General features: G+C 72.5%; 49 protein-coding genes (2 of these 49 running past the window's edge). 21 read left to right on the top strand and 28 right to left on the bottom strand.

Annotation, left to right across the window (positions count from 1 at the left end; translation table 11 throughout):
• Positions 1–508, top strand: partial view of an NCS2 family permease gene (locus ABD714_RS08890; RefSeq protein ID WP_344811961.1) — the end only. It extends 893 nt beyond the left edge of the window; 508 of the gene's 1,401 nt are visible here — the last part of the coding sequence; its start codon lies beyond the left edge, outside the window; it ends in the stop codon at positions 506–508.
• A gap of 178 nt (positions 509–686) precedes the next feature.
• Here ABD714_RS08890 and ABD714_RS08885 read toward each other — a convergent pair whose 3' ends face one another.
• The 4 genes from ABD714_RS08885 to ABD714_RS08870 form a co-directional block, all read right to left on the bottom strand.
• On the bottom strand, positions 687–1,091 hold the full coding sequence (locus ABD714_RS08885; protein ID WP_344811960.1) for a universal stress protein: 405 nt from the start codon (positions 1,089–1,091) through the stop codon (positions 687–689).
• Positions 1,092–1,195: 104 nt separating this feature from the next.
• Positions 1,196–2,725 carry a precorrin-3B C(17)-methyltransferase gene (gene cobJ / locus ABD714_RS08880; protein ID WP_344811959.1) on the bottom strand — a complete coding sequence of 510 codons (1,530 nt, stop codon included), beginning with the start codon at positions 2,723–2,725 and terminating at the stop codon, positions 1,196–1,198.
• Complete coding sequence (locus ABD714_RS08875; RefSeq protein ID WP_344811958.1) at positions 2,722–3,369, bottom strand: precorrin-8X methylmutase; 648 nt, start codon at positions 3,367–3,369, stop codon at positions 2,722–2,724. The genes cobJ and ABD714_RS08875 overlap by 4 nt, the downstream gene beginning before the upstream one ends.
• The gene (locus ABD714_RS08870) at positions 3,369–4,472 is read right to left on the bottom strand and encodes a precorrin-3B synthase (protein ID WP_344811957.1); all 1,104 of its coding nucleotides are present in this window, start codon (positions 4,470–4,472) and stop codon (positions 3,369–3,371) included. The genes ABD714_RS08875 and ABD714_RS08870 overlap by 1 nt, the downstream gene beginning before the upstream one ends.
• Positions 4,473–4,684: 212 nt before the next feature.
• Between ABD714_RS08870 and ABD714_RS08865 the strand changes: the two genes are divergently transcribed.
• The 4 genes from ABD714_RS08865 (at position 4,685) to ABD714_RS08850 (ending at position 8,692) form a co-directional block, all read left to right on the top strand.
• A complete protein-coding gene (locus ABD714_RS08865) occupies positions 4,685–5,503 on the top strand; it encodes an SCO6745 family protein (RefSeq protein ID WP_344811956.1) in 819 nt (272 codons plus the stop codon).
• Between the two features lie 29 nt (positions 5,504–5,532).
• Entirely contained in the window at positions 5,533–6,075 is a 543-nt protein-coding gene (locus tag ABD714_RS08860; RefSeq protein ID WP_344811955.1) for a putative immunity protein, read from the top strand.
• Positions 6,076–6,279: 204 nt separating this feature from the next.
• A complete protein-coding gene (locus tag ABD714_RS08855) occupies positions 6,280–7,653 on the top strand; it encodes a hemolysin family protein (RefSeq protein WP_344811954.1) in 1,374 nt (457 codons plus the stop codon).
• Positions 7,646–8,692, top strand: a complete 1,047-nt coding sequence (locus ABD714_RS08850; RefSeq protein ID WP_344811953.1) for a hemolysin family protein — start codon at positions 7,646–7,648, stop codon at positions 8,690–8,692. Before ABD714_RS08855 ends, ABD714_RS08850 begins: the two co-directional genes overlap by 8 nt.
• 67 nt (positions 8,693–8,759) lie before the next feature.
• Here the strand turns inward: ABD714_RS08850 and ABD714_RS08845 are convergent, their stop codons facing one another.
• Complete coding sequence (locus tag ABD714_RS08845) at positions 8,760–8,891, bottom strand: hypothetical protein (RefSeq protein WP_344811952.1); 132 nt, start codon at positions 8,889–8,891, stop codon at positions 8,760–8,762.
• A 78-nt stretch (positions 8,892–8,969) separates the two neighbouring features.
• On the opposite strand from ABD714_RS08845, the gene ABD714_RS08840 reads away from it, so the two are divergent.
• On the top strand, positions 8,970–9,332 hold the full coding sequence (locus ABD714_RS08840; protein ID WP_344811951.1) for an aldo/keto reductase: 363 nt from the start codon (positions 8,970–8,972) through the stop codon (positions 9,330–9,332).
• Between the two features lie 91 nt (positions 9,333–9,423).
• Here the strand turns inward: ABD714_RS08840 and ABD714_RS08835 are convergent, their stop codons facing one another.
• Positions 9,424–10,434: a LacI family DNA-binding transcriptional regulator gene (locus ABD714_RS08835; protein ID WP_344811950.1), complete on the bottom strand. Its 1,011-nt coding sequence runs from the start codon at positions 10,432–10,434 to the stop codon at positions 9,424–9,426.
• A 130-nt stretch (positions 10,435–10,564) separates the two neighbouring features.
• Here ABD714_RS08835 and ABD714_RS08830 point away from each other — a divergent pair, with 130 nt between their 5' ends.
• The 3 genes from ABD714_RS08830 to ABD714_RS08820 are packed head-to-tail and all read left to right on the top strand — an operon-like array spanning position 10,565 to position 14,194.
• Positions 10,565–11,629 (top strand): Gfo/Idh/MocA family protein, encoded by a 1,065-nt coding sequence (locus ABD714_RS08830; protein WP_344811949.1) that lies wholly within the window; start codon positions 10,565–10,567, stop codon positions 11,627–11,629.
• A complete protein-coding gene (locus ABD714_RS08825) occupies positions 11,626–12,810 on the top strand; it encodes a Gfo/Idh/MocA family protein (RefSeq protein ID WP_344811948.1) in 1,185 nt (394 codons plus the stop codon). Before ABD714_RS08830 ends, ABD714_RS08825 begins: the two co-directional genes overlap by 4 nt.
• Before the next feature lie 58 nt (positions 12,811–12,868).
• A complete protein-coding gene (locus tag ABD714_RS08820) occupies positions 12,869–14,194 on the top strand; it encodes an ABC transporter substrate-binding protein (protein WP_344811947.1) in 1,326 nt (441 codons plus the stop codon).
• 12 nt (positions 14,195–14,206) lie between these two features.
• Here ABD714_RS08820 and ABD714_RS08815 read toward each other — a convergent pair whose 3' ends face one another.
• Entirely contained in the window at positions 14,207–15,442 is a 1,236-nt protein-coding gene (locus ABD714_RS08815; protein WP_344811946.1) for an MFS transporter, read from the bottom strand.
• A gap of 71 nt (positions 15,443–15,513) precedes the next feature.
• Here ABD714_RS08815 and ABD714_RS08810 point away from each other — a divergent pair, with 71 nt between their 5' ends.
• Complete coding sequence (locus ABD714_RS08810; protein ID WP_344811945.1) at positions 15,514–16,473, top strand: LysR family transcriptional regulator; 960 nt, start codon at positions 15,514–15,516, stop codon at positions 16,471–16,473.
• On the opposite strand, the gene ABD714_RS08805 is transcribed toward ABD714_RS08810, so the two are convergent.
• Positions 16,457–17,362: a maleylpyruvate isomerase N-terminal domain-containing protein gene (locus ABD714_RS08805; protein WP_344811944.1), complete on the bottom strand. Its 906-nt coding sequence runs from the start codon at positions 17,360–17,362 to the stop codon at positions 16,457–16,459. The genes ABD714_RS08810 and ABD714_RS08805 overlap by 17 nt on opposite strands.
• A gap of 59 nt (positions 17,363–17,421) precedes the next feature.
• Between ABD714_RS08805 and ABD714_RS08800 the strand changes: the two genes are divergently transcribed.
• Positions 17,422–18,078 (top strand): winged helix-turn-helix transcriptional regulator, encoded by a 657-nt coding sequence (locus tag ABD714_RS08800; RefSeq protein ID WP_344811943.1) that lies wholly within the window; start codon positions 17,422–17,424, stop codon positions 18,076–18,078.
• Positions 18,079–18,087: 9 nt separating this feature from the next.
• Here the strand turns inward: ABD714_RS08800 and ABD714_RS08795 are convergent, their stop codons facing one another.
• Positions 18,088–18,795: a hypothetical protein gene (locus tag ABD714_RS08795; protein ID WP_344811942.1), complete on the bottom strand. Its 708-nt coding sequence runs from the start codon at positions 18,793–18,795 to the stop codon at positions 18,088–18,090.
• Positions 18,785–19,396 carry an RNA polymerase sigma factor gene (locus ABD714_RS08790; RefSeq protein WP_344811941.1) on the bottom strand — a complete coding sequence of 204 codons (612 nt, stop codon included), beginning with the start codon at positions 19,394–19,396 and terminating at the stop codon, positions 18,785–18,787. Before ABD714_RS08790 ends, ABD714_RS08795 begins: the two co-directional genes overlap by 11 nt.
• Positions 19,397–19,554: 158 nt before the next feature.
• Here ABD714_RS08790 and ABD714_RS08785 point away from each other — a divergent pair, with 158 nt between their 5' ends.
• The 3 genes from ABD714_RS08785 (at position 19,555) to ABD714_RS08775 (ending at position 22,688) form a co-directional block, all read left to right on the top strand.
• Positions 19,555–20,160 carry a dihydrofolate reductase family protein gene (locus ABD714_RS08785; RefSeq protein WP_344811940.1) on the top strand — a complete coding sequence of 202 codons (606 nt, stop codon included), beginning with the start codon at positions 19,555–19,557 and terminating at the stop codon, positions 20,158–20,160.
• Between the two features lie 123 nt (positions 20,161–20,283).
• Positions 20,284–21,459, top strand: coding sequence for a VOC family protein (locus ABD714_RS08780; protein WP_344811939.1), 1,176 nt, complete (start codon positions 20,284–20,286; stop codon positions 21,457–21,459).
• Positions 21,460–21,557: 98 nt separating this feature from the next.
• Positions 21,558–22,688: an NAD(P)/FAD-dependent oxidoreductase gene (locus ABD714_RS08775; RefSeq protein ID WP_344811938.1), complete on the top strand. Its 1,131-nt coding sequence runs from the start codon at positions 21,558–21,560 to the stop codon at positions 22,686–22,688.
• 16 nt (positions 22,689–22,704) lie between these two features.
• Here the strand turns inward: ABD714_RS08775 and ABD714_RS08770 are convergent, their stop codons facing one another.
• Both ABD714_RS08770 and ABD714_RS08765 read right to left on the bottom strand, forming a co-directional pair.
• Positions 22,705–23,751 (bottom strand): L-idonate 5-dehydrogenase, encoded by a 1,047-nt coding sequence (locus ABD714_RS08770; protein WP_344811937.1) that lies wholly within the window; start codon positions 23,749–23,751, stop codon positions 22,705–22,707.
• A complete protein-coding gene (locus ABD714_RS08765; protein WP_344811936.1) occupies positions 23,751–24,515 on the bottom strand; it encodes an SDR family oxidoreductase in 765 nt (254 codons plus the stop codon). The genes ABD714_RS08770 and ABD714_RS08765 overlap by 1 nt, the downstream gene beginning before the upstream one ends.
• A 290-nt stretch (positions 24,516–24,805) precedes the next feature.
• Between ABD714_RS08765 and ABD714_RS08760 the strand changes: the two genes are divergently transcribed.
• The gene (locus ABD714_RS08760; RefSeq protein ID WP_344811935.1) at positions 24,806–27,682 is read left to right on the top strand and encodes an AfsR/SARP family transcriptional regulator; all 2,877 of its coding nucleotides are present in this window, start codon (positions 24,806–24,808) and stop codon (positions 27,680–27,682) included.
• A gap of 19 nt (positions 27,683–27,701) precedes the next feature.
• Here the strand turns inward: ABD714_RS08760 and ABD714_RS08755 are convergent, their stop codons facing one another.
• Positions 27,702–29,153: a TolB family protein gene (locus ABD714_RS08755; RefSeq protein ID WP_344811934.1), complete on the bottom strand. Its 1,452-nt coding sequence runs from the start codon at positions 29,151–29,153 to the stop codon at positions 27,702–27,704.
• A gap of 268 nt (positions 29,154–29,421) precedes the next feature.
• On the opposite strand from ABD714_RS08755, the gene ABD714_RS08750 reads away from it, so the two are divergent.
• From ABD714_RS08750 to ABD714_RS08730, 5 genes are all read left to right on the top strand, one after another.
• Positions 29,422–32,223 (top strand): NlpC/P60 family protein, encoded by a 2,802-nt coding sequence (locus ABD714_RS08750; protein WP_344811933.1) that lies wholly within the window; start codon positions 29,422–29,424, stop codon positions 32,221–32,223.
• A gap of 90 nt (positions 32,224–32,313) precedes the next feature.
• Positions 32,314–33,402, top strand: a complete 1,089-nt coding sequence (locus tag ABD714_RS08745) for a hypothetical protein (RefSeq protein ID WP_344811932.1) — start codon at positions 32,314–32,316, stop codon at positions 33,400–33,402.
• Complete coding sequence (locus ABD714_RS08740; RefSeq protein WP_344811931.1) at positions 33,399–35,480, top strand: ATP-binding protein; 2,082 nt, start codon at positions 33,399–33,401, stop codon at positions 35,478–35,480. The genes ABD714_RS08745 and ABD714_RS08740 overlap by 4 nt, the downstream gene beginning before the upstream one ends.
• A 190-nt stretch (positions 35,481–35,670) precedes the next feature.
• Entirely contained in the window at positions 35,671–39,906 is a 4,236-nt protein-coding gene (locus ABD714_RS08735) for a hypothetical protein (RefSeq protein WP_344811930.1), read from the top strand.
• A gap of 8 nt (positions 39,907–39,914) precedes the next feature.
• Entirely contained in the window at positions 39,915–40,886 is a 972-nt protein-coding gene (locus ABD714_RS08730) for a hypothetical protein (protein ID WP_344811929.1), read from the top strand.
• A gap of 65 nt (positions 40,887–40,951) precedes the next feature.
• Here ABD714_RS08730 and ABD714_RS08725 read toward each other — a convergent pair whose 3' ends face one another.
• Entirely contained in the window at positions 40,952–41,743 is a 792-nt protein-coding gene (locus ABD714_RS08725; protein ID WP_344811928.1) for a class I SAM-dependent DNA methyltransferase, read from the bottom strand.
• A gap of 68 nt (positions 41,744–41,811) precedes the next feature.
• Between ABD714_RS08725 and ABD714_RS08720 the strand changes: the two genes are divergently transcribed.
• Positions 41,812–42,408 carry a dihydrofolate reductase family protein gene (locus tag ABD714_RS08720; protein ID WP_344811927.1) on the top strand — a complete coding sequence of 199 codons (597 nt, stop codon included), beginning with the start codon at positions 41,812–41,814 and terminating at the stop codon, positions 42,406–42,408.
• A 20-nt stretch (positions 42,409–42,428) separates the two neighbouring features.
• Here ABD714_RS08720 and ABD714_RS08715 read toward each other — a convergent pair whose 3' ends face one another.
• From ABD714_RS08715 to ABD714_RS08650, 14 genes are all read right to left on the bottom strand, one after another.
• Complete coding sequence (locus ABD714_RS08715; protein WP_344811926.1) at positions 42,429–42,968, bottom strand: phage tail protein; 540 nt, start codon at positions 42,966–42,968, stop codon at positions 42,429–42,431.
• Positions 42,969–43,005: 37 nt separating this feature from the next.
• Positions 43,006–44,952, bottom strand: coding sequence for a putative baseplate assembly protein (locus ABD714_RS08710; protein ID WP_344811925.1), 1,947 nt, complete (start codon positions 44,950–44,952; stop codon positions 43,006–43,008).
• Position 44,953: 1 nt separating this feature from the next.
• Positions 44,954–45,508, bottom strand: a complete 555-nt coding sequence (locus ABD714_RS08705) for a GPW/gp25 family protein (RefSeq protein WP_344811924.1) — start codon at positions 45,506–45,508, stop codon at positions 44,954–44,956.
• A gap of 17 nt (positions 45,509–45,525) precedes the next feature.
• Positions 45,526–47,307: a VgrG-related protein gene (locus tag ABD714_RS08700; RefSeq protein ID WP_344811923.1), complete on the bottom strand. Its 1,782-nt coding sequence runs from the start codon at positions 47,305–47,307 to the stop codon at positions 45,526–45,528.
• Positions 47,304–48,089 (bottom strand): CIS tube protein, encoded by a 786-nt coding sequence (locus tag ABD714_RS08695; protein WP_344811922.1) that lies wholly within the window; start codon positions 48,087–48,089, stop codon positions 47,304–47,306. The genes ABD714_RS08700 and ABD714_RS08695 overlap by 4 nt, the downstream gene beginning before the upstream one ends.
• On the bottom strand, positions 48,086–48,556 hold the full coding sequence (locus tag ABD714_RS08690) for a phage tail protein (protein WP_344811921.1): 471 nt from the start codon (positions 48,554–48,556) through the stop codon (positions 48,086–48,088). The genes ABD714_RS08695 and ABD714_RS08690 overlap by 4 nt, the downstream gene beginning before the upstream one ends.
• Before the next feature lie 21 nt (positions 48,557–48,577).
• Complete coding sequence (locus ABD714_RS08685; RefSeq protein ID WP_344811920.1) at positions 48,578–51,358, bottom strand: hypothetical protein; 2,781 nt, start codon at positions 51,356–51,358, stop codon at positions 48,578–48,580.
• A 36-nt stretch (positions 51,359–51,394) separates the two neighbouring features.
• A complete protein-coding gene (locus tag ABD714_RS08680) occupies positions 51,395–51,601 on the bottom strand; it encodes a DUF6760 family protein (protein WP_344811919.1) in 207 nt (68 codons plus the stop codon).
• The gene (locus ABD714_RS08675) at positions 51,547–52,008 is read right to left on the bottom strand and encodes a hypothetical protein (RefSeq protein ID WP_344811918.1); all 462 of its coding nucleotides are present in this window, start codon (positions 52,006–52,008) and stop codon (positions 51,547–51,549) included. The genes ABD714_RS08680 and ABD714_RS08675 overlap by 55 nt, the downstream gene beginning before the upstream one ends.
• 2 nt (positions 52,009–52,010) lie before the next feature.
• Entirely contained in the window at positions 52,011–52,460 is a 450-nt protein-coding gene (locus ABD714_RS08670) for a phage tail protein (protein ID WP_344811917.1), read from the bottom strand.
• A gap of 54 nt (positions 52,461–52,514) precedes the next feature.
• Entirely contained in the window at positions 52,515–54,068 is a 1,554-nt protein-coding gene (locus ABD714_RS08665; protein WP_344811916.1) for a phage tail sheath family protein, read from the bottom strand.
• Positions 54,069–54,443: 375 nt separating this feature from the next.
• A complete protein-coding gene (locus ABD714_RS08660; protein WP_344811915.1) occupies positions 54,444–55,244 on the bottom strand; it encodes an eCIS core domain-containing protein in 801 nt (266 codons plus the stop codon).
• A gap of 119 nt (positions 55,245–55,363) precedes the next feature.
• The gene (locus tag ABD714_RS08655; RefSeq protein ID WP_344811914.1) at positions 55,364–57,415 is read right to left on the bottom strand and encodes an AAA family ATPase; all 2,052 of its coding nucleotides are present in this window, start codon (positions 57,413–57,415) and stop codon (positions 55,364–55,366) included.
• A 55-nt stretch (positions 57,416–57,470) separates the two neighbouring features.
• Positions 57,471–57,671, bottom strand: the 3' end of a protein-coding gene (locus ABD714_RS08650) for a Pvc16 family protein (protein WP_344811913.1). It continues 885 nt past the right edge of the window; only the last 201 of its 1,086 coding nucleotides appear in the window; its start codon lies off the right edge, out of view; its stop codon occupies positions 57,471–57,473.

The following is a 57,671-nucleotide window of genomic DNA, read 5'->3' as shown; positions in this document are numbered from 1 at the left end:
GCGGGCCGGCTACCTGGACGCCAAGGGCGACATGCCCCGGGCCAGGTTGACCTTCTCGATGGACGGCCTGGCCGCCATGTTCGGCGCCTTCGTCGGCACGTCCACCACCACGGCGTACGTCGAGAGCGCCTCCGGCATCGAGGAGGGCGGCAAGACCGGCGTCACGGCCAGCACGGTCGGCATCCTGTTCATCGTGTCGACGTTCCTCTGGCCGATCGCCGGCGCCGTGCCGGGCGCAGCCACAGCTCCCGCGCTGATCCTGGTCGGGGCGTTGATGATGCAGGCGGCCAAGGACATCGAGTGGGTCGACCTGTCCGAGGGTGTGCCGGCGTTCCTGACCGTGATCTTGATGCCGCTGACCTTCTCGATCGCCAACGGCGTCAGCTTCGGCGTCATCGCCTACTGCGCGATCAAGCTGCTCAGCGGCGAGGGCCGGAAGGTGAGCCCGATCCTCTACGTCGTGGCGCTGCTGCTGATCGCGCGGTACGTCTTCCTCGCCGAGGGGTAGGCGGGGGAGCAACGCGCAGGCTCCCGCTCCAGCTGCACCTCCGCCGGACCTGCACCGATCACCAGCACTCGCCGGAGCCGCCTCGAACCTGGCTACGTCGTCGTCGTCGGTCGGAGAGGAAAAAGCGCCTCTCCGACCTTCTCCTCAGCACACCGGCGGCGACTCCGGCGGCTGGCGCTCAGGCGGCCGGCGCCTTGACCACGAGCACCGGGACGTCGGCGTGCAGGATGATGTTCTGGGTCACGCTGCCCAGGAACAGCTTGCCGACGGGGCTGCGGCGGCGGGCCCCGATGACCAGCAGCTCGGCGTCGATGGCCCCGACCACGTCCAGCACCGCCTCGCCCACGTCCTCACCGGTGGTGACCTGGAGCGTCCACTCCAGGTCGTCGAGCCCGATCTCGGTGAGGACCTTGGTGATCTGGTCACCGACGCCGGCCTTGTGGGCCTCGACGACATCGAGGTCGACGCCCTCGGCGACGTGGATGACGGCCAGCGGAGCGTGGCGGAGGCTGGCCTCCTTGGCGGCCTCCCGCAGGGCCACCTGGCCGATCGTGGATGCCTGGTGGGCGACGACGACGCTCATCTCAACTGACTCCTTCGTGGGGGCGGAGCGACCTGACGGTGGCTCCGGGGCCGACTCTAGCGGTGATTGTCTGGACAAACTAGCCCCACTCCCCACCCCCGTGCTCAGGGCTGGGAGCGGCGGGTCCACACCTGGCCGCCGGTCACCGAGGTCCCGGAGGAGCCGATGATCACCAGGCAGCGCATGTCCACCACCGCCGGGTCGAGGTCACCGAGGGTGGTCACCACCAGCTCCTCGCCGGGTCGGCCCACGTCCCGTCCGATCACCACCGGGGTGGCGGGCGAGCGGTGCTCGAGGAACAGCGCCCGGGCGTCGGAGACCTGGGTGGTGCGGCTGCGGGACGCCGGGTTGTAGAGCGCGATCACCAGGTCGCCCTCGGCGGCCGCCCGCAGCCGGCGTTCGATCACCGCCCACGACTTCAGTCGATCGGACAGCGACAAGACGACGTAGTCCCCACCGAGCGGTGCCCCCGCCCGAGCCGCAACGGCCTGGGCCGCTGTCACCCCGGGCAGCACGGTCACCCGCACCTGTCCGTACGCCGGGTCGGCAGCCACGGCCTCGAACGCCGCGGACGCCATCCCGAACACCCCGGCGTCGCCGCCGGAGACCAGGGCGACCTTCTCGCCGCGGAGCGCGAGATCCAGGGCCAGTCCGGCCCGGTCCAGCTCGACGGTGTTGCCGCTGGCGTGCCGCTGCAGACCCGGTCGCGGGGGGACCCGGTCCACGTACGGCCCGTAGCCGACGACGTGGTCGACGAGCGCCAGCGCGTCGGTTACCTCCGGCGTGACCCAGCGGTCCGGGCCCGGTCCGAGCCCGATGACCAGCAGCTCGGCGGGCGTGCGGTCGGAGCTCTGCGGTGCCCCGTGCGCCGGTGCCGCGTCGACCTGGCCGGCGCGTCCGCCGCTGTCCGCCCGACGGCCCGGGCCGGGCACCACGATGGAGGAGAAGTACGGCACCGCCTCCGGATCGACCTCCGCGACCGGGCGGACGACCTCGCGGCCGGTGCTGGCCCGCTCCACGTAGACGGCGTCGTCGAGCCGCCCGGCCTGCCGCAGCGCCTCTCGTACGCCGGCGAACGTGCGGCCCAGCTTCATGATCACCACCGCGTCGCGGCCGGCCAGCCGACGGGCCAGCTCGGGCACCGGCAGGGTCCCGGGGAGCACGGTGAGCACGTCCTCGTGGCGCACCAGCGGCACCCCGACGGCGGCGGACGAGGCGCTGACCGAGGTCACCCCCGGCACGACCTCCCAGCGGAAGCGGTGGGCCAGCCGGTCGTGCAGGTACATGTAGGAGGAGTAGAAGAGCGGGTCGCCCTCGGCCAGCACGACCACGGTCCGGCCCGCCGCCAGGTGCGCGGCCAGCCGGGCCGCCGAGGCGTCGTAGAACTCCTCGATCTGGGCGTAGTAGCCGTCGCTGTGGTCGGCCGGGCCGACCGTGACCGGGTAGGCCAGCAGCTCCTCGACCGCGTCGGCAGGGATCAGGTCGGCCACGATCGAGCGGGCGATCGAGGTCCCCTTGGTGCCCGAGTGGTAGGCGATCACGTCGGCCGCCGCGATCAGCCGGGTCGCCTTGACCGTCAGCAGCTCCGGGTCGCCGGGACCCACCCCGACGGCGTAGAGGATGCCGCCGGTCACAGCTCGTCCTCGCGGGCCAGGGCGTTCACGGCCGAGGCGCACAGCGCCGAGCCGCCCCGCCGACCGTGCACCACCAGGTACGGAACCTGCTCGGGGTGCTGGACCAGGGCGAGCTTCGACTCCGCCGAGCCGACGAAGCCGACGGGGATGCCGAGGATCGCCGCCGGTCGGGGACCGCCGTCGCTGATCAGCTCGAGCAGGGCGAACAGCGCGGTCGGGGCGTTGCCGATGGCCACCACCGCACCCTCGAGATCCTCACCCCACAGGGAGACTGCCGCCGCCGAGCGGGTGGTGCCCCACCGGGTGGCGAGCTCGCTGACCCGGGGGTCGTGGAGCAGGCAGCGCACCTGGTTGCCCGCGGGCAGGCGCCGTCGCGTGACGCCGGAGGCGATCATCTCCGCGTCGGTGTAGATCGGCGCTCCCGCGCGCAGGGCGGTCTGGGCCGAGGAGACCAGCAGCGGGTGCGCCTCGACGTCGTCGACCAGCCCGACGTCCCCAGAGGCGTGGATCATCCGGACCACGACCTTCTCCGCGTCGGCCGGGACCCGGGACAGGTCGGCCTCGGCGCGGATGGTCGCGAACGACGCCCGGTAGATCGCCGTCGGGTCGTCGAGGTAGTCGTAACGCCGGGTCGGTCGTCTCATCACCGACCCCCGACGGCGTGCACAGCCTCGGCCAGCGTGGGAGCCACCAGGTCGACGTGATGACCGGTCGGCGCTCCGCAGCGCCGTTCGCACCCCGAGAGGTGGGTCCGCGGCAGCTGGGTGCCCCGGCCGACCAGAGCCGAGGCCAGGGCGGTGGTGTCGATCCGGCCGCGCGCGCAGGCGGGCGCCCCGACGCAGGCGCTGAGCTGCGCCCAGGCACCCTCGTCGTCGGTCACCAGCCCCGCCTCGGCCAGGGCGGGCAGGGACCCCGCCGCGCCGGGGAGCACCAGGCCGCGCCAGGGCGTGATCACCACGGCTCCGTCACCGACGGCGTGCTCCACCGCCGCGACCTGGGGGCCGGTGAGCATGGCCAGCGGGACCGCCACCGAGGCGGCCCCGCCGACGGCGCCGAGCGGCGTCCCGGCCGGACCGGTGACCGGCGCCGCCGGCACCGGCACCGGCACCAGGTCCAGGGAGGCGACCCAGGCGGGCAGCTCGCGGACGTGCCAGGCCCCGGTGTCCGTGCGGGCCGCCGCGAAGGCCAGCGCCAGCCCGACCAGCGTCGGCACGACCTCGCCGGCCGTCACCGGCAGGCCGAGGTCCGGGCCGCCGACGAGCAGCTGACCGCCCTCGGGGCCGGTGGCCCGGTAGCCGAGATCGAGGCGCAGGTCGAGCACGTCGCCGCGGCCGTCGTCGAGGACGAAGAGGAACCGCCCCGGCAGCTCGGCCAGTGCCGGCTCCGCGATCAGCGCCAGGTCCAGGTCCCGGGTCAGGCCGGACACGTCGGCCCGACCGCCGTGCAGACCGGTCAGCGGCGAGGCGACGATGTTGCGGACCCGCTCGTGGGTCGGCGAGGGCAGCAACCCGGTGGCCGTCACGGCGTCGACGAACGCCGGCGGAAGCGGGTCAGGCAGTCCGCGCAGCTGGAGCCCCGCCCGCGAGGTCAGCTGGAGGACGCCGTTGCCGTAGGCCGCGGCGAGGTCGGACAGCCGGCGCAGGGTGCGGGCCGGGACTCGTCCACCGGGCAGGCGCAGGCGCACCATCGCACCGTCCTCGGCCCGATGGGGCCGCAGGACGCCGGGGCACGCGTCGGCTGCTCGCATCCCGCCATCCTAGGAGCCGTGGCGGGGCTCGATGCCCGCCGTGATCGACGGTGGAACGCCGACGGGAGCGCAGGTTGCGGGAAGGATCCGGTGCGACAGCGCACCGAGTCCTCCCCGCAGGTCGGTCGGCGCGACAGGCCTGCGATGAGTTCGGCCGTCGGCGTGGGTCGAGGAGAGTGCCGGTGACCGCGCCGGCCACGAGGAGGCACCCGATGAACCCGATGGCCCGTCGCATGTTCGAGCTGGTCGAGCCGATCGGCGTGCTGCCGTACGCGGCCGACGAGCCGAACGAGACCATGTTCGCCCTGGGGTTCACCAACTACTGGGACATCTACTTCGCCGGCCGCGCGGCCCCGCTCGGCAGGCCGACGGCGGAGGTGGTGGACGCCCTGTTCTACAACTTCGCACCCGGCGAGGTGGCCCGGCACATCCCGAAGGTGTGGCACACCACGACGCCGGAGGCGGCGACCGCCGCCCGCCAGGCCGGGTGCGTGGCGGCGCTGCGGCGGATCCTCGGCGACCGGGTCCCCACCCCGGAACTCGCCCGGGCCACCGAGCTGCTGACCCGGGCGGCGACCAGCGCCCCACCCCAGGGGCGACCGATGTACGCCGCCCTGCTGGCGCTGCCGGTCCCCGAGGAGACCCTGGCCCGCCTGTTCTTCGCCGCGTCCCTGCTCCGCGAGCACCGGGGCGACGGACACATCGCGGCCCTCGTGGTCGAGGGCATCGGCGGGCTCGAGGCGCACGTCCTGCTCGCCCTCGACCTCCCTCTGCCGGCGGTGCAGTTCGGTCGGCTGCACCACCTGCCGGCCGCACAGATCGAAGCGGTGGTCGACGGCCTGCGGCAGCGTGGGCTGGTCGGTGGCGACGGGTGGTTCACCGAACAGGGCCGTGCCGTCAAGCGACGGGTCGAAGAGCTCACCGACGACCTCGCCGCGAGGCCGTACGAGGTCCTCGACGCCGAGGAGCGGGACGAGCTGGTGCGTCTCCTGGAGCCGATCGCGGCACTCCTGCTCGCCGCTCAGGACTGAACCGTCCCGGGGGCTGGCACGATCGGGTCATGGCCGACGTCGGGGGCGACTTCACCGTGACCATGCCGGAGCTCCGGGCGGTCGCCCGGTTCGTCGCCGAGAGCGCCGCCGAGGTGCTCGAGATCTTCGAGAGCGCGGTCCCTGGCGATGACCGGCCGAGGGAAGCGATCGCCGCGGCCCGGGCGTTCGTCGAGGGCGCACCCCGCAGCCGACGCCAGCGGGTCGCCGCGGTGGACGCCCACCGGGCCGCAGCGCAGGCGCCCACCGAGCCCGCGCGCCTGGCCGCGCGGTGCGCTGGGGACGCGGCGGCGGCCGCCTACCTGCACCCGATCGCCCGGGCGAGCCAGGTGGGCCACATCCTGCGGGCCGCGGCCACCGTCGCCCACCTGAGTGAGCTGAGTGCCGACGTCGACCAGGGTGCTGCCGCGCGCTCGCTGGAGCGCAGCCGACTCCGGGCCACACAGGGGCTCGTCGATGTCCTCCGGCGCTACCCGAGCGCGTCGTCGCCGGTGGGTGGATCTCGGGTGGCGACCTTGATGGCGGAGCTGGACGCCGCGCTCCGGCAGCACTGAGTGGCTGGCGGCGGGTGCGGCCGACCGAGAGCTTCACAGATTTCGGACCCTGGTCGGCGACCTCTAGAATCGTGCGGGTCATGAACCCGTCAGCACCGCCCGATCGCCCCCGAAGTCTCCCGCCCGCGCATCCGGCCGCGCCGCCACGGCCGCCGGAGCTGATGCGGGCCACCACCCCGAGCGCCGCGACCAGTGGGTGCTCCCATGGGGCTTGACCTCCTCTGGGTGCTCGTCGGACTGATCCTCACCGTCGGCACCGGGTTCTTCGTCGCCTCCGAGTTCGCCCTGGTCAACCTGGACCGCAACGACCTCGAGAGCCGTCAGAAGCGGGGCGAGAACGGTCTCGGACTGACCATCAACGCCCTCAAGATCACCTCGACGCACCTGTCCGGGGCCCAGCTCGGCATCACCTTGACCACCCTGTTGACCGGGTACACGATGGAGCCGGCCATCAGCCGGTTGCTGTCGGGCCCGCTGACCGCGACCGGTCTCCCGGAGGCGAGCGTGCCCTGGATCGGCACGATCGTCGGCGTGGCCTTCGCCACCTTGTTGTCGATGGTCCTCGGTGAGCTGGTGCCGAAGAACTTCGCCCTCGCGCTGCCGTTGGCCACCGCCAAGGTGGTGGTCCCCTTCCAGACCTTCTTCACCACCGTCTTCCGGCCGCTGATCGCGCTGTTCAACAACACCGCCAACGCCGTGATCCGGGGCCTCGGGATCGAACCGAAGGAGGAGCTCTCCGGTGCCCGTTCGGCCGAGGAGCTGAGCTCACTGGTCCGTCGCTCCGCGATGGAGGGCCTGCTCGACCAAGATCACGCGACGCTGCTGAGCCGGACCCTGCGGTTCTCCGACCACTCCGCCGAGGACGTGATGACGCCGCGGGTCCGGATGACCAAGGTCCGCCACGACGACACGGCCAGCCAGATCGTCGCCCTCTCGCAGCACTCCGGCTTCTCCCGCTTCCCGGTCATCGGCGAGGACGCCGACGACATCCGCGGCGTGGTCCACGTCAAGCAGGCCTTCGCGCTGCCGGCCGCGGAGCGCGACGGCGCCCTCGCCGAGGCGCTGGCGGTGCAGCCGCTGTTCGTCCCCCGTTCGATGGGGGCGGACACGCTGCTCGGGCTGCTGCGACGCGGTGGGTTCCAGATCGCCATCGTCACCGACGAGTTCGGCGGCACCGACGGGCTGGTCACCCTGGAGGACCTGGTCGAGGAGCTCGTCGGCGATCTCCGCGACGAGCACGACCGGACCCGGACGGGCACCGTCCGCGACGGACGTGCGGTGATCTTCGACGCGTCGCTGCGACCGGACGAGCTGATCGAGCGGACCGGCATCAAGGTGCCGGCCGACGAGGAGTACGAGACGGTGGCGGGTTTCGTCACCGACGAGCTCGACCGCATCCCCGAGGTGGGGGACGAGGTCGAGGTCGACCACGGTGTGCTGCGGGTCGAGCGGGTGGACGGCAACCGGGTCGACCGGCTCCGCTTCACCCCGACCGTGGCCGAGCCGGGGGAGAGCGAGCACGACGTGATCATGGACGCGCTCCGGGGCGACGAGCAGAAGGAGGTGCACCATGGGTGAGTACGTCCCCGGGCTGATCGCCCTGTTCGTCCTGCTGGCCTTCAACGCCTTCTTCGTCGGAGCCGAGTTCTCCGTCATCTCGGCCCGGCGCTCCCAGATCGAGCCCCGCGCCGAAGCGGGGAGCAAGGCGGCGCAGACCTCTCTCTACGCCATGGAGCACGCCACCTTGATGCTGGCCACCAGCCAGCTCGGCATCACCATCTGCTCGCTGCTGATCTTGAACGTGTCCGAGCCGGCGATCCACCACCTGCTGGAGATCCCGCTGGGTCTGACCCCGCTGACCGCTGACGTGATCAGCGTGCTGGCCTTCGTGGTCGCCCTCATCCTGGTCACCTTCCTGCACGTGGTGTTCGGCGAGATGGTGCCGAAGAACCTGTCCTTCTCGGTGCCCGACCGTGCGGTCTTGATGCTGGCCCCGCCGCTGGTCTTCGTGTCGCGCGTGTTCCGACCGGTCATCTGGACGCTGAACGCCCTCGCCAACGCGGTGCTGCGGCTGTGCCGGGTCGAGCCCAAGGACGAGGCCACGAGCACGTACACGCTGGACGAGGTGGCCGGCATCGTCGAGCAGTCGACCCGGGAGGGTGTGCTGACCGACACCACCGGGGCGCTCAGCAACGCCTTCGAGTTCACGGCCAAGAAGGTGCACGACGTCGAGGTGCCGATGGACCAGATCGTGGCGCTGCCCCGGTCGGTCACCCCGAACCAGGTGCAGCTCGCCCTGGCCGAGAACGGCTTCTCCCGCTACATCCTGTGCGACGGGGAGGACGAGCCGGTCGGCTACGTCCACCTCAAGGACGTGATGGACCTGTCGACCGGACCGCAGGCCGACCAGCCCTTCTCGGCCAAGCGGGTTCGGCGGCTGGCCGCGGTGCTGCGGGACACCGACCTGGAGGACGGTCTGGCGTCCATGCGGCGCAACGGCTCGCACGTGGCGCGGTCGGTCGACCGGAACGGGCACGCCACGGGGATCCTGTTCCTGGAGGACATCATCGAGGAGCTCGTCGGACGGGTGGAGGACGCGGCCAGCTCCTCGTCCTGAGGCGGCTGCCGAGACCGTGCAGGACTGCCGCGACGTGGTCGACGGGTGATCGCCGGCCGGCCCCGCCTCACAGGTCGGTGCTGGTGCTGATGTTCTCCCAGGCGTCGATCAGGTCGAGTCGCGCGGCGTTCAGGCGGCGGTAGGTGGTGAGGGCGTCGGTGCCGTGGAGCAGGAACGCCGGCGTGTGCTCGCTCCGCACGGCGGCGATGATGGCCCGGGCCGCCTTGGCCGGATCGCCCGGCTGAGGCTGCCGCGCTCGAGCCGGGTGTCGTAGTCGATGCTGACCCCTGCCAGCAGCGCCACCTCCTCGCGCCGCAGACCGCCCGACGATGCCCACCCCCGCCGGCAAACCGGCCAGGGCCGGGGTGATCCGGGCCCGGCGCCTGACCAGGAGAACTCGCGGATCTCGCGGCGGTTGTCGGTCCCTCAGCAGATCGCGGAGAACCGGGGGGGGGTCCCGAGGGCGCAGGTGGCACTGGCCCGGGTGCTGCGGAACCCGGTCGTCACCGCCCCGATCGTCGGGGCGACCAAGCCCCACCACCTCTCCGACGCCGTGGGCGCCCGGGAGGTGCACCTGACCGAGGATGAGGTGGCGCTGCTGGAGGTGGGCTACGTGCCGCAGCTCCCGGCCGGGTTCTGACCCGGCGACCGGCCCCGGGTCCGCACCGGCGCCGGCGCTGGCCGGCCGTCAGCTCCTCGGCCCACCGCACCGGTCCACCGGCACCGCACGCTCATCCGTCCCGCGGCGGTCTCGGCGCCGGACCGCTGGACTCCCGGGGGATCAACGTGTGCAGCGAGCTGGTCTCGGGCTCCGGCGGCTCCTCGCCGCGGACCAGGGCGAGCAGTCGACGCATCGCCTGACCACCCTGACGCTCGAGGTCGATGGTGACCGTGGACAGCGCCGGAGTCGCGTAGCGGCCCAGCTCCTCGTCGTCCCAGCCGAACACGCTGACGTCGTCCGGCACCCGCCAGCCTCGGTGCAGACACCCCCGGACGGCCCCCATGGCGACCTTGTCGTTGGCGGCCACGATGGCTGTGACGTCGCTGTCGCCGGGCAGCTCCCGCACCGCCCGGTACGCGGTCTCGGCCCGCCAGTCGGCGTCGATCACCTGGCCGCGCAGCCCCAGCTCGGTCACCGTGTCGAGGAACGTCCGGCGGCGGTTGCGGGCGGAGGTGAAGGTGAGGTCGCCGGACAGGTGCAGCAGGCTGCGGTGGCCGAGTGCGGCCAGGTGCCGGACGACGTCCCCGCAGGCGCGCGCATCGGCGAGCGCACCGATCCCGCGCATGTTCTCGTCGTAGTCGCCGACCGTGACCACGGCGGTCGGGGAGTCGTCCCCGGGCTCCGGCCCCCAGGACGCCAGCGCCAGGATGCCCTCGAACTCGCCCGAGTCGGTCAGCTCGCGAGCCCGCTCGGAACGGGTGGCGGCGTCCCCCTCCAGGGCGACCAGGTCGACCACGAAGCCGGCCTCGTGCGCGACGGCTGCGGCGGCGGTGAGCAGGCGCAGCGGGAGGAACTGGATCGCCCCGGGCAACAGGAGGGCGAGGCGGCCGGTCTGGCGGGTGCGCATCGACCTGGCGATCCGGTTGGGTCGGTAGTTGAGCTCGGCGATGGCGGTCTCGACCCGCGCCAGGGTGGTCGGCTTCAGGCCGTCGCCGTGGTGCCGCAGGTAGCGGGAGACGGTCTGGTGCGAGACGCCGGCACGATCGGCGACCTCGTAGATGGTCGCCCGCTTGGTCGGCATCGATCCTCCGGAAAAGGTTTGCCCAGACTGTTGACACTCATAGTGATCGATAACTACGGTACTGGTCAAGAGAGAAAGTGATCGATCACTATTCCGGTCCACCCCGGCCGGAGCGAAGGACGTGTCACCCGTGAGCACCGAGACAGCCGCCCGTCGTCCCCTGCGGTTCGCCGTCGTGGGCTTGGACCACGCCCACGCCTTCGGTCAGACCGCGGGTCTGCTGGGTCAGGGGTGCGAGCTGGTCGGCCTCAGCTCCGACGACCCGGACGCCGCCGTGGCGCAGGCCGCCCGGACCCGCTGGCCCGAGGCGGTCTGGGTCGACGACGGCAGCGAGCTGCTGCGGGACCCGGAGATCGACCTGATCGTGACCGCGGCGGTCCCGGACCGACGCGGTCCGATCGCCGTCGAGGCGCTTCGCCAGGGCAAGGACGTCGTGGCCGACAAGCCGGGCTGCGTGACCGCCGACCAGCTCGACGAGATCGAACGTGCGGTGGCCGAGACCGGACGGTTCTGGTCGGTCACGTTCTCGGAGCGGTTCGAGGTGCGGTGCGCGGTCAGGGCCGGCGAGCTGGTCCGCTCTGGTCGGATCGGGAAGGTGGTGCAGACCCTGGGTCTGGGACCGCACCGGGAGGGCGACCGCGCCCACCTGGCCGGCGGCGCCGGTCGACCCGACTGGTTCTACGACCCCGCCCGCACCGGGGGCATCCTCGCCGACATCGCCAGTCACCAGATCGACCAGTTCCTGTGGTTCACCGGTTCCGACACCGCCGAGGTCGTGTCCAGCACGGTGGCCAACTACGCCCACCCGGAGTCGCCGGCGATGCAGGACTTCGGCGAGCTGACTCTGCGCAACGACCATGCCCACGGCTACGTGCGCGTCGACTGGTACACCCCTCAGGGTCTGCCCACCTGGGGTGACGGTCGGCTGGTGATCCTCGGCACCGAGGGCTACATCGAGCTCCGGAAGTACGTCGACATCGCCGGGCGGCCCGGCGGTGATCACCTGTTCGTGGTCGACGGCGCCGGCACCGAGCACGTGGACTGCTCCGACGTGGAGCTCTCCTACTACCCCGATCTCGTGCACGACGTCGTCCACCGGACCGAGACGGCCTGTCCGCAGGGGCACACGTTCGAGGTGATGCGGCTGGCCCTGCAGGCCCAGCGTGACGCCACCCGCAGCGGGTTCGCCCGATGACCGGGGCGACACCCGCCGGGGGTGATCGGCTGCGAGTCGGCATCGTCGGCTGCGGCGGCATCGGCAACTCCCACGCGCGGGCGTACGTGGCGCATCCACGGGTGGACCTGGTCGGCGTCGTCGACGAGATCCCCGAACGGGCTGAGCGTTACGCCGGGGAGTACGGCACGACGGCGTACGGGTCGATCGCCGAGCTGGTCGACCAGCAGCCGGACCTGGTCACGGTGGCCACCCAGCCGGGGCGTCACGTCGAACCGACGCTGGAGCTGCTGGGACGCCACTGCTCGGTGCTGCTGGAGAAGCCGCCGACCGCGAACCTGGCCGACCTGGACACCCTGATCGCCGCCGACAGCGCGAGCGCGGGGAACGTGTACGGCGTGTTCCAGCACCGGCACGGTTCCGGCGCCCGGCGGGCGCACGAGCTGATGACCGCGGGGGCCCTCGGGCGGCCGCTGGTGGCCGTGTGCGAGACGCTCTGGTACCGCCCCGACAGCTACTTCCTGCCGGACTGGCGCGGCAACTGGGCGGGCGAGGGCGGTGGTCCCACGCTCGGCCACGGGATCCATCAGATCGACCTGCTGCTGCACCTGCTCGGACCCTGGACCTCGGTCCAGGCGCAGTCGTCGCGACTGGCCCGGCCGATCGAGTTCGAGGACGTGTCCCTGGCCATGATCACCTTCACCAGTGGCGCGGTCGGCACCATCGTGACCAGCCTGCTGTCGCCGCGCGAGCTCAGCCGGATCCGGGTCGACACCACCGCCGGCACCCTCGAGGTGAACCACGTCTACGGCTACTCCGACGCGGACTGGTCGTGGACCCCCACCCCCGACGCGGCGTCCGCGGCGACGAACGGACGCGATCCGGGCGAGACCGTGCGGTCCGATGGCGCAGCGAACCGTGCGGACCCGTGGCGTGCCCACCCCGGCGCCGACGTGCCCAGCAACCACGCCGCGCAGATCAACCGGCTGGTCGACGACCTGCTGGCGGGTCGCGAGCACGAGACCACCCTCGCCGCCAGCCGCCCGACGATGGAGCTGGTCACCGCCCTCTACGCGTCGTCACTGACCGGCGAGCCCGTGCACCGACGTGACCTCGTCCCCGGCCATCCCCACTACACGCGGCTCGACGGCGGTCTCACCGCCGACGCCGTCACGGCACGCCTGGCCGGGTCCCGCGTCTGAGCCCCCCGCCCCACCCGTTCGAAGGTCCCTCCTCCCTGACCGAGAAAGGCAGTTGATCATGAACTCTCATCCCCGACCGCAGCGTGGCGGTCGTCCGCCGGCGCACCGACTGGTGCTCGCCCCCGTCATCGCGCTGGTCTGCGTGCTCGCGGCCGCCTGCGCGCCCGGCAGCGGCAACCAGGGGTCGGGCGACGGGGGTGTGACCCTGCGCGTGTCGACCTGGGGCAACGACTCCCGGCTGCGCCTCACCCAGGAGGCGGTGAAGGCCTTCAAGGCGGCCAACCCCGGGATCGAGGTGTCCGTGGAGAACAGCGAGTGGACCGCGTACTGGGACAAGCTGGCCACCTCGACCGCCGCCAACGACTCCCCGGACGTGGTGCAGATGGACGAGTCCTACATCGCCGCGTACGGCAGCCGTGGCGCCCTGGCCGACCTGGGCACCCTGGGCGACGACCTCGACCTGTCGGCGATGGACGCCAAGGTGCTCGACACCGGCAAGGTGGACGGCACCCAGGTCGGTGCCCCGATCGGGGTGGCCAACTTCTCCATCGCCGTGAACCCGAGCGTGCTGGACAAGGCCGGGGTGGCGATGCCGGACGACCGGACGTGGACCTGGGACGACCTGGCCGAGATCTCGGCGAAGGTGACCGACAAGCTCGGTGACGAAGGGATCTACGGCATCGACGGCTTCGGCGTCGGCGCCGCCGAGCTGGGGATCTGGGCGCGTCAGAAGGGCGAGGAGGTGTGGCCCACCGATGGTCCCGCCGCCAGCCAGGGGACGTTGCAGAGCTACTTCGAGTACGCCAACAAGCTGGTGGCCACCAAGGCGGCGCCTGCTGCGTCCCTGCAGGTCGAGAACGCCTCCGCCGCCCTCGACGCCTCGACCTTCGCCACCAACAAGTCCGCCTTCCACCTGTTGTTCCACACCCAGATCTCCGCCTTCGCCGCGGCCAGCGGCAACGAGCTGAAGCTGCTGCGGATCCCGGCGCAGGCGAGCGGGGAGTCGCCGAAGATGGTGAACAAGGCCTCGATGTACTGGTCGATCGCCGCCCGCTCCGAGCACCCGGCGGAGAGCGCGAAGCTGATCGACTTCCTGCTGACCAATCCCGCCGCCACCAAGGTTCTGACCACCGAGCGGGGCATCCCGGCGTTCCCCGCGGTGCAGGAGGAGATCGCCCCGCTGCTCGATCCGCAGGCCAAGGTCGCCCTCGACTTCTCCCGGGCCGTGACCCCGGAGCTGGTGCCGCCGCCGCAGGTGACACCGGCGAACGCCTCCGGGTTCAGCACCGAGTTCACCGCCACCGCCACCGAGGTGCTGTTCGGTCGGACGACCCCGGCCGAGGGTGCGACCAAGACGATGGAGATCATCGACTCGATGAAGTAGCCCGAACCGTGATCACCGGTCGGTGATCACCGGGTCCGGTTCGATCCTGGCGGCGATCTGCAGCGCGATCGTCGCCAGGACGACCACCACCGCCACCGTGGCCGGCCACCCCAGAGCGACCCAGGCGAGACCGGCCCCCCAGCCGATCACCGCGGAGCCGGTGTAGAGCGAGACGTTGTAGAGCGCGGTGGCCTGGGCCCGGCCCACTCGGGCGTGGTGCCCGACCCAGGCCGAGGCCACGGCGTGGACGACGAAGGCGCCGGCGGTCAGGATCAGCAGACCGGTGATCACGAGCGGCAACCGGTCGGTCAGCGTGAGCAGCGTGCCGGTGATCATGACCAGCAGACCGGTGACCAGGACCGGCCGCCGTCCGAAGCGCGGCACCCCGCGACCGACCAGCCGGGACGAGACGGTGCCGGCCCCGTAGGCGGCGAAGATCAGGGACGTGACCACCACCGGCAGACCGAAGCGCGGCCCTTCCAGCCGGAAGCCCAGGTAGTTGTAGACCGCCACCAGCCCGCCCATGACCAACAGCGGTTGGGCGTAGAGGGCGAGCAGGGTCCGGTCGGACAGGCAGCGGCGGACGTTCCGCCCCAGGGCAGGCCAGTCGGTCGCGCGCTGAGGCACGAAGGACCGGGCCGGCGGCATCAGCCGGAGGAAGACCAGCGCGGCACCCAGGCAGACCAGCGCCACCCCGGCCAGGGCGGGCCGCCACCCGACCGCCTCGGTCAGCGGTCCCGCTATCAGTCGGCCGCTGGCCCCGCCGATCGTGGTGCCGGAGATGTACGCCGCCGCGGCTGCGGCGGTGGAGCGCGGGTGCACCTCCTCGTGCAGGTAGGTCATGGCCAGCGCCGGCAGGCCGCCGAGGGCGAGGCCCTCGAGGAACCGGACGACCAGCAGCGACTCCGGGCCGGGGCTCAGGGCCACCAGCAGACCGGCGACGGCAGCGGTCGAGATGGCGATCTTCATCGCCCGCAACCGGCCGATCCGGTCGGCCAGCCAGGACCAGGGCAGCACCGAGAGGGCGACTCCCCACGTGGCCACGGACAGTGAGAGCGCGGCTTGCGCGGCACTGATCCGGAGGTCGACGGCCAGCGTGGGCAGCAGACCCTGCGGGGCGTAGAGCTGGGCGAAGGTGGCCACCCCGGCGGCACCGAGCCCGACCAGCATCCGACGGTAGGCGGGGGTCGATGCGAGGTAGCCGGCCCACGGCTGGGCCGTCTGCGAGGCGAGGGTCGCTGTGGTCACCCGGACGACGCTAGGAAGTAGTTAGGTAGAGCACAAATGCATGTGTGGCTCGCGTTTCATACTATTGGCGTATGGATATGGGTGACCTGCAGCGCGTCCTCCGTCTGCTCCCGGTGTTCGTCGTGGTGGCCGAGACCGAGCAGGTGACCGTCGCCGCCTCGATCCTGCGGATGCCCCAGCCCACGGTGAGCCGCGCGCTCGGCACGCTGGCCGACCTGATCGGCACGCCCCTGGTCGAGCGGCACGGTCGGGGGATCGTGCTGACCGGGGCGGGACGTGAGCTGCTGCCGTACGCCCGGGCGGGGCTCGACGCCGTGGCGGCCGGGGTGGCGGCCGTAGCCCGGGACGGGGTGGTCGGGCAGGGCGAGGTGGCCATCGCCTTCCAGACGGTGCTGGGGGAGACCGTCGTCCCGGCCCTCATCCGGCGTTTCCGGGAGCGGTATCCAGGGGTCCGGTTCGCTCTGACCCAGGGATCGCGCCGACGGTGCCTGGACGACCTCGAGCGCGGCACGTCGGCCGTCGCGCTGGTGTCCTCGCCGACCGGCGCGGAGGGCGAGGTGATCGAGCTCTACGAGGAGCCGATGGTCCTGGTGGTGCCCCGCGGGCACCACCTGGCCTCGGCCCCGCGGGTCACGCTGACCGAGCTGGCGGGAGAGGACCTGATCGTGCTGAAGAGCGGCTACGGCTTGCGGGACCTGATCGAGACGCTGTTCGCCGACTCAGGACTGGAGCCGCGGATCTCGTTCGAGGCCGACGACGCCCACACCGCCCGTGGTCTGGTGTCCGCCGGGTTGGGTGTGACGGTCGTGCCGTCGTACGTGCCGGACGGTGACACGGTCCAGGTCAGGATCGACCACCCCGGGGCGCGTCGCACCATCGGCGCGGTGGCGCGGCGCGGCGTCGTGGTCCCTGCCGTGACAGCGTTCCTGGACTTCCTCCGCAGTGGCGGACCGGTGATCGCCGCCGGTGCCCTCGGTCCGTACGCCCGTCCCGCCTCGAACGACCGGGTCGGTCTCAGCCCCGAGCGCTGACGAACCCGTACGCCTGGTCCGCGCGCGTGGACGCGGCACCGTCGAAGGGCACCAGCACCCACTCGCGCATCGGTCGCTGACCCGGTTTGGCCAGCGGCGCGCCCAGACCGGTCCTGATCAGCCGGTCCACCTCGGCCGCCGGCAGCTTGATCATCAGGCGGCCGCGGTGCGTGCAGGCGAACACCTGTCCGTCGGTCCGCAGCCCGTCGGCACCGAAGCCGCGGCGGGTCCCGTCGGGCAGCTCGACGTCGCCGTGGCCGGCGAACTGCTCCACCAGGCGGGCGTAGCCGGCGACCGGATCCGGCGACCAGCCCGGATCGCGTCCGAAGGCGCCGACCAGCCGGTCCACGGCCGAGGCGGTCGGGTCCACCGGCACGGGGGCGGCGAAGGGCCGACGCTCGCCCAGGGCCTGGGCTCCGACGGCGGCGAGCAGGTGGCGGGCGGGTTCCTCCAGGGCGGCAGCGACCGGTGCCAGGTCGAGGGTCGGTGCCCCGGCCGCCTTGGCCAGGTCCCAGCCGTGCAGGACGTGCTCCACCGAGCGCAGCATGATCACCTGGTCACCGCGGAGTCGACCCGCCGGCACCTGGAACTCCCGGGCGGTGATCTCGGTGTCGTCGAAGACATCGGCCAGACGTGAGCTCCACGTCCGGTAGTCGGCGGGGGACGGCACCGGCTCCGCGAGGGCGCCGGCTGCCCGCGGGGAGGACGGCGGACTCATGGTCCCGGTCAGCAGACCGACGAACAGCCGGTCACCGGAGACCAGGTGATCCAGCAGCAGCCCGTAGGTCCAGGACGAACAGGGGGTCTCGGTGTCCGGGTCGGTCCCGGCGTCGACGACGGCGGTCACCGCCGTGACGGCGGAGCGGAAGAGGTCCCGAGGATCCGGCATACTTGAGAATTTAAAGTAGGTACGTGAGAGCGTCAACAGGTGTGAGGGAGGGCGGTCGGATGTCACGGTCGTACGGACAGCTGTGCGGGTTGGCCTTCGCCCTGGACCTGATCGGCGACCGCTGGAGTCTGCTGATCGTCCGGGAGCTGCTCGTCCGCCCGGAGGGGGCTCGCTACACCGATCTGCGGGACGGTCTCCCCGGTATCGCCACCAACCTGCTGGCCGACCGGCTACGGGAGCTGGAGTCCACCGGGATGATCCGCCGCGAGCCGCCCCGGCCGCCGGTCGCCACCCAGCTGTTCCGGCTCACGGCGCTTGGGGAGAGCCTCCGGACGGCCGTCGAGGCGCTGGCCGTCTGGGGTGGGGAGCAGGTGCCCGCGGCGCGCGCGGACGCGGAGTTCCGGAGCCGCTGGCTGATCATCCCGATCGAGGCCCTGCTGCGCGACGGCGCCCCGGGGGAGCCGACCGTGATCATGGAGCTGGTCACCGGGGACGAGCCGGTGGTCGTCGAGATCGGCGCGGGCGAGGTCCGTGCGCGGACGGCGTCGGGTCGGGACGGCGACGTCGGCGCGCCGGACCTCGTGCTCTCGGGGCCACCCAAGGCGATCCTCGGCGTGCTGTCGGGCAAGGTGCCGTGGGCTGCAGCGACGCGGGCAGGCGTCCGGTCCGCAGGGGATCGCGGCGTGCTGGTCCGGGTGGGTCTGGTCGAGGACTGACACCGGAGGTCAGACGGCGAGGGCGAGCTCGCCCCGGACGATGCTCCGGCCGGAGTGCTCGGTCTCGCTGACCTCCTGCTGGGAGATGTCGACGATCGCGTACTGCGCGAGGTCGATCGACCGGTCGACGGTCCAGACCCCGTACGCCCCGTCGAGGATGCCGAGGGGCTGCTTCCGCGCCGGGTCGTCGCGGTGGACGAGCCAGGCGTGCCGGAGCCCGGAGGTCGGCAGCTCGGCGTCCAGAGCGACCTGCAGGATCCGCCGGCCGAGCTCGTCGGTGGCGATGACCGCCTCACCGGACAGCACGGACCCGGTGCCCGGCGCCGACGCCAGCGTCGCGTGCGCCACCAGCGCCGCCGAGCCGCGGGCCGGCCCGCTGAGGGCCGCCGCGACGGCGTCCATGAGCGACGGGCGGGACAGGTCCGGGGACGCCACCGAGGGGGCGGGAGCGTCGACGGTCAGGCCGGGGGAGCCTGTGTCGGGTTTGTCGGTGACGCCGGCCAGCGCCAGCTCCTCCTGGATCCGGGCCCACACGTGCGGGCCCGGGGTGCTCAGCTCCTCGGTGGCCCCGAACGTGCGGGCCAGCGTCACCAGCTGGTGCAGCTCGGCGATCTCCCCGGCGCAGGTGGGGCAGGTCTGGACGTGCGCGCGGTCCGCGGCAGTGCCGACCTCCTCGCCCAGCGCGAGCAGGCTCATCAGCTCGGGATCAACGTGCATCGTGCAGCACCGCCAGTCGTTTCTGCAGCTCGAGGAGGCCACCGCTGAGGTGGGACCTGACCAGACCACCCGGCAGCTTCAGCCGCTCGGCGATCTGCGTGTGCGTGAGTCCCTCGGCGAGAGCCAACCGGATCGCCTGGTGCGGGCCGTCGCTCGAACGAGACATCTCGTCCGCGACCACCAGCCGATCGGCGAGGTCGGCGGGGTCGATCGTCTCCCGCTTCCGCGTCGCTGTGCCGTCCGGCACTCCGACGAGGCCCGTTTCGCTGTGAGCCTCCCGCGTCCGGTCGAGCTCGGCACGCAGGATCCCGATCAGCCACGCCGGCAGCGAGGTCTGCGCGGTGGCGAAGCCGTCCCGGGCGGACCAGGCCCGGGTGAACACGCGTTGGGTCACGTCCTCGGCCGCACCGACGTCGTTCAGCGAACGGAGTGCCACGCTGTAGACCAACGAGGACCACTGTCGGTAGACCGCGGTCAGCGCCGCCCGGTCACCGGCCACGAAGGCCGCGCTGGTCGGAGGGGCCTCGATGGTCGGAGAGGTGTCGACGGGACGGGGGGCTTCGACGGTCGCGGGTGCGTCGTCCTCGCTCGGTGTCGCCACCCGCACCCCCTCAGCCCTCGACAGCATCATCGTGATCCTAGTCGTCGTACGTGAGTCCTCCGGCTGGCTGGCTGACCGGCCACACGGTTCCGGCCCGGCAGATGAGAACGCTGCTTCCGGCTGGTCCCATCCTTCGACACCGTGGAAAGGACACCGTCATGTCGGAGCTTCTCGTCGACTTCATCACCTCTCTGGACGGCTGCGCGTCGGGACAGGGCTGGCCCGGATTCTGGGGTCTCGAGGGTCCCGAGTACCTCGCCTGGCTCGGCGAGCAGCCCGAGGTCACCTATCTGATGGGCGCGAACACCTACCGGCTGATGTCGGGCTTCGCCGCCGGCGAGGTGCCGGGTGGCCAGGGTGAGGTCAGGGCCGAGGAAGAGTCGTCCGTCGACGGGCTCACGCGAGCAGCCAAGGTGGTGTTCTCCAGGTCCCTCGACGAGCCGCTGACGTGGGCCAACTCGGTGCTCGTCCGCGACGACGCCGCCCACGTCGTCCGCGGCCTCAAGGCGAACGGAGCGGGGCTCCTGAGCACGATCGGCAGCCTCAGACTGTGTCGGTCCCTGCTGCGGGCGGGACTCGTCGACCGCTTCCGGGTCGTGATCTTCCCGGTGATCACCGGGGCCACGGGCGACGAGCGCATCTACGACGGCTATCCCGACGTCGCGCTCGAGATGACCGAGCACCGCACGTTCGACGGCCGCATCCAGCTGGTCGAGTACAAGCCGCGCGTCCTCGAGCACCCGCCCCTCGGCGACCCGTCGTGAGGTCGGATCGGCCGGGCTCGGATCGGATCGGGCGTCCCGGCAGCTCCGCCCGCTGATCCCGGCGCGAACGCCCTCCGGCCGGCGGCCGGCGGAGTGTCCGAACCGCGTCCTACAGTGCCGGACATGACGGAGACCGGAACGGACTGGCGACTGCTGGACGGCGTGCTGACGGGCTGGTTCGAGGCGCTGTCGCTGGCCGAGGGGGCCGCGCTGGCCGGACACGTGGTGGACCTGTCCGCCGACAACCTCGTCGATCTGCGGGCGACGGGTCTGCGGGTGCGTCTGGCCTCCGCTGACCAGGCCGAGGCGGTGTCGGCGTACGCCCGGGACCTGGGGCTGACGGCGGACCCGTCCGCCCTGCAGCAGGTGGGCGTGGTCCTCGACGCCGTGGACGCCGCCGCGGTGCGAGGGTTCTGGCAGCGCGTGCTCGCCTACGCGCCGACCGACGACGGCGGGTTGACCGATCCGTCGCGCCGTGACCCGGCCCTGCGGATCCGGTCCTCGACCGATCCGCGCCCCCTGCGGAACCGTCTCCATCTCGACGTGGGTCGACCGGCCGCTGCCGTCCAGCGGGCGGACCTGGGTTCGGCGACCGGACCGTACGGTGTCTGCCACGCCGATCCCGAGGGCAACGAGGTGGATCTCGTGCCGGGCGGTGCGCTCGCCGAGACGGCCGAGACAGCGGATTGGCAGGCGCTGTTCAGCGCCGTGGCGTGCTACCGCGTGTCCTCCGCCACCCAGCAGCGCGAGCTGGTCACCGCCGCCGCGGGGCTGGCCGCCGCCGCGGGCTTCCCGCTGCTGATCGACCTGCGCCCGGGGCTGGTGATCATCGACAGCGGCAAGGACCAGTGGGAGGCCGACGCCCACGGGCTGGAGGTCGACTTCGCCCAGCTCGCCGGACGGGTGCAGTCCGCGGCCCGCGAGCAGGGGGCGACGGCGGACCCGGGTCTGCCGCGCTTCGTCCAGCTGTTCTTCGACGCCGCCGATGTCGCTGCGGTCCGCGCCTTCTGGCTGACCGCCCTCGGCTACACCGAGGACCGCCGAGCCGGCGCCACCGACATCTACGATCCGCGACGGCTGAACCCGGTGATCGTGTTCCAGGAGCTCGACGCCTCCGACGCCGAACGACGTCGACAGCGCAACCGGAGTCACGTCGAGGTCGCCGTGCCGGCGGAGGTGGCCCCCGCGCGTCTCGCCACGATCCTCGCGGCCGGTGGCACCGTCCTCGACGAGTCGGCGAACCGCTGGCGGGTGGCCGATCCGGAGGGCAACGAGCTGGTGATCGTCGGCGGGGCGTGACTGACGCGTCCCCTCCGGAGGGTGGGGAGCCCGCGACTAGCGTGGTGTCACCCGGCCGGGACCTCTCTCGTCGCTCGGCCGTTCACGAAAGGACCACCATGACCATCATCGTCGTCGGAGCCGGCCTGGCCGGTGGGACCGCCGTCACCGAGCTCCGTGACCGGGGCTACGACGGGCGCCTGATCCTGATCGGGTCGGAGTCCCACCCGCCGTACGAGCGGCCGCCGCTGTCCAAGGGCTATCTGCTCGGCAACGACCCGATCGAGGACGCCCTCGTGCACGAGGAGAGGTGGTACGCCGAGCACGACGTCGACTTCCGTCCGTCCACGACGGTCACCGGCCTCGATCCGGCCGCCCACCGGGTGACCGCCGGCGGCGAGACGCTCGGCTACGACAAGCTCCTGCTCGCCACCGGTTCGACCCCTCGGACGTTCCGACTGGCCGAGGAGGCGGGGACGCCGACCGCGTACCTGCGCACCATCGAGGACAGTGACCGGCTCAAGGTGGCCTTCGCCGCAGGCGCGAAGATCGTCGTGGTGGGGGCCGGCTGGATCGGCCTGGAGGTGACCGCGGCAGCCCGGGGGGCCGGCTGCGAGGTCACCGTGTTCGAGCAGGCGGAGCTGCCGCTGGTCGGGGTGCTGGGCCCCGAGATCGCCCAGGTGTTCGCCGACCTCCACCGGGCCCATGGTGTCGATCTGCGGCTCGGCACCCCGGTCACCGCGGACGACCTGGCCGCCGCCGACCTGGTGGTGGTCGGCATCGGTGTCGCGCCGAACACCGAGCTCGCCGAGACCGCGGGGCTGCAGGTCGACGACGGGGTCCTGGTCGACGCGCAGCTGCGCACCTCCGACCCCGACGTGTACGCCGTCGGCGACATCGCGAACCATGATCATCCGACGCTCGGCCGCCGGGTCCGGGTCGAGCACTGGGAGACCGCCATCGAGCAGGCCAAGACGGCCGCCCACAACCTGGCCGGCGCGGCGGAGCCGTACGAGCGGCTGCCGTACTTCTTCACCGACCAGTACGACTTGGGCATGGAGTACGTGGGCAGCGTCGGTCCGGACGGTTACGACCGGGTGGACGTCGACGGCGACCTGAGCAGCGTGGTGACTGACCAGGGCTCGTTCCGGGCGTTCTGGGTCAAGGACGGCACGGTGGTCGCGGCCCTGCACGTCAACGACTGGGACGCCTCCGAGGTCATCCGGGAGAGCATCGGCACCCGCCGCTGACGGTCGCCCGGGCAGGTCAGTCGTCGAACCGGAGCAGCACCTTCGAGGACCGGGATGCGTCTGCGGCCACGGTGAACGCCTCGAGCGCGTCGATCAGCCGGTACTCGTGGGTGAGCACGGGGTCGACGACCAGGCTGCCGTCGGCCAGGGCCGAGATCACCTGGTCGATCTCGTCGTTGAACCGGAACGAGCCGACCAGCTCCAGCTCGCGGGTGATCGCCAGCGACATCGGCAGGGGCTGGTCGCCGCTCGGCAGCAACCCGACCATCACGACGCGGCCGCCCCGGGCCGTGCCGCGCACCGCACTGGCCAGTCCGCGCGGACTGCCGCTGGAGTCGATGGCCACATCCGCCTGCACGGCGGCGATCGCGTCGATGTCGGTCGCCGGCAGGGTGCGGGTCGCGCCCAGCGTCCGCGCCACAGCCAGTGGATGATCATGGAGGTCGACGGCGACGATCTCCGCGGCTCCGGCCCGCTTCAGCACCGCCACGACCAGAGCCCCGATCGGACCGGCCCCGACCACCAGGACCGTCCTGCCGATCACGTCACCGGCCCGACCCACACCGTGCCAGGCGACCGCCGCTGGCTCGGCGACCGCCGCCGTCCGCAGTCCCAGTGAATCGGGGAGCACGCGCAGCATCCGGGAGGGCAGCGTGGCGTGGCGCGCGAAGGCTCCGTCGGTGTGCGGGAACCGGGCCGCGGAGCCGAGATAGGTGCAACCCGGTGACAGGTTCGGCCGGTCCGGGGGATAGCGGGTGACCCCGTCGCCGGCCGGGGAGGCGGGGTGCACGGCGACCCGGGCGCCGACGCTCGGGCCGGTGCCGTCGGCGGCGGCCACGGCCACCGTGCCGACGACCTCGTGCCCCAGCACCATCGGCTCCCGCAGGATCGACTCGCCGGCCGCGCCGTGCGTCCAGTAGTGCAGATCGGAGCCGCAGATGCCCCCGTACACGATCTGCACCACGGTGTCCGCCGGGCCGGGCGGGCGCACCGGTACGGGCTCGATCCGGAGGTCACCGGCCGCGTGGACGACGACGGCGGGTGAGCGGGCGGGCACGCGCATCACACCACCGCCGTCATGCCGCCGTCGACGTAGATCGTCTGCCCGTTGACGTAGTCGGAGGCGCTCGACGCCAGGAACACCAGGGCCCCGACCAGCTCGTGCACCTGGCCCCAGCGCCCGGCCGGGGTGCGCTGGGCGACCCAGGCGCTGAAGTCGGCGTCCTCGACCAGCACCCGGGTCAGCTCGGTGGCGAAGTAGCCGGGAGCGAGGGCGTTGGTCTGGATGCCGTGCGGGCCGAGGTCGGCGCACATGCCCTGGGTGAGCATCACCACACCGCCCTTGGTCGCGCTGTACGGCGTGATGTTCGGCCGGGCCAGACGACTCTGGACCGACCCGACGTTGATGATCTTGCCGCTGCCTCGGGTGACCATCCCCCGCGCGACCCGCTGACCCACCAGGAAGGCGCTGGTGAGGTTGGTGGCGACGAGGTCGTGCCAGTCGGCGGTCGCGAACTCGGTGAACGGCGCGCGCCGCTGGATGCCGGCGTTGTTCACGCAGATGTCGGGCGTGCCCCAGGCCCGCTCGATCCGGCCGATGCCCGCGTCCACCGCCTCGGCGTCGGTGACGTCGAAGGTCTCGACCAGGACCTCGCCACCGGTGATCTCCCGCAGCCTGCCGGCCGACGCCTGGGCGGCGTCGGGGTCGCGCCCGTGGACCACGACCCGGGCTCCGGCCTCCAGCAGACCCTGGGCGAGAGCCGAGCCGATGCCGCGGCTGGAGCCGGTGACCAGCGCCGTCCGGCCGGTCAGATCGAACAGGCTCATCGGGGTGCTCCCTCTCGCTGGTCGACCCGACGATGCGGTCCGGTCGTCGACCCGGGATCCGTCGGCTGGGCGCTTTCACCCGGGCGCTGGCACGACAGCGTAGTGAATTCTGGCGATCGACCCGGACAACACCCGGACAGCCGTCCGACGATGCGTTCCGACCCCTTCGCAAGCCGTACCAATCATCCCTACCATGAGGAGGTCGGGTCGCTGGCGGGGCGTTTCGGGTATCTGTGCTCGTTCTTCGTTCTCTTCGCCTCATGGCCCGTCAGCCAACCGATCGAGAGCCGATGGACGATCTGCGCACGACGCTGGATCCGGTGATCTTCCTGGAGAAGGTCCGGCGTCCCGTGCTGCGCGGACTGGTCCGCGAGCGGCTCGACCGGCGCCTGGCGCCGCTGGCCGGTCCGGACCGGGGCTGCTCCTGCCTGCTGGTCCTCGCGCCACCGGGATCGGGCAAGACCACGTTGCTGGCGCAGCTGGTGGAGAGCGACGGTCAGCCCGCGGCCTGGTACCGCGCCGGTCCCGAGGATGTCGAGGAGGTGGCGCTGACCCGGCACCTGGGTTTCGCCCTGGGTTCGGCCCTGGCGGATCCCGGCATCATCGAGGCGGCGGGGTCCGGTCGGGTGGCCGATCTCGTCCGCGGGCTCGAGCGGCCCGCGGTCGGACCGGCGCGGCTGGTGGTCGACGACCTCCACGAGATCGCCGGCACGCCGGCGGAGGCGGCGCTGGAGACGTTCCTGCGGCTCCGGCCGCGGACGATCACGGTCGCGCTGGGCAGTCGTCGTCAGCCCGGGTTGAACACCTCGCGGCTGCTGGTGTCCGGGGAGCTGATCATGGTCGACGGAGAGGACCTCCGCTTCCGCTCCTGGGAGGTCGAGCAGCTCTTCCGCTCCGTCTACGACGCCCCGCTGACCCCCGAGGCCGCCGCCGCCCTGACCCGCCGCACGAGTGGGTGGGCGGCCGGGCTGCAGCTGTTCCACCTGGCCACCATGCAGCTGGGCCGGGTCGAACGCGAGCGGGCGGTCACCGAGCTGACGGGCCGGTCCCGCCTGATCCGGTCCTACCTGGCCCGCAACGTGCTCGACGGACTGCCCGGCGACCGCCGCGACTTCCTGCTGCACACGGCCGCGCTCGGGGTGCTCACCGGGAACCTCTGCGACGCGCTCCTGCAGGCCCAGGGGAGTGCCGGCGTGCTGGCGGAGCTCGAGCGGGAGCAGTTCTTCACCACGACGTCCGACGGCGGACTCACGTACCACTACCACCAGGTGCTGCAGACCCACCTGGAGGTGCTGCTGATCGACGAGCTGGGCGGACGGGCGGCGCGCGACCTCTACGCCCGGGCCGGGCGGCTGCTGGAGGACACGGGCCGGCTCGCCGAAGCGGTGCGGGCGCACGCCCGGGCCGAGGACTGGGGCGCAGTCGCGCGGCTGCTGCGGGCGGACGCCGGCGTCGTCGGCGGCGACGACACGCTCTGGCGGATGCTGGCCCTCCCGGGGGCTCCGACCGACGACCCCGGACTGGTCCTGGCCGGCGCGCGCCGACTGGCCCGCGATGGTCAGGTGCCGAGCGCCTTGGCTGCCTACCGGGAGGCCGAGCGACTGCTCGACGACCCGGCCTTCAGCCGGCGGTGCGCCGCCGAGCGGCAGGCGGTCGGGATGTGGCTGCCGCACTCGGCGACGAGCGTCCTGCCGCCGGTGCCTCCGGGGGTCGATCCGGAGTCCGCGCTGCTGCGCCTGTCGATCGAGCTCCGTCGGCTGACCAGGGACGTCCGCCGGCCGGACTCCTACGACCGGGACTGGTTGCGGGCGCTGGCCCACCTGCTCGCCGGTGACCCGGCCGCGGCGGAGCGGGTCATCTCGAAGGCGAGCCCGCCCGGTCCGGGCGCCAACGGCTGGGAGGGGTTGGCGGCAGGACTGGTGGGGTGCCTGGCCGAGGCCCTCCGGGCCGACCGAGGACACCACCCCGGCGTCGGGTCACCAGGACCGGGCGCCGGTGATGATCAGCTGGTCGGGCGGATCGAGACCATCACGCTGACGGCGGAGATGGACGGCTGGCCCTGGCTCGCGCGCCTCGGTCGCTGCCTGCAGACGGCGGTGCAGCTGGACGGTGGCGCGGTGGACGGAGCCGTGGACGCGGCGGCCGACCTGCTCGACTCGCTCCGAACCGGTGACGGCTGGTCGCTGTTGGTGGCTGCCGTGAGCGTCGCGGTCACCGCCGCGAGAGCCGGCGCGAACGCCCTGGCCGCGCACGCGCGAGCCGAGGTCGCCCGACTGTCCAGCGAGCTCGGCGCTCCCGCGCTGGTCGGGATGACGAACCGGCTGGGTGACCCGGGGTCGTCGACCACGGCCACCCCGCGGCCCCGGGCCCTCGTCCCGGCTCCGGCGCCTGCCGCAGCCGCGTCGCAGGCGTCGGTCGGCAGCCGACCGACGATCGAGCTCCGGTGTCTCGGAGCCTTCGCCCTGCGCGTGGACGGGGTCGAGGTGGGGTGGCGGCTGCTGCGGCCGAAGGCGCGCTGTCTGCTCATGCTGCTGGCCCTGCACCAGGGACGTCCGGTGCACCGGGAGGAGCTGATCGAGGCGCTCTGGCCGGGGGCCACGCTGAGCTCCGGGGTCCGCAGCCTCCAGGTCGCGGTGTCCAGCATCCGCCAGTGCCTGGCCGTGGGCGGCGTCGTGGGTGATCCGATCCGCCGGCAGGGAGACGCGTACGAGCTGGTCCTGGGGGGAGCGGTGGTCGACGTCGCCCTGTTCGAGCGGACCATCGAGGACGCCCGGCACCTTCCTCCGCCCGAGGCCCTGGTGGCACGCGAGACGGCCCTCGAGCTCTACCGCGGTGAGCTCCTGCCCGAGGTCGGTCCGGCCGACTGGGTGGTCGAGGACCGCGATCGACTGAGGTTGTCGGCCGCCGGGCTCGCTGCGGCGGCCGCGGCGGATGCGATCGCCGTGGCCGACCACGGCACAGCCCTCGACCTGGCGCGCCGGTCGGTGACCCTGGACGCCTGCCACGACCCGGCGTGGCGGCTGCTGATCGAGACGTACGAGCAGGTCGGCGACCTGAGCGCAGCGGCGGTGGCCCGCGCTGACCACCGGCGGGTGTGGGACGACCTCGGAGTCGTCCTCCCCCGTCCGGACGAGGTGCTCCGCAGCGGCCACCGCTCCGTCGTCTAGACCGGACGGAGCGGCGCCCTCAGCGGTAGGTCCAGGTCGGGGTGGTGATCTCGTCGGCCTCCAGCTTGAGGTTGTTCAGCACCTCGCCGTCGCTGACCCGGGTCAGCCACAGGTCCCAGGTGGTGCCCGCCTTGCCGAACGCCGACTTCCGGTTGGAGACGATCGCCAGGTTCTTGCCGTCGGGTGACCAGACGGGCTTGACGTCGGCGGCCTTCGTCTCGGCCACGGCCCGTTGCCCGGAGCCGTCAGGGTTCATCACGTAGACGTCGGCGTTGCCCTCCGCCCCACCCACCAGCCTGCGGAACGCGATCTGGCTGCCGTCGGGGGACCAGGCCGGGTCGCCGTCGAGCCCCTTCGCCTGAGAGGTGATCTTCTTCGGCGACCCGGTGCCGACCAGGGGCAGCGTGTAGAGGGAACCGCCGTCTCCGGTGGAGGACTCGTTGGCCCAGTAGAGCACCGTCTGGCCGTCGGGGGAGATCGTCACGTCGTCGAACCGCTTGGTGCCTGCATCCAGCCGACGGATCAGACGTCCGTCGGTGTTGACCACGAGCATCCGGAAGCTGTTCTTGCCGAGCCGGCAGGTGATCAGCATCGTCGACGGGTCCGCCTGGCTCCAGGTGGCACCGGCCACGTCGTCGCAGCCCGCCGGCTCCCGGTCGGTGAGATCCCGTTCACCGTTGCCGTCGGAGCCCATCACGTGCAGCTTCCTGTTCTCGAGGAAGACGATGCTGGTCCGGTCCCGCTGCAGCAGGGGATTCGCGAGCTTGCCGTCCGGGCCGGGCAGCTTCTGCGGCGTCCCGGCGCCGCCCGCGTCGACCAGGTAGAGGGGGCGGGTGTCCTCGTCGTCGTCGTCGGTGCGCATGGGCACGACGATCAGGTTCGGAGCGAGCGCTGGGCCCGCCGGCAGCGCGGCGGGCGCCGTCGAACCACCGCTGGTCGACGGGGACGCCGACGGAGAGGTCGAGGGGGTGCCGGACGGGGTGATCGGTGGCGCCGACGGCGCCACCGTCTCGGTGCCGGGTGGGGGGCTCACCTGCCCGACGGGCGGCGTCGCCGTGGGGTCGGGTCTGGCCAGCCAGAAGCCGATCCCGATCGCGGCGCCGATCAGGACCACCCCGCCGATGATGGCCAGGATCAGGTTGCGTCGCGAGCCCAGAGGGCCGTCGCCGCCGGTCTGGGGCGGGTGGCCGCCCGGGCCACCGGGACCGCGGCCGCCCGGTCCGTACGGGGGGAGCGGCGGCCCACTGCGCGGCCCGGGCGGTCCGGGTCGCTGACCGGGGGGACCACCGGGACCGGGACGCTGACCGGGACCCGGTGGCCGTTGTCCCTGCTGGTACGGGCCATTCGGCTGCTGCGGCACACTCGCAGCCCAGGTCGTCCCGAGGCCGAGGACCCGTCCCGGGACCCCGGCGAGCACCGGCTCCGGGCGCCGACCGAGGAGGGAGGCGGCGATCGGGCGGTGCTCAGGCATCGGTCTGCTCCAAGATGATCTTGCTCCAGCAGTGATCCCACCCGGCGGGCGGTGGCTCCAGATCGAACTGTGGCACGACGGGCCCCCTGCCGCCAGGCCGGCCGGTGCAGAACGCGTTTCCCGATCGGGCAGCGCCGCTGCGGGACGGGTCGACGTCCCTGTTCGACAGGGCGTTCCGCCCCACGATGGCGGGGCCCGGGGAGACGGCGCTGTCGTACGATGGTGAGGTCGACACGCACGTGGTGCCGGCCGCACGAGGGGATGGTCGATGTCCACGACCCTGTCGATCCGCGAGATCTACGATGCTGCGCGCTCGGCCGGCTTCACCCCCCACCAGGCGGTGACCTGGACGGCGATCGCGATGGCGGAGTCGGGGGGCCGGACCGGCGCCCTCAACGACAAGGGTGAGCACTCCGTCGGACTGTGGCAGATCAACGTCCGGGCCGACGCGTCCCGGGCGACCAAGTGGGGCGACCTCAGCAGCCCGGAGGGCAACGCCCGGGCGGCGTACTCGATCAGCCTGCAGGGCAGGGACATGCGGCCGTGGACGACGACCCACGATCGCAACCAGGACTCCGGCGCGGACTACCGGACCTACCTGAGCAAGGTGGAGTCCGAGATCGGGGTCGCCGGTGATCCTCGCGGAGTGCGTGGCTACGGGTCGAAGATGCTCTCGCCGCTCGCCGAGAGCCAGTACGACAAGATCGACGCCGGCACGCCGCTGGCCGGCACCGCCGGCACCGCGACCGACGATCCCGCCACCGGAGCGTCGTCGGTGACCGCGTCCCCGACGACCGGGGCACCTGCACCGGCTGCCGTGCCCGCCCAGCGCGACGCCGACGACGACGGGCTGACCGACGAGTTCGAGCGGCTCGCCGGCACTGATTCGACCAAGATCGACAGCGACGCCGACGGCCTGTCCGACGCGTACGAGGCGATGGTGTCCCACACCGATCCGCTGCTCGCCGACACCGACCACGACGCGATCGCCGACGCCACCGAGGTGGCTCAGGGCGGCGATGCGGGCACCGTGCCCGGGTCGGCGTACGTGGTGGGCGAGGGCCTGTTCGCCGAGAACGTTCGAGGAGGCGCCAAGGACGCCGACGCCGACGGCCTCTCCGACCACACCGAGCAGGTGGTGGGCACCGACGCGACCAAGGCCGACAGCGATGCCGATGGTCTGTCGGATGCGTCCGAGGCGTCCCTCGGTACGAATCCGACGGTGGCCGACTCCGACGTCGACGGGGTCACCGACGGTCTGGAGGTGAGCGCCGGCACCGACCCGTTGGGTTCGAGTGGCGGACCGTTCGACCACACCCCCACCCCGGCGTGGACCTTGTCGGGAGCCGCACAGTCCAGAGCCGCTGCCGCGCAGCAGGCCGCCGCCGCCGCCCAGCAGCAGGGCGCCGCCCAGCAGACCGCCAGCGACCAGCAGGCTCCGGCGGCGACGACCGGGTCGACCGCCACCGGCTCGGTGGGGACCGCCCCACCGGCCGAGGACAAGCTCTCGGTCTTCCTGGCCGCCGCGAAGGACCAGATCGGTGATCGCTACGTCTACGGCGCACCGCGGACGCCGACGGCCGCGGACCCGAAGACCTTCGACTGCTCCTCCTTCACGCAGTGGAGCGCCCGGCAGGCGGGGGTGAAGCTGGAGGGCACCGCGGAGTACCAGTACATGCAGCTCAAGCGGTCGAACCACGACATCCCGGTCGAGCAGGCCCTGCGGACCAAGGGTGCGCTGTTGTTCTACTTCTCCAGCGAGCCGTCCGGCGGACTCCCGGCCGGCCAGGCACACGTGGCGATCAGCCTCGGCGACGGGCGGACGGTCGAGGCCAAGGGCACCAGGTACGGCGTGGGCGAGTGGTCGGCCAAGCACCGCTTCAACTTCGCCGCCACGGTGCCCGGGATCTCCGACGAGTCGGGACTCAGGGCCCACCGCGAGGCGACCTCGGCCGGCGCGACGGGCCACGACCCGGGGTCCGGTGTGACTCCGGCCGGCGGCGCTGCCGCGGCGTCGGGAGCCGGCATCTACGGCTCCACCGGCACCGTCGACGGGTCCGGCGACAGTGACGGGGGAGCGCCGTCCGTCGATCGTGCGCCGGCACCCGCGGCCTCGACGACGGGCGGCTCCCCGCCGACCACCGCTGACGGGAGCCCGGTGAACGGGAGCCCGGTGAACGGGTCCGCTCCGGTGAACGGGGTGGCGGTGAACGGGACGGCGGTGAACGGGACGGCGGTGAACGGGTCCGCTCCGGTGAACGGGGCGGGCGGGCCGGCCAGCACGGCGACGGCCTACCAGATCGATGCGGGCCGGCCGGTGGCCGCGCTGCCCGGGGCGGCCGACACCGATCCGGACACCGACGCCGACGGGTTGACCGATGCCTTCGAGAAGCTGGCCGGCACCGATGCGACCAAGAACGACAGCGACGGCGACGGTCTGACCGACGGCCACGAGGCGGTGACCAGTCACACCGACCCGCTGGCGGCCGACACCGACGACGACGGCGTACCGGACACGCAGGAGGTCTCGCTGGGGACCGACGCCGGACGGTTGCCCGGTGTGGCCGGGGTGATCGGCTCCGGGAGGTTCGCCGAGAACGTCCGCAACGGGGTCACGGACGCCGATGGGGACGGCCTGTCGGACCGCACGGAGCAGCTGGTCGGGACGAACGCGAAGAGTGCCGACACCGACGGCGACCAGCTGGCGGACGCGGCGGAGGCCTCGGTGGGCTCCGATCCGACCAAGGCCGACACCGATGCCGATGGTGTCTTCGACGGTGTCGAGGTGCAGTTCGGCTCCGACCCGTTGAACGCCGCGTCGACGATCGGCTCGGGTTCCCCCGCGGCGGGCGGGGGCGTCGGTGCCGATCCGCTGAGCCAGCCGGGTGGGCTGGATGGCGCGGGCGGGGTGGACCCGTCGAGTGCGCTGCAGAGTGGCCTCGGCGGCGACCTCGGTCAGGGCCTCGAGCAGGGCCCCGGGACCGGGCTCGGCGCCGCCGACGACCCGGAGCTCGACGCGCTCGGAGCGTCTCCGCAAGGCAGCGCGGCCGAGTTCCTCGATCTCGGCTGATCGCCGTTACCCGATCGGACATCTCCCGGTGCCCGAACGGCGGTCCGGCGGCACGCTGTCGACGGGAGGGAACGGTCCTACCGTCGGGTCATGCGCGTGCCGATCGCCCTGCTTCCGTACGGTGACGGTGCCGGGCTGACGCACGGGCAGGCGCTCCAGTCGCCGTGCCTCACCTGCTCCGACACCCCGTGCTGCAGCTACCTGCCCGTGCACACGTTCACCGTGCACACGTTGGCCGATGTGGACTACGCGGGCTACCTGCTGAACTTCACCGGGATCGAGCTCGCCATCAACGCCGAGGGTCAGTGGTCGACGTACTTCCGACAGAGCTGCCGACACCTGTCGCCGACCGACGGCAGCTGCACCTTGCACGGCAGCCCGGCCCAGCCGATCGTCTGCCAGCAGTACAACCCGTACCAGTGCTGGTACAAGCGGGTGATGACGGTGTCCGCCTCCGACGAGCTCGTCCGGATCGATCGGCGGCGGCTCGACTGGATCCTCGAGCACACCAGGTACGACGAGCACCGTCGGATCGTCTCCTCGCCGTCCTGGCACAACCTGGTGGCGGCCTGCGCCGAGCTCCCGCTCGACGTCACCCCGGTGCCGCACCCGAGCCCTGCCACGGATCCGGGTGCCCCGGCGCCATCGGGCCGGAGATCCCTGCCGGTGATCTCCACGGGACCGCGCCGCTACGCGGACATCACCGCCGCCAGCCCCTGCGACGGCTGCGCGGCCTTCTGCTGCACGAAGGTGGAGTTCCCGCTCGCGGTGCCGAGATCGGTGGCGTCGCTGGACTTCGTCAAGTTCTCCCTCGGGTTCCCCGGCGTCAGCATCGGGGTGACGGACGAGGGGTGGCGGCTGATCATCAGCACCACCTGCCGGCACCTGGTCGGCGGCCGCTGCTCCGTGTACGGGACTCCGCAGCGCCCGCTCAAGTGCGCCTACTACGACGCCTGGCGCTGCACGTTCCGGCGGGACCACGACACCGCGCGCACCGACGCCATCGTGACGGTCGGGCTCGAGCAGTACGACTGGTTGCTGGAGACGGTCAGCATCGACGACGACGGGGTGGTCACGGCCATGGTCGACGCCGCGACCCTGGGCGGCCATCTGAGGGCGCGGGTCTCCGACGCCGCGCCCGCGATCGCGGGGGCTGTCGAGCTGGGTGCCCTCCGATGACGACGCTCACCGACCTGAGCCCCCTGACGCCGGCCGATGCCTCGGTCGCCCACCTGGCGGCCCGGTTGGAGGTGCTGGAGACGCGGGTCGCCGACCTGGTCGCGCACCGGCGGGCACAGCGTGCCGGTCGGCCTCCCGACCACCGCTTCCGTGGCGTCTACCTGTCCGACGACGACGTGGACGCCCTGCTCTCCGGGTTGCGGACCGCGCCCGCCGTCGACGAGGCGGGATGGGCGGTCGTCGAGCGCGCGGTCAGCGACGCGGCGGCCCTGGGCGAGCCGACCCGTCTGCACCGGCTGCAGCAGACGTTCGCGCTCACCGACTTCGACGTCGAGGTCCTGATCGCCGCGCTGGCGCCCGACCTGGACGTCCGGTTCGAGTCGCTGTACGGGTACCTGCACGACGACGTCACCCGTCGCCGCCCGTCGAGCGGCCTGGCCCTCGACCTGGCCGGGCGGACCGCGACCGACGGGTGGGCCCGCACCCGGTTGGCTCCCGACAGCCCGTTGGTGGCGAACGGCCTGCTCGAGGTGACGCCCGCCGACAAGCCCTTCCTCGGTCGAGCTCTGCGCGTCCCGGACCGGGTGTGCTGCTACCTGCTCGGGACGGACTCCACCGACCCGGCGATCGAGCCGTTCGTCACCACCCCGGTGCCCGCGCCGGTGCCGGGCGCTCACGACGCGGTGCAGGCGCTGCGGGCCGGCTCGCGCCTCCTCTACGTCCGGGAGACCGGCGGCAGCAGCGGTACGTCCCTGGCCTGCTGGGCGTACACGGCGACGGGGATGGGCACCCTCGAGGTCGACGTCCGCAACGCCCCCGGTGAGCTCGGGGTCGACGCGTTCGTCGCCGCACTCGTACGAGAGGCGGGCCTGTGCGACGCGGCGATGACGATCCACGGTGTCGACGACCTGGGGCGTCGCAGCCCCCTTCTCCTGCAGCGGCTGACCGAGCTGCCCACCGTGACCACCCTCGTCGGTACCGCGGCGTGGGACCCGGACTGCGCCCGCGCCGCGCCCTACGTGGTCGACGCCGCCCCGTTGCCGCCCGAGGAGAGCATCGGTCTGCTCCGGGCCGCCCTGGGCGAGGAGTGGCCGGACGAGGCGGACTGGGTCGCGGCCGGGGGTCAGCTCCGTCCCTACCAGGCGGTCCGCGCGGCCGGGCTCGCCTCCTTGCGCGCCGCTGCCGCCGGTCGGTCGGTGTCGGTGGCCGACATCACCTACGGCACCCGGCAGCAGAACGGCGTGGGGCTGGAGAGGCTGGCTCGGCGCGTCACGCCGGTCGCCGGCTGGCCGCAGCTCGTCGTCCGTCCGGTCGTGGAGGGCACGCTCCGTCAGCTGGTCTCCCGCGTCCGCCATCGGGCGCTGGTGCTCGACCAGTGGGGACTGATCGGCACCGCCGGTCGCCGCCGGGGGGTGACGGCAGTGTTCTCGGGCCCGCCCGGCACCGGCAAGACCTTGTCGGCCGAGGTCGTCGCCAACGACCTCGGGGTCGAGCTCTACGTGATCAACCTCGCCACGGTGGTGGACAAGTACATCGGCGAGACCGAGAAGAACCTGGAGCGCATCTTCACCGAGGCCGAGCAGGTGAACGGCGTGCTGTTCTTCGACGAGGCGGATGCGATCTTCGGTCGCCGCTCGGAGGTCAAGGACGCTCGCGACCGGTACGCGAACGTCGAGGTCGCCTACCTCCTGCAACGCATCGAGATCTTCGACGGCATCGCCATCCTGGCCACGAACCTCAAGGCCAATCTCGACGAGGCCTTTCTGCGGCGGATCGACCTGGCGGCCGACTTCGCCGCGCCGAACCGGGACGAACGCCTGCTCCTGTGGCGGCAGATGCTGGCCACGGTCCCCCGGGACGACCTCGACCTGGACTATCTGGCCGGGACCTTCGAGCTGTCGGGCGGCTACATCCGCAACATCGTGATCGCTGCGGCGTTCCTGGCCGCCCAGACCGGTGGGGTGGTCTCGATGCGTCACCTCGTCAGAGCCACCGCGCAGGAGTATCGCAAGATCGGCCGGATGGTCGTCGACTCCGAGTTCGGGCGTCACCACGAGCTGCTCGGGGACGAACCGTGAGCGCGCGTCGTCCTCGAGCGCCAAGGGGCCGGGACCGCGTGCGGCGGCCCTGAGGGCGTGGTGTCGAGTGATCACCGAACGCGACCTCCGGCCGGCCCCGGGCACGTCGCCGAAGCTGGCGCCGAAGTCAGGGCCGGACCCGGCGAGCGCGGGCCCGTCCGCAGAGCTCGACCCGGACAGTCTGCTGGCGATGCAACGCCTGGTCGGCAACCAGGCCGTCGGCGAGCTCGCAGGTCTGGCCGGGGAGCCACCTGACGTACCGGTCGACGGGGTCCGCCTCGACGAGGGCGGCGACGGTGCGGGTGGAGCCGGCGACGACGCCGCCGGCGCGAGCGGGGGCGATGGGGCCGACTCCGGTGCCGGGACGGGTGGTGACGCCGGATTCGTCAGCGGGGCCACGAGCGGTGAGGGCGCCAAGGGCGATGGGGGCGCCACGAGCGAAGGGGGCGCCAAGGGCGAAGGGGGCGCCCAGGGGGACGGGAGTGGCGTTTCCGGGGCCGAGGTCGGCGGGCCGAAGGCGGCCGGTGCCGGGGGCGGGGCCAAGAACGGGGCCGACCCCGCCGCCGCGTCCGCCACGGAGGCGGCCGGGGCCAAGGCGGAGGCAGCTGCGGAGGCGGCGGTGGCGAAGGCGGACGCCGCGTCCGCGGGTGCGAAAGGCGCAGCCGACGGGTTGAGGGGAGCCAAGGGATCTCCTCCCGGCGGCAAGGCGGCGGAGGCTCAGGCATCCGGAGCCAGAGCAGTCGGCGGTCCCGACAGCGGTGCGAGGCAGTCCGGGGCGAAGGCGGACGGGGGGAAGGCTGACGGGGCGAAGGCGGTCACGTCGGCCGGTGCGAAGGGCGGCGTGGCGGCCGGGGGCTCGGCAACCCCGGGAGGAGCCGGCGGTCCCTCGGCAGCAGCGCCGGCCGGTGGCGCCGACCTCACCTCGGTCAACGAGGAGCTGGCGATCCACCAGCAGTGGGCACGCGGTCCGGGGAGCGGCCCGGCCCCGAGTGGTGGGGGTCCGACCTCCGGGGAGGGACCCGGTACGGGTGCGCCCGACGTGGGCGCCGCCGGATCGGATGCCCGCGCGGCGTTCCTGGCCGACTCCGCTGGCGCCGGTCTCCTCAACGGGATGGGACAGGGGTTCCAGCAGGGCTTCGTGATGGGGCTCGGCATGGGGCTGCTCGAGCATGCGGTGCCGATCCCCGGACTGGGACTGGTGATCGGCGGCGCCATGGCACTGCACGGCATCATCGAGAACTGGGGCACCACCACCGCCGCGATCGGGGCGATGGGCACCGGTGCCTCGATCTACGAGGAGCTGGCGAACGACCTCGCGGGGCTCGGGGCGATCATCGACCTGATCTGCCAGATCCTCAACGTCATCGGCGGCATCGCGGGAGCCATCGCCATCGTGATGTGGATCATCACGATGGCCACGTTGGGCGCGGCCTCGCCGCTGGCGGCGACGATCTCGACCATCGCCGGACTGGCCTTGCTCGGTGTCGGCATCTTCAACGCGCTCGCCCAGTCCGTGATCCAGCCGTGCGTCGCCCTGTTCCGCGCGATGCACGCCTTCACCATGGAAGCGAGCCCGGCGGCGGTCGCGGCCCAGGGAGCCAAGATCTCGGCGGCGACCGGGATCATGGGCGGCCAGATCGGTGGCCTCGCCGGAGCCATCGCCGGCGGGGCGACCGCGAAGGGGCTCGCCGGCAAACCTCCGCCGGCCGTCGAGCCGCCACCGATGCCGCCGCCGGCCGAGGGACCACCGGCCCGGGTGGCGTTCGAGCCACCGGTCGTGACGGGGGAGGGCCCGGTGTCGGGTACGGCGCCGACGGTGGAGGTGCCGGTGTCGGGTACGGCGCCGACGGTGGAGGTGCCGGTGTCGGGTACGGCGCCGACGGTGGAGGTGCCGGTGTCGGGTACGGCGCCGACGGTGCCTGGTGAGGTCCCCGTCGGGCCGGTGGAGCCACTCCCGGGTCAACGCAACCCCGTCCAGCAGATGACCGCGGTGAACCCGGCCGAGGTCTCTCCGGGAGCGCCGCAGCCGCCGGGTTTCCAGTCGGGTCCGGTCGGCAGCTTCGAGGCGCCGACCGGCAGCGGCGGCGTACCGGAGCCGCTGCCGGGTCAACGCAACCCCGTCCAGATCTGGGAGAACAGCGCCGCCCCCGGCAAGAACAACGTCCAGATCTGGGAGAACATCCTGGACCGCCCCGGTGGTGCACCGGTCGCGGAGACCCCGGTGAGCGGCGGGTCCGGCGGCCCCGCCCCCGGTGTCCCTGTCGAGGCACCGGTCTCGGGCACCGCCCCCACCGTTCCCGGCGAGGGTTTCGGGACGCAGCCGACGGTGCCGGGGGAGGGTTTCGGGACGCAGCCGACGGTGCCGGGGGAGGGTTTCGGGACGCAACCGACAGTCCCCGGGGAGGTCCTCGGGCCGAGCCCGGCCGAGACACCGACACCGGCTTCGACGCCGGAACCGTCACCGAGCTCCCGACCCGCGCCGGCCGGTCCGGAGACCATGCCGGCACCACCGGATGCCGACCTCCCCTTCAATCCGACCGAGGTGCCGGAGCCCGGTCCGGGCGTGCCCGGTCCGGAGATCCCGCGACCGCCGAGGCTCCCGAACATCCCGGAGCTGCCCGACTGGGGACGAGATCCCGACTTTCGACCGAATCCCCAGGGCCCTCTGCCCGACAGCCCCTACGGACCCACGGAGCGTCCGCCGGCTCCGGGTGGACCCGCACCGAGCGGACCCGAACCCGGTGGTCCGGGCGGTCCAGGGGCACCAGCCGGACCAGGTGGCCCAAGGGCCGGACCGGAGAACCTGCCACCGGCGACCTCGGACAACTTCTACGAGCTCCCCGGTCAGAACCCGGCGACCGGCGAGGGGCTGCAGACGGTCGACGTCTACGGCCGCGGCGACCCGGCGCGGATCATGCACCACGACAACCTCGGCTTCAAGGGGGTCGGTGAGGTCACCGTCGCCGACCCGGCGGCGGTTCCCGGCGGGGGGCCGGCGGAGCCGGGAGGGAGCCTCATCCCCGCCGGCGAGGGAACCGCCGTCGAGGTCCCGGTTTACGGGAAGGGATCACCGCTCGAGGGACAGCCCCGCCCGGTCGAGGTCCGCACCCACGGCCCGAATCCGGCCGCCGCCAAGTACGGCCCGGACACCTACAGCGCCAACAACGCGACCACGCAGATCAACACCAACAAGGGTGCCTATCTCGACCCCTCGACGGGCACGTTCGGACCGCCCAACGCCGAGGCGCACATGCCGGCCGGCAGCCGGTACGGGCCCGGCGGACCGAAGGGTGCTCCCGGCGACTACTCCCTGTACGCCGAGCGACCAACCCCCGGCGGACCCATCCACGAGATCTACGGTCGACCAGGGGTGGACACGTTGCCGGAGGGCATGCCTCAGGACGCCGACGTGATCCTGGACCCGTCCCGCTACGCCGGCCCGAAGGGTGGTGGTCAGGGCCCGCAGGGCGGCGGTCCCGGACCGCAGGGAGGTGCGCCCCCGGGCGGTGGACCCGGCACACCACCGGACGGCCTGCCGCCGGGCATCGCTCCCCAGGTGGCGGTCGATCCGGCGTCGGGCAAGGGGGTCGAGGTCGTCCAGCCCAACTACAAGAACCCCCCCGGAACACCGCAGCAGATCGCCGCCATCCAGGCCGAGATCGGCATCCTCGCGCAGGAACGCGCCTCGGCCAAGGCGGCGGAGGCCGTCCACGGGGCACTGGAGTCGGAGCACCAGAAGTTCGGTGGGGACGTCGCCAAGGCGAATGACGTGACGGCGGCCGCAGCGGCCGGCGCGAAGGGTCACCAGGGTGAGGTCACCCAGAAGGAGGCGAACAACGCCCAGCAGGCGGCCAAGCACGGCGAGAGCCAAGGACTGATCAAGAGCTACCCGGATCGGGCCGCGGGCATCGCGGTGATGCGAACCCCGCTCGACGTGTTCCGCGGCTTCACCCACTACGCCGGCATGCTGCCGGGGGCGGTCGGCGCGAAATTCCACCAGATGAACGGCGAGGCGAACCGCTTCACCGCGGCCCTCGACCGGATCACCGCGCAGATGGCCGCCCAGGCCCTCCAGGGGCCGGCCCAGCTGGTCGGACTGCAACAGGACAAGGCGCAGCTGGCCGGTGTCAGAGCCGACTCGGCGGCGTCGGAGCAGGTGTTCACGCAGCAGAACACCGAAGCCCAGACGCTCAAGGCGATGAACGACAAGAAGCTCGCCCTGCACGCGACCGAGAAGCAACGAGCAGCCGACCAGGGGGCGAAGACCGACGGTGAGATCAACCGGAAGGAGACGGCGTCGGCCGATCTCGCCGGCCGGCTGCAGACCTGGTCGGCGGAGCACCGGGCCGAGCGGCAACGAGCGACCGAAGCGGCCAAGACCGCCTACGATGCCCGGGGATACCGGACCACCGTGGAAACTGGATGAGTGCGTCGATGGCAGAGCGTCACCCCGCCGAGCAGCTGCTGACCGAGGCCGACCACCTCGTCAAGACCGGCCGGCTCGTGGCGGCCGCCGCCCTGATCAGGCAGGCGGCGCAGGTCTACGCCGCGGAGGGCCGGGCGGAGGACGAGGCGCGGTGCCTGGTCCTGGCCGCCACCGCGGCCCGGTTGGGCGGGGCGCTCTCTGCGGCTCAGGCAGACGCCGACGGTGCCCGCCGCGCCGCGCCGGCCGATCCGGAGACGGCGGTCCAGGCGGTGGCCGAGCTCGCCGAGAGCCTGGTCGCGGCCGGCCGGCCGGTCCAGGCGATCGGGGAGTACACGACGGCGATCGAGCGGTGGCGGGACAGCCGAGGCGAACCCGGGGCGCTCGCCGTCCTGCTGCACAGACGCGGACTCGCGCACGCACTCGCCGACCGGCCCGACGAGGCGATCGACGACCTGCAGGCGGCCGCCGAGCAGTTCGCTGCGGCCGGCCTACCCCGCGCGGAACGGGCGGTCCTGGTCGAGGCGGCGACCCTGGCGACGGAACGCAGCACCCCGCAGCGCGGGGCGCGGCTGCGCGCCTGGGCCAGGACCGCAGCCGCCCGGGCAGGTGATCAGGAGGCCGAGGTCGATCTCGACCTGCTCGACGCCGCTCTCGCCGTCACCGGTGAGGATCTCGACCGGGCTCTGAGTCTCACCTGGCGGGCGCGTCAACGGGCGCTCGACGGCGTCGCCCCCGTCAAGTACCTGTCGGCGGCCATCGCCCTCGCCGAGCTCCACGACCTCCGGGGTGAGCACGGGTCGGCGTACGAGGCCCTGTCGACCGCCTGGGCGACGCTGGCGGACCTGATGGGCTCCGAGACGGCCCGCGCTGTGGTGCAGCCCCGCCTCCAGCTGCTCGTCGACCGCTGGGGAGTCGAGGAGTTCACGGCCGTCAAGAAGCGCTACGAGGCTCGCCGCCGGGCCCAGCTCGGGCTGGCGTGATCGCGCGCGGTGATCAAGGGTCGGTCCGGGATCACGCTCGGTCCGTGATCATGCTCGGTCGGTGGTCAGGGTCGAACAGGCTTCTCCCAGACCGAGACGTGCGTGGTGCTGTCCGGGGTGAGCGGCGACCGGTCCCAGCCCGCCCACCGATGTGCCAGTCCCAGCCCCGCGAGCCGCGCCATCAGATCCAGCTCGGCCGGCCAGGCGTACCGGAACGGTATCCGGCGGAACTGACCGGAGCCGTCGGCGGAGATGGTGATGTGGTTCGAGGTGAACTGCTGCGTCACCACGTCGTACTGGTCGAAGCCGACGTATCCCCCTCCCGCGGGGTCGGGAGCGACCGCGAAGGGCACCGTGTCCTGTCCGGGCGGCAGCCGTCGCAGGCTGGGCAGGCCCACCTCGATCAGGAAGTGCCCCCCGGGTCGCAGGTGGGCGGCCGCGTTGGCGAACACCGCAACCTGGCCGTCCTGGGTGGTGACGTTGCTGATCGTGTTGAACACGAGGAAGACCAAGGAGAAGGTGCCCGGCACCCGCGTCGTGGTCATGTCGCCGATGGTGACGGCCACCCGGTCGCCGCCAGGCTTCGCGGCGATCCGTGACGCCATCGCGCGACTGAGCTCGATGCCGGCGACGTCCAGGCCGCGAGAGGCCAGCGGAGCGGCGATCCGGCCCGTGCCCACGGCGAGCTCGAGCACCGCTCCGTCGCCGGCGAGCTCGGCCAGGACCTCGACCGCCGGCTCGATCACCGCGGGATCGTTGGCTCCACCCGGACCGTCGTAGTCCGCCGCCACGCTCTCGGGGAACCACCCGTCCGCCACCGCGTCACCGAGGTGATCGTGCCCTGCTGCACTGCCCACAGGGCGACGGTACGTCCGACTGCCGGCCGACGCATCTCGATTCTTCGGTCACCCACGATGACTTTCCGGTGGGCCCGGTGTCTACCCGGTCACAGCATCCGCGAGAGAGGACTTCCCAGCCCCGCAAGGTCACCGCCCACCTCTTCAGCTCGGTCAACGGAGTGGTCGAGAGCCCCAACCAGTGGCAGTTCGACGCCTTCGGCCGGGAGGAGGGTCAGCTGATGGGCGCCGTCATCGGCGCGGTCACCGACGTGATCATCGGCCGGCGGCTGTGGCAGGAGTGGTCCGAGTTCTGGCCCGGCGCCGACGACCCGTTCGGGCAGTTCATCAACCCGGTCCGCAAGCACGTGGTCACCGGCACGTTGTCGGGTGACCTGCCGTGGAACAGCACCGCGATCGACGGTGACCCGGTGGGCTACGTGCGGAACCTGCGCGACGGGGACGGCGGCGACATCTCCGTCACCGGGGGCATCGACACCGTCCGCTCCCTCTTCCTGGCCGGGGTGATCGACGAGCTGACGCTGACCACGCACCCGGTGGTGACGAACGAGGGACGACGGCTGTTCGACGAGAGCGTGCCGATCACCCGCCTGACCCTGGTCCGGACCCAGCAGACCAGCAAGGGCAACGCCCTCCTGACCTACGGCCTCCGGCCGAGCGACTGATCGGGTTCGCCGCTCGGCTCCTAGCCCTCGTTGACCTGGATCCGGTGCAGCACGTGGGCCGGCTTGAGCTGGCTCACCAGGGCATCCAGGCGTTCGACGTCGATCGGGTCCTCCTCGCTGGACTCGACGATGACCACGATGGCCGGCCGTTGCTCACCGGGAAGCGCGGCGGCCGGATCGGTCGACCAGGAGGAGGCCCCCGACTCCTGCACCTGGACGTCGACACCCAGGGCTGCTTCGAGCGCGAGCTCGATCCCGCGGCGGGTGCCTCGGATGGCGTGCAGCTCGCCGGCGGAGGCCAGCAGCTTCCGCTGCAGGTCCAGGTCGCCGCCCGGGTCGACCTCCATCCCCAGCCAGTGCCCGAGCCAGGGGAGCATGTCGTCCGGCGTGGTCGCCAGGTCGAGGTAGGACGCGAACGCGTCGAGACTCATCAGCACCGGGGCGAGCACCTCGTCCAGCCCCGCGCACAGCTGCTGGGCGAACGGGTCCTCGCGGAGCATGGTCGGCAGGGTCGGCGCCAGCGGCAACGCACTCAGGGCGCCGTCGATCGTTCCTCTCACCGTCTCACCACCCTCGGCTCCGAGGGGCCCGTGGCCGTCACTTCTTCACCCGCACCTGGTGCTCGAAGGAGTAGACCAGGGCGGACGGATCGATGTCGATCCGCTGGGTGGCCGAGCCTCGACGGCCGGTGAACGGCTCGGCGGGGAACAGGGCCACGCTCACCTCACGGGCCATGTCGACACCCGGGATCCGAGCCAGCGCGGCGTGCACCTCGTGGGACTGGACCGAGCGACCGAACGGCCACCCCGTTCCGTCGGGTCCGCCGACCAACGGGTGGTAGAGGCGGTAGAGGGCGCGCAGCACCTCGGTCCGGACCTCGCCGGGTTCGTACAGCGGCCGACAGCTGAGACTGACCACCGCTGTCAGCCAGGCGTAGTCGGGCGGCTGGACCAGCAGCCGGGTGCCGACCAGCCGCCGGGCGTCGAGGCTCTCGGCGATGCGCTCCAGGGTGGCGGCCGGGGGATCGAGATCGGCGCGCTGGATCCGGCCGAGCTCGTCGCTGGCCACGTGCGGGACCACGAGGAGTCGGACGCCGGCGCCCCCCTCGGCCGTGTCCGGGGCGCAGTGCACCCGGGCCGCGTCCGGGGCCACATCCCGGGCCAGCTGCTCGAAGTCCTCCGCGGTCACCGCCCGGCCGCGGGAGCGCAGCAGCAGCGGGCCGCGCGTCTTCGCGTCGGCGAGCGTCTCGGACTCGGCGCCGCCGATGGCGGGCACCCGGTTCTCGACCCGGCTGACGTACGGCACGGAGGTCTTCAGCACCCGCACCAACCCGCGACCGACGTTGCCGGCCTGGCCACCCCCGGTCCGGTACGACTCGAGCCGCAGCACCGCGCCGGGTGCCGGGATGGCGCCGTAGTAGAGCAGGTCGTTGTCCGCGGCCCGCACGGCCGGTCCGAACTGGATCTCGCCGGCGAAGCGGTCGATGCGGAAGTGCAGGTCACCGGGTCCGGACAGCGCGAAGTGCGGCACCTCGGTCCACAGCTGCGTCCGGTCGCCGTGCAGCGCGGTGACGGTCGCGGGCTCCTCCGAGGGCAGGACCGGGCGCTGCTGGAGAGCGAAGTGCTGGGCGGGGGTGCCGTCGGAGCGCCCGATGACCTCCGCCCGCACCACCTCGGCGTGCACCGTGGGGGCGGTCCCCCCGATGGTGAACGCGGTGGCGGACAGGATCTGCGGGGAGGCGGTGTACGTGGGCTGGTCCGGCTCGGCCTCGACCAGCCGACAGCGCAGCCAGCCGCCCCGCTGCCGGGCGATGATGGAGGCCTGGTGCCCGCCGGGCACGTGCAGGATGACGTCGCCCGGCTTGTTGAGCCCACCGGTGTCGTCGGAGTCGACCTCGCAGGCGACCCAGCCCTCCTCGGTCCAGGCCTCCCAGAGCACCGGCGGACGGCGCGGGTCGACGCCGCGGCCGGACACCTGGCACCCGAGCCGCAGCACGACGGCGCAGTGCGGCACCGCGTCCGACAGCCCGATCAGCAGAGCGTCACCGACCGCCGGGGTGGCCGAGAAGCACCGGAAACCGGCCGGGCCCGACAGCGCCGCGGTCATGTCCGCCGGCGCTTCCCCCACCGGGTGCATGCCGGCTCGGGAGAAGGAGCACGGCACGATCTCGAGCTCGCGGGTGGTGCTGAACACGATCGGGTCGGCGACGTCGGTGCGGGCCGTCGCCACCTGGGTCTCGGTCCTCACGATCACCGGCTGCGGCTGCGGTGCGGAGAGCCAGAACGTGACCTCGCCGCGGGCCGCGGCCGGTGGCCGGAGCTCGACACCGATCAGCTCCAGGAACTTGATGTAGTGCAGATCCGGTACCCGGTTGAGGCGGTAGATCAGCTGGTCGACCATCTGGGCGAACGCCTCGATCAGGGTGACACCCGGGTCGGAGACGTTGTGGTCGGTCCAGGTGGGGCACCGTTGCTGGACCAGTCGCTTGGCGTCGTCGACCAGGTCCTGGAAGCGTCGGTCGTCCAGGTTGGGGGCGGGGAGCATGTCACTGACCTCCGGTCGGAGCGGGGACGGACGCCGACCAGGAGGACGGTGTGGCCGAGGGGTAGAGGGCGGATCCAGCGAGCACGGGCCCGGACGAGCCGAGGGCCGCCGCCCCCGGGCCCAGACGGGTCGGGCCGAGAACCGGCCGACCCCCGTCGCCCTCGTCGGGGATGACGTAGAAGGGGAAGACGAGGTTGCGCGGGTCGTTCAGCCCCCGCGCCGAGTAGCCGATGTCGATGTGGACGCGGCCGTCGCTGATCCGGTCGAAGCTGACCACGACGTCGTTCACGTCGATCCGGGGTTCCCAGCGTTCCAGGGCCTCCCGGACGTCGTACGCGATCTGACCGGCGGTGGCCGAGTTCGCCGGGCCGAAGACGTGATCATGGATGCGGCAGCCGAAGTCGGGTCGCATCGGTCGCTCCCCGATCGAGGTGCCCAGGATCAGCCGGATGGACTGCTCGATCTCGCGCTCCCGCGTCACCAGCGCGACGCGACCGGTCGGATCCGCCCCCAGCGGGTACGACCAGCCCGCGCCGATGAAGTCCACCTCGTCCATGTCCTCGCCCTCCGCAATCAGTTGATCTTGACCATGGCGCCGGTGATGGTGGTCATCGCCCCGCCCTTGAGCTCGGCCGTGGTCTGGCCCTTGACGCTGACGCTCATCCCCTCGACGCTGACGGTGCCGTTCGACTTCATCTGCACCGCGCCGCTGCCGCCGTCCAGCTGCACGCCGTTGGTGGCGGTCATCTTGACCGACGCCGCCTTCATCGTCAGGTCGGAGTTCTTGGCGTCCAGGGTGATCCCCTGGGACCCCTCGATCAGGACCGTGCCGTCGGACTGCACGGTGATCGTGGTGTTCGTCTTGTCGATGAAGATCAGGAACTTGTCGTCCTTCGTCGCCAACCGGACACCCTCGTTGCTGCCCTCCTGGTCGAGGAGATCGATCCGGTGGCCGGCCCGGGACACCAGCGAGCGTCGGTTGATCGCCCCCGAGCTGCCGTCGACCAGGTCGTTGGGGCCGGCGGGCACCGTGTCGATGCCGTTGTAGAGGCCGCCCAGCACCACCGGCCGGTCGAAGTCCTGCAGCTCGAATCCGACCAGCACCTCGTCCCCGACCTCCGGCAGCGCGATCCAGCCGCGGTCCTTGCCGGCTCCCTGGCAGACCACCCGGGCCCAGTCGCTGACGTAGTCGTCCGACAGCCACGGGTACTTGATCTTGACCCGGCCCATCTTCTCGGGGTCGTTGACGTCGGTCACCACCGCGATCACCACCCCTGGCGGGGTCTGGCGGGAGCGTGCGCCACCGGACGCGAGTCCGAGCAGGCTGCGATCTTGGCGGCCGGTCACCGTGAGCGCGGTCGTGTAACCGGTGGTCGGGTCGAACCGGTGCCGGGCGGTGGTGATGGTGTACAGACCTTCGAAGGGAGCCCCGAGACCGTCGAGAGAGACCTTGCCGCCGGCTTTGAGATCCGGGTTGCCGCGAGCCACCCCCTCGAACTCGGCGAAGGCCGAGGCCTTCTCCTCGGCCAGCGCCTTGGCCGCCTGGTCGACCTCGTTCTGGGTCCGGTAGGGGACGTCGGTCGAGACGTACGTCGGGTTGCCGAAAGCGTTCGCCATGTCGGTCGGCTTCACCGTCGCCAGGTCGATGGCCGACGCCTTCGCGGGGGCCGAACCCACCAGGGCCCGCTTCTCCGCGACGTCCCACCCGCGGACCTCCACCTTCCCGACCTGCTGGGCCGAGGTGAGCACGGAGCGGAACCGGATCAGCTCCTCGCCGAACTTCAACGAGGTGGGCGAGCCGGTGGCCGCGGCGGCGGCGAACGAGAAGGCGCCGTTGCGGACGGTCAGATCGAGACCGGCGTCCCGGGCGAGCTGGGTCAGGATCTCCCAGTCGGTCTGCCCGGCCTGACTGACCACGGGGAACACCGTGCTGGTGCTGTCCACCGTGCCCACCCTGAGACTCGCCCGCTTCGCCACCTGGGTGGCGATGTCGGAGGCCGTCATCTGGACGTAGCTGACGGTCCGGCGGTCGCGGAACAGCCGGTGCGCGGGGTCGTACCCGCGGATGATCGTGAACGTCCCCCCGGTGTCGAACTCCAGCTCCAGCGCGGTGATCTCCCCCTCGATCAACGTCTTCGGGCTCGACGACGCCGCCGTGTTGACCTTGATCGTGACCTTCCCGCCGACCTTCGCGTTGCTCTTGGTCAGCACGATCCGCTCGGGGTCGCGGAAGCGCAGCGCGAACATGTCCGGCAGGCGTTGGCTGTCCTCGATCAGCGCGGAGACGAGCAGCGGCACGAGATCCGCCGGCATCGGCGAGCCGTCGATCTCCACCAGGCACATGCTGCCCGTCATCCGGTCACCCCCAGCTCCTCCAGCGAGGGCAGCAGGATGGTGCGCCCGGTGGGCATCCGCAGCGGGTCGTCGATGCCGTTGTAGGCCGCCAGCGGCCGCCAGTGGGCCGGGTCGCCGTACTCGGCGTAGGCGATGGAGGCGAGGTTGTCGCCGACGATCGTGCGGTGGACCCGACGGATGCTGTCACTCCCCGAGGTCGGGTTCTGCCGGGGCGGCGCCCCCGGCATCTCCTCCATCGACACGCTGCAGATGGCTCGGATCGGGGTGCCGTCGGAGCGGAAGAGGGTGTACTTGGCGCTGACCGAGGTGATCACCGCCGGGAAGGTGGAGATGCTGCCCCACTGCAGCACCACCAGCGGTGGGGTGGGCTTCTTCTGCCCGGCGCTCTGCTCGGTGGGCACGCAGCAGCCGAAGAGCTTCTCCACGACCTCCAGCACCGAGCCGTCCCTGGCGCCGGTGGCGTCGAAGAACATCTCGACGGTGAGCTTGCAGGGATCGGACCCGGTGAACTCCGGCGGCGGGGCGCTCTTGGATCCCTTGGCCGGCTTGCGCTCCCACTTGGCGGACTTGGCGATCGTCACCTCCTTGGGGTTGAACTGGAAGCCGATCGTGTCCTTGATCGCGCCGGGCTTGTAGCCGCCGGGGGCCGGATCGGGGGTGTACACGGTGAGCTTCGCCTTGTCCATGGTGGGCCGCCCGACGACGGCCTTGCCGCCCGAGCCTGCGTCCCCGGGGACCCCGACCAGACCGGAGCTCCCGGCCAGGGCGATAGCGGTCGTCACTGCACGGCCCCTTCGGGGAGGAACCCGTGGTGGGCGAGCTCCAGGGTCTCCATGGCGACCTTGGGGGAGTCCAGGTTGAGACTCGGACCCGACCAGCGCACCGGCATCACCCCGTCCAGGCTCCAGCTCGCCACCACCTGACGGTCCCCGGTCATCGCGGTGATGCACGCCGTCTTGCGGGTCACGTCGGTGGCGAACCCGATCAACCACTCGGTGATCTTGTGGCTGTCCCGCCCCACGGCCCGGGACAGCTTGACGTTGGTGTACTTGATCCGACTGGGCAGCTGCCAGATGAAGGCGTTGTTGCCACCCTCTTCCCGTTGCTCCATCACGACCTCGGCCCCCAGGCCCTCGCAGCTGCTGAAGTAGCCCAGGTTCTCCCCGTCCACGGTGACGGTGAAGCACACGCTGACCGCAGGGTCGGTGGTGGCGTCCAGCGGATCGGTGATGCCCTTGGCGGCGGCCATGGTGTGCTCCTCGGTTCGAGATCAGGGACGGAGATCGGTGAGCAGTCCGGAACGCTCCCGGTCCTGGTAGAGCTCGGCGCGCAGCCGGGCGGACAACGGCTCGTACAGGCGGCGGGCCATCTCCTCGAGCTCGGCACCGCTCATCGGTCCGGCCGAAGCGGCGGGTCCGGCCGGGGCCGCGGACGAACCGGCCGGCGCCGGCGAGGGGTCAGCGGCCAGCTGGACCTCGGTCTCCGTTGCCCGCTGGACCGACGGACCGTCGTCGTGCGGGACCGACGGATCGCCGCTGCGCTGGACCGAAGGACCGGGAGAAGGCCGGGCGGCGGCCATCGCGAACATCTCCGCGAGGCCGACGGTGCGGCTCGAGACCGCCATCGCCGGTGCCTCCGCCGGCACCGGGGGAGCGACGGTGGTGCTCGCGCCGGAGGAGCCAGGGGCGGGCGCGGCGAGCCGCCGCTGGATCAGCGGCGGCTGGTCGACCCCCGTCGTCGTGGCTGGTCGGTCGGGGGCTAGCGGCGAACGCTGCACAGCGGCGGTCGGCGGGGCACCCGGCGGCGACCAGGCCGAACCGGCGCCTGCCGGAGACCACTCCGCACCCAGGCCCACGGACGGCGGTGCGGGAGTCACCGGGGCCGATCTTTCCGGCGCGTCGACGTGGCTGAGCTGGCCGAGGTCGAGGGGCTGGCCGAGGTCGAGGGGCTGGCCGAGATCGAGGGGGTGGCCGAGATCGAGGGGGCTGGTCGCGTCGGGGGGGCCGATCACACCGGGATGGCTGAGCTCGTCCGGCTGGTCGGGGCGGCCGAGCTGGTCAGGTGCCGCAGCCGGGTGGTCGACGGTCCGCCGGGTCTCACCGTCGGCGGACTTCTCGTAGCGGAGGCGCTGAACCGCCGGCGCCGGAGGGACGGTCGCACCGGGTGACAGGTCGCTCAGGCCCGAGGCGTGGGGTGGGCGACCGTCGAGCAGGCTGCGCTGCACCAGGACTCGTTCGGGAGCGGTCCGGGCCCGCTCCGGCAGGGCCCGCTGGAGGCGTACGGCCGGCACCGGCAGCTGGCCGCTCCGGTCGGGGGAGACGCGACGCGCCACCACGAGCTCGGGCTGCTCCGGCACCGAGGCGTCGTCGCCCGCCGACTCGCCGTGGCCGCCCGGCGGCGCAGCCGGCGGGGTGTCGTGCAGGGCGGAGATGGCGGCGCTGAACCCACTGAGCGGGGCCGGGGCCGGCGTCGACGCGGAACCGTCGGGGGGCGGAGCCTGGCTCGCTCCTGCGTCGGCCGCCTCGGTCCGACGTTGCACCGCGATGAGCGGCGGGTAGCCCTGCTCGTCGAGCCCGGGCAACGACGGTGACCCTGGCATGGTCGGCCCTGATGTGGTCGGCCCTGATGTGGTCGGCCCTGATGTGGTCGGCCCTGACGTGGACGGCCCTGACGTGGACGGGGCGGCGGGGTTGGACACGGCGGCGTTCGGGGCGGCGGGCGGTGTCGGCGACCGGCCGGCCGGGGACCGCTGGACGGGTAGGACCCCGGCCCTGGGTGTCGGCGAGTGCTCGACGACGTGCCGTTGCCGCGTGGGTCCGGAGCCGGAGCCGCCGGCGGCGGGCGCCGCGGTCGGCACCGTCAACGGTGCGGCGCGCTCGGCGATCATCGCCTCCGCGGAGGTGCTGTCGCCCGACGCAGACGGTACCGCCGACGCGCGCGGCACGCGGTCGGAGAGCAGGCCGACCAGCGTGTCCGCGGCCGGTGAGTCCGGAGCACCGGGCACCGGCCCCGCGGCCGAGCGGGCCACCACGAGCTCCTCGACGGCGGCCGGCTCGGGGGCGCTCGACGTCGCCGGGGTCAGGGTCGGCGCTGCGGTGGGCGCCGTTCCGGACGGGGTGGGAGCTGCGCTCGCGGGAGACTCCTCCCCTCTCGATGATGACGACGTCACCGGGCGCAGGGTCGCCGCGACGGAGTGGCCGGCCGCCTCGGCCGGACTGACCGCGGGAGCGGTCGTGGTGCCGAGGGACGACCGCTGCACGGGGGTCGACTCCTGGGGGGCAGCTGACCGCTGCACGGGGACGGTGAGCGGGGCCGGCTCGGCTGCGGCAGCCGGGCTCGGGACCGTCGCGGCATCCTCGGCACCGGGAGTGAGCTGGCTCGGGGCGCTCACGGGCTCGCGGGCGCCCAGAACTGTCGCGTCGCCGTCACCTCCTCCGCTGGTGCCGGAGCTCTGCTCCGACGACACCGTCGGCGCCACGGAGCGGGCCACGACGAGGTGCTCGTCGGCGCTCGGCGGCGCGGGCTCGGAGGTCCCGTCTGCACTCGGGTCCGTGCCCGCCGCGACCGGCCCGTCGACCGGGGCGGGTGTGGGCCGGTCGGTCGCTGACGAGACCTCCGGCCGGAGCGTGGCGATCTGTCGCTGGACCGCCGGCGCGGTCGGAGCAGCCGGTCGGTCGGGGACCCGGAGCTCGTCGGTCCCCTCGTACGGGATCGGGCCGCCGACCGAGGAGGTCAGACCGCCGACCACACCCCCCGGACCGTCGGGATCGACCAGGTGGCCCAAGGGGGCGAGGAAGCTGGGATTCTGGTGCGTGGTCAACGACGACCGGAAAGCAGACGGCGGCGCCACGGCGGTGCCGTCGGCGACGCTGCGCTGCAGCGGCGGGAGCCGGGTCCACGCAGCCGGGACCCCGGAGACGGACGGAGCGACCTCAGCGGTCGACGGAGTCGCCGAGCCGGGCTGCGGGCGGTCGGTGTCACCGGCGGCCGCAGCCGGCGCGTCGGCGCCCCGCCCACGCCCCCAGGGCAACCGCTCCCAAGGCCACCGCATGGTCGACACTCCTCTGGACAGATCGATGCCCGCTGCTCAGTCGCCTGAGATGCGGGTGTTGAGGGCACCGACCTCGCGGACGAATCGCTGACGCTCCGCGTGCTCGAGGTCGAGGATCTCGTCCCGAGACCAGTGCAGGTAGTAGGCGACGTACGCGATCTCGGAGTAGAGCCGATCGGTCGCGTACGTCAGGATTCCCCCAGGCGCCCCCCGGAGACGTCGACGGCGAAGTGGTGCTCGCACGACGGGCAGGTCACGGTCGCTCGGGTGTGTCCCTCGGTGTTGACCCGTCGGTAGAGGTCCTGCAGGAACGCCAGGTCGGTCGCGAACAGGTCCTCGACGATGCCGGGGTGGATGTCGTCGATGGTCCCGATCCGTTCGATCACCCTCGCCAGCAGCACCACCGTGAGGTAGGCCGGGTTCTCGCGCACCCGGTCGTCCCGCAGGGGAACGAGCTCGTCCCGGGCCGTGGCCAGCCGCATCACCCCGTCCCGGTGGACGGTGCCCGACCGGTCGACGTACCCCCGGGGCAACAGGAAGCTGAACTCCGTGACCAGCGTCTCGCGTCGGGACGGCGCCTCGCCCCCGCGCGAGGGCGAGGCGTCGGCCGACGTGCTCGGCTCCGGGATGATGACCGTCCCCCGGCGCATGGTCAGGCGCCCTGGACTTCGATCGACTCGCAGGTCAGGGTCAGCTTCTCCGACAGGTAGGAGGTGTCACCGGCCTTGAGCGTGCCGACCTCGAGGCTCTTCGGCCAGGCGTTGGTCAGCTTGTAGCGCTTGACCTCTGTCCCCTCGTAGTCGAAGACGATCACCGAGCCGCCCTTGCGGGAGTCGGACATCTTGCCGAACCGACTGCTCTCGATCCACTTGTCGAAGCTGTTGTCCCCGGTCAGACCGCGGGTCAGCGTGATGTCCGGAGCCTTGGGTCGGCCGGGGAGCCGTCGCAGCTGGTACTTGCCGTCCGGTCCGTTCTCCTTGAACTCGACGACGTCCTGTTCGATCTTGAGTCCGCTGATCTCGGTGATGCTCTTGATCATCACCCCGTCGAACTCCAGCCCGAACGAGTGGCCGACGGAGCTGTCGCCATCGGGAAGTGGCATCTCATGTCCTTTCTGTGGTCAAGCTGGGTAGAGGGAGGGACTGCCGGGACTCAGCTACTCGCTGACCAGGCTGGTGCCACCGGAGAACTGGGCCAACCGGAAGATCACGAACTCGGCCGGCTTGACGGGGGCGACGCCGATCTCGCAGACGACCTGGCCCGCGTCGATGCCTTCGGCCGGGTTCGTCTCGTCGTCGCACTTGACGTAGAAGGCCTCGCCGGGAGTGGAACCGAACAGGGCGCCGGCCCGCCACTCCATCACCAGGAAGGCGGAGATGGTGCGACGGATCTTCGCCCACAACGCCCGGTCGTTCGGTTCGAACACCACCCAGTTGGTGCCGTTCAAGATCGACTTCTCCAGGTAGTTGAACAGCCGGCGGATGTTGAGGTAGCGCCAGGCCGGGTCCGACGACAGCGTGCGCGCGCCCCAGACGCGGATCCCGCGACCGGGGAAGGCCCGGATCACGTTGATCCCCTCGGGGTTGAGCAGGTCGTGCTCGTTGCGGGTGATGTTGATCTCCAGGTCGATGGCCCCCCGGACGATCTCGTTGGCCGGCGCCTTGTGCACCCCGCGGGTGGCGTCGTTGCGACCCCAGATGCCGGCGATGTGACCCGACGGGGGCATGAACGAGAGCTGACCGGTCGCGGGGCTCATGGTCTGCACCCAGGGCCAGTAGAGCGCCGCGTACATCGAGTCGTAGCGGGCCTTGTCGACCCGCCACTCCTTGATCTGCTGGGCGTTCATGCCGGGGGGTGCGTCCAGGATGGCGACCCGGTCGCCCATCAGCTCGCAGTGGGTGATCATGGCGCTCTGCACGGCCTGCACCTGGTCGAGGTCGATGGCGCCCTGCTGGTAGGCGCTCATCAGGTCCGGGACGCAGAGCATCGTGATGTCCTCGATCGCCTCCAGACCGCCGAACCCGGTGCGTTCGGCCACGTCGCCGACGTAGTCGTCGGCGCTGAGCCGCGTGGAGGGGATGGCGGCCGGGGAGGCGGGTGCCGCCAGCGCCGTCTCGCCGTTGGCGAGGCGGACGACGGCTCCGGTGCTGGTGTCCTCGAGCTGGACGACCTTGGAGACGGTGTTGACCATCGTCACCACGTTCTGCTTGCCGCGGGCGAAGTTGGCGCGGTCGAACTCCTCGACCACCTCGCCCTTGACCTTGATCACCAGCCGGAACATGTCCTCGGTCACGTTGTCGCCTCCGGCGTCGGTGACTTCCACGCTGACGTCGCCGGGAGCGGCGGCGGGATCCAGGGCGGTGACCTTCAACCGCCCGATCTGCGCGCTCGGACTGGCGGCCAGCTCCTTGGCGCGGGCACTGCGCGGCGCCGGACCGCTGTCGTCACCTTGTCCCACCCGGACGACGTAGGCGTTGCCCCCGCCGTTCTGGAAGTAGGCGTAGACGGACTGCGCCAGGTAGGACCCGGCGACGAATCCGCCGAAGGTCGTGGTGAACTGCGTCCAGTTGCTCACGAGGGTCGGCGCGTTGAACGGCCCCTCCTCGGCGAGGCCGATGAAGGCGGCGACGGCCGTGCCTGCGCCCTCCAGGGGTCGGGCTCCCGCGGCGACTTCTTCGACGTAGACCCCGGGTGACTGATACGGCGGCATGCTGGGCTCCTTGGGTGTGAACGTGGCCTACTGCAGCCTGTTCCGGGGGCGTCCCGGGCGGTACGTCCCCCTGGACGCGAGCAAGGGCAGGCTCGTCTGCCTCATCGGGCAGGAGGCGCCCCACGTGCAGGATCGGGAGCGACCGGGAGGGCTCGGCTCGACGGCGAGGGGGCGGCGCCAGCGCTGACCAAGGGCGTCAGCACGCCCCGCAGATCGACCGGGACCGGGCGACCCGGGATCTGCCACGGGCTGGGGTGGCCGTGCTCGGGTCGGGGTGCCGCCGGCCTCGCGCCAGCAGGGGCCGGGGGCTCGGTGACCCTGAGCGTGGAGCTGCCCGATCAGGCGGACCGGACCGGACTGCCTCACGCACAGCGGTCAGGCCGGCATCTCCTCGTCCTCTTCGGCGACCTCGCGCTGCACGAAGTGACCCTGGAGCTCTTCCTCCTCCTCAGCACCCGCTTCGCGCTGCACGAACAGACCCTGGACCGGCTCCTCGTCGTGGTCGTGCCCGGCGTGGCGCTGGACGAAGAGCCCCTGGAGCTCGTCCTCCTCCTCGGCCTCGCGCTGGACGGCGGGGCCGGTGGCGCTCGACGTCTGCACCGGCGCCGGGGAGGACATCACCTGCTCCGCGTTGGCCGACGCCTCCCGCTCGAAGCGGTCCGACGGGTCGCTGACCTTGATCCCGCCGGGGGCCGAGGTCCCGTCGACCGGACCGCTGCGCTGCTGCACCACGTGGGTCAGCTCGTGGGCCAGCGTCGTCCGGCCCTCGTCGGAACCGGGGTCGTAGGTGTCGCGCTGGAAGACGATGTTGGATCCGACCGTGTACGCGTGCGCGTTCACCGCCGAGGCCGATGCGGCTGCCGCCGAGTCGTCGTGCACCCGGACGTCGCTGAAGTCGTGGCCCATCCGGGCCTCCATGTCGGTCTGGACGTCCGGCTCCAGCGGGCGCCCGCCGGAGGAGATCACCTCGTGCACGGGGGAGCGCTCCTCCTCGAGCATCGAGGACACCCCGGCGTTGCCGATGCTGCGCTGCAGACCCAGGATCTCCTCGGCTCCCAGCGCATCCTTGCGACCGGTCGCCGCCGCCTTGGCTGCATGGGCGCTCGCGTCCTGGCCGATCCGGGACGCCGCGGGCCGCATCGTCTCGATGCGCTCGTCGAACCGATGTTCGTGCATGACCACAACCTCCGCGTGTCGGCGACCCTCCCACTGTGGCACGGGTCCGGCACCGCGGCCAGGTCCCTCGGTGGAGCTGTGGGCGCAACCCGAGCTGCCCGAAAGGGCAGGTCGCTCGGTCAGGCGATCATCGAGAAGTAGCGACCGAACTCCCGCTCCAGGACGAGCCGGCCCATCTTGCGATATTCCTGCTCCACGGCGGCCACCAGGTGCAGCATGCCGACGGGCGTGGCGTCGGCGGCCGCCAGGTAGGCCGCGGTGGTCGACGCGGACCGGATGTTGCCGCCGGCGAAGTCGAACGACGACGCGAGGAAGTCGTAGTCGATGTCGGTCCCGAGGGGCAGGGGCGGCGCCAGGCAGCGTTGCCACAGCGAGCGGCGGAGCTCCTCGGTGGGTTCGGGGAAGTCGATGATGGCGTCCAGTCGTCGGGTGAAGGCGTCATCGATGTTGGCTCGGAGGTTGGTCGCCAGGATCGCCAGTCCGTCGAAGGTCTCCAGCCGTTGCAGCAGGTAGGCGCTCTCGATGTTGGCGTAGCGGTCGTGGGCGTCGCGCACGTCGCTGCGCTTGCCGAAGATCGCGTCCGCCTCGTCGAAGAACAGCACCGCGTTGACGCCGCCGGCTTCGGCGAAGATCCGTTCGAGGTTCTTCTCGGTCTCCCCGATGTACTTGTCGACGACGGTGGCGAGGTTGACGGTGTAGAGGTCGAGCCCCAGGTCGGACGCGATCACCTCGGCCGACATCGTCTTGCCGGTCCCGGAGTCGCCGGCGAACAGCGCCGTCACTCCGTGCCCGCGACCACCACCGCGCCGCATCCGCCAGTCGGTCAGGACCGTGTCGCGATGTCGGGCCCGGGCGGCGACCTCCTTGAGCCCGCGCGTCACCGTCGGTGCCAGCACGAGATCGGCCCACGCCACCTCGGGCACGATCCGTCGCGCCAGCCGTTCGAGCCCCGCCGCGTTCTGGGCGCGGACGCCGCGGCGCAGGTCGTCGGCCGAGACCGGGCCGCCGGTCATCCGGGCGGAGGCCTCGGCCGCGCGGACGGCCTTGGTGACCTGACCGGGGCCCAGGGCCAGGTGGACGGCCAACGAGGCCGGATCCAGAGAGGGGTCGTGAGCCCCGAGCGCACGCTCCCACAGCGCCAGCCGTTCCCGCCCGCCGAGCACCGGTGCATCGGCGAGCAGCGGGCTCACCGTCGACCACTGCGGATCCCAGGTGGTCGAGCCGACCAGCAGCACCGGGATGTCCGCCGCCGTCAGCCGGTGCATCGGCTCCGCGCCGGACTCCGCCAGCAGCTCGATCGGTCCGGCCACCAGACCCGCGCCCAGCAGCAGCGCCTCCCGGAGGGCGAGGTCGGCGAGGGCGGCGGCTTCGTTCGGCGCGACGCCGCCCAAGCGCGTCAGGTCCAGCGTCAAAGCGCCCATCGACGCCGCCGAGAGCGCCGCGACCGCGACCGCCGACCCGGTGCCGACGACGCGTTCGCGCAGGTGCACCAGGCGCACTCCGGCCGACAGCGCGCGACCGAGCTGGTCGGCCACGGGAGCCCAGTAGGGACCGACCTCGTCGATCAGACCCGCCAGCCCTGCGGCGGGAGCGTCATCGCCGAGCAGATGGGCGCCGACCCGGTCGGGCACCCGCAGCCCGCGGGTCAGGAAGGGCCGCTCGGGCTCCTCGACCACGACCAGCCCGCGGCTGACCAGCGGCCGGCTCGGTTCCAGCCGGGCCCGGGTGCTCGCCGTCATCGCCGACTCGCCGGCCAGCTGCAGAGCCAGCCCGACCGACGCGCGGCGCCGGGTGACGTCGTCGTTGAGGTAGCCGTACAGCCGCTCGAAACGGCTGTCCAGATCCGGCAGCAGGGCGACCATCAGCAGCTCGACGTCCGCCGGCGTCAGCCCGGCGGTGCGGGCGAGGCGCCGCAGGCGCAGGGGGGTCCCGGCGGCCTCGGCCGCATCGGCGTCCGACTCCAGCACGGTCCGGGCGTCGCTGTGCAGGGGGTGGAGGGGGATCGCGGTCGTGGACAGCAGCTGCTCGACCGTCTCCTCACTCACGTACAGGCCCCGGAACGGGTCGTCAGGAGCCGGGTCAGCGGCGCGGCGTTGCGCCACCAGCTCGCGCACCCGTCCCTCCACGAGCTGGGCCCGGCCCAGCAGGTAGGCCAGGTCCGGTGTGCTCACGACCACCGAGCCGGGGCAGGGGGTGCGGAGCAGTGCTGACGGCGGCCGTGGCGGCTCATGGTTTCTTCTTGGTCTGCCGGGTCCGGGTGATCGCCACCCGTGGGCCCGGCCGGCCCGCCGGCTTGGCGGCGCCCGTGGTCTTCTTGGCCGGGCCACCGATCGGCTCGTCCGCGTCGCCCTCCCCAGCGGTCTGGTCGGCGGCCCCGCTGCGGGCCGTGGAGCCGGTCGCCGAGCGACCGGCGAGGCGCTCCGGCAG

Source organism: Microlunatus aurantiacus, assembly GCF_039536605.1.
Taxonomy (GTDB): Bacteria; Actinomycetota; Actinomycetes; order Propionibacteriales; family Propionibacteriaceae; genus Microlunatus; species Microlunatus aurantiacus.
The sequence above is the reverse complement of the archived record's forward strand: the minus strand, read 5'-3'. Positions and strand labels throughout refer to the sequence as shown.

Bases quoted from the DNA above. Each gene is read 5' to 3' on its own strand.
- ABD714_RS08840 (WP_344811951.1), top strand. From the start codon at position 8,970: ATGCTGACCCCTGCCAGCAGCGCCACCTCCTCGCGCCGCAGACCGCCC.
- ABD714_RS08710 (WP_344811925.1), bottom strand. From the start codon at position 44,952: ATGCTCCCCGCCCCCAACCTGGACGACCGACGCTTCCAGGACCTGGTC.
- ABD714_RS08860 (WP_344811955.1), top strand. From the start codon at position 5,533: ATGGCCGACGTCGGGGGCGACTTCACCGTGACCATGCCGGAGCTCCGG.
- ABD714_RS08685 (WP_344811920.1), bottom strand. From the start codon at position 51,358: ATGCGGTGGCCTTGGGAGCGGTTGCCCTGGGGGCGTGGGCGGGGCGCC.
- ABD714_RS08750 (WP_344811933.1), top strand. From the start codon at position 29,422: ATGTCCACGACCCTGTCGATCCGCGAGATCTACGATGCTGCGCGCTCG.
- ABD714_RS08670 (WP_344811917.1), bottom strand. From the start codon at position 52,460: ATGCCACTTCCCGATGGCGACAGCTCCGTCGGCCACTCGTTCGGGCTG.
- ABD714_RS08675 (WP_344811918.1), bottom strand. From the start codon at position 52,008: ATGCGCCGGGGGACGGTCATCATCCCGGAGCCGAGCACGTCGGCCGAC.
- ABD714_RS08705 (WP_344811924.1), bottom strand. From the start codon at position 45,508: ATGGACGAGGTGGACTTCATCGGCGCGGGCTGGTCGTACCCGCTGGGG.
- ABD714_RS08835 (WP_344811950.1), bottom strand. From the start codon at position 10,434: ATGCCGACCAAGCGGGCGACCATCTACGAGGTCGCCGATCGTGCCGGC.
- ABD714_RS08760 (WP_344811935.1), top strand. From the start codon at position 24,806: ATGGACGATCTGCGCACGACGCTGGATCCGGTGATCTTCCTGGAGAAG.
- ABD714_RS08785 (WP_344811940.1), top strand. From the start codon at position 19,555: ATGTCGGAGCTTCTCGTCGACTTCATCACCTCTCTGGACGGCTGCGCG.
- ABD714_RS08870 (WP_344811957.1), bottom strand. From the start codon at position 4,472: ATGCGAGCAGCCGACGCGTGCCCCGGCGTCCTGCGGCCCCATCGGGCC.
- ABD714_RS08850 (WP_344811953.1), top strand. From the start codon at position 7,646: ATGGGTGAGTACGTCCCCGGGCTGATCGCCCTGTTCGTCCTGCTGGCC.
- ABD714_RS08775 (WP_344811938.1), top strand. From the start codon at position 21,558: ATGACCATCATCGTCGTCGGAGCCGGCCTGGCCGGTGGGACCGCCGTC.
- ABD714_RS08660 (WP_344811915.1), bottom strand. From the start codon at position 55,244: ATGCACGAACATCGGTTCGACGAGCGCATCGAGACGATGCGGCCCGCG.
- ABD714_RS08865 (WP_344811956.1), top strand. From the start codon at position 4,685: ATGAACCCGATGGCCCGTCGCATGTTCGAGCTGGTCGAGCCGATCGGC.
- ABD714_RS08745 (WP_344811932.1), top strand. From the start codon at position 32,314: ATGCGCGTGCCGATCGCCCTGCTTCCGTACGGTGACGGTGCCGGGCTG.
- ABD714_RS08820 (WP_344811947.1), top strand. From the start codon at position 12,869: ATGAACTCTCATCCCCGACCGCAGCGTGGCGGTCGTCCGCCGGCGCAC.
- ABD714_RS08855 (WP_344811954.1), top strand. From the start codon at position 6,280: ATGGGGCTTGACCTCCTCTGGGTGCTCGTCGGACTGATCCTCACCGTC.
- ABD714_RS08780 (WP_344811939.1), top strand. From the start codon at position 20,284: ATGACGGAGACCGGAACGGACTGGCGACTGCTGGACGGCGTGCTGACG.
- ABD714_RS08885 (WP_344811960.1), bottom strand. From the start codon at position 1,091: ATGAGCGTCGTCGTCGCCCACCAGGCATCCACGATCGGCCAGGTGGCC.
- ABD714_RS08825 (WP_344811948.1), top strand. From the start codon at position 11,626: ATGACCGGGGCGACACCCGCCGGGGGTGATCGGCTGCGAGTCGGCATC.
- ABD714_RS08735 (WP_344811930.1), top strand. From the start codon at position 35,671: ATGCAACGCCTGGTCGGCAACCAGGCCGTCGGCGAGCTCGCAGGTCTG.
- ABD714_RS08875 (WP_344811958.1), bottom strand. From the start codon at position 3,369: ATGAGACGACCGACCCGGCGTTACGACTACCTCGACGACCCGACGGCG.
- ABD714_RS08700 (WP_344811923.1), bottom strand. From the start codon at position 47,307: ATGACGGGCAGCATGTGCCTGGTGGAGATCGACGGCTCGCCGATGCCG.
- ABD714_RS08755 (WP_344811934.1), bottom strand. From the start codon at position 29,153: ATGCCTGAGCACCGCCCGATCGCCGCCTCCCTCCTCGGTCGGCGCCCG.
- ABD714_RS08805 (WP_344811944.1), bottom strand. From the start codon at position 17,362: ATGCCGGATCCTCGGGACCTCTTCCGCTCCGCCGTCACGGCGGTGACC.
- ABD714_RS08665 (WP_344811916.1), bottom strand. From the start codon at position 54,068: ATGCCGCCGTATCAGTCACCCGGGGTCTACGTCGAAGAAGTCGCCGCG.
- ABD714_RS08765 (WP_344811936.1), bottom strand. From the start codon at position 24,515: ATGAGCCTGTTCGATCTGACCGGCCGGACGGCGCTGGTCACCGGCTCC.
- ABD714_RS08690 (WP_344811921.1), bottom strand. From the start codon at position 48,556: ATGGCCGCCGCCAAGGGCATCACCGATCCGCTGGACGCCACCACCGAC.
- ABD714_RS08795 (WP_344811942.1), bottom strand. From the start codon at position 18,795: ATGCACGTTGATCCCGAGCTGATGAGCCTGCTCGCGCTGGGCGAGGAG.
- ABD714_RS08730 (WP_344811929.1), top strand. From the start codon at position 39,915: ATGGCAGAGCGTCACCCCGCCGAGCAGCTGCTGACCGAGGCCGACCAC.
- ABD714_RS08810 (WP_344811945.1), top strand. From the start codon at position 15,514: ATGGATATGGGTGACCTGCAGCGCGTCCTCCGTCTGCTCCCGGTGTTC.
- ABD714_RS08800 (WP_344811943.1), top strand. From the start codon at position 17,422: ATGTCACGGTCGTACGGACAGCTGTGCGGGTTGGCCTTCGCCCTGGAC.
- ABD714_RS08770 (WP_344811937.1), bottom strand. From the start codon at position 23,751: ATGCGCGTGCCCGCCCGCTCACCCGCCGTCGTCGTCCACGCGGCCGGT.
- ABD714_RS08740 (WP_344811931.1), top strand. From the start codon at position 33,399: ATGACGACGCTCACCGACCTGAGCCCCCTGACGCCGGCCGATGCCTCG.